The organism is Comamonas sp. MYb396 (assembly GCF_037479555.1).
GTDB lineage: Bacteria > Pseudomonadota > Gammaproteobacteria > Burkholderiales > Burkholderiaceae_C > Comamonas.
This window is the reverse complement of record NZ_JBBGYU010000007.1, coordinates 201,034-257,511: the sequence shown is the minus strand read 5'-3', so window position 1 is coordinate 257,511 and position 56,478 is coordinate 201,034. Positions and strand designations below refer to the sequence as shown.

The following is a 56,478-nucleotide window of genomic DNA, read 5'->3' as shown; positions in this document are numbered from 1 at the left end:
ACGACAAGTACAACCAGAAGGCCGAGTACATCCGGGTGGAAGACGCGGGCAGCCGCATCGACGAGGTGCGCATTGGCGGCCAGACCCAGAGCATCCATGTGCAGCCCAAGATGGGCAATATGCCCGGCTACGAGGTCAAGCCCACCGACGGCGCCCGCGCCCGCCCTGACGGCTTTGGCGACACCCAAAGCAAGAAGCGCGTCTGGAATATCGGCAATTTCTGAGCGCGATACCAGAGCGAATAGCCCAGCGCCGCGCAGGCTTGCGATAATCGCCCCTTTGCACCCGCCGCTTAGCGGGCCAGGCCAGCCACAGAGGCTGGCCTTGTTTTTGTAGTGACGATATACATCCATGGCTGTTTTCACCGAAGTATCCGACAAGGCTGCCAAGGCCTTGCTCAAGCGCGTCCCACTGGGCGATTTCGTCTCGTTGCGCGGTATTGAAGGCGGTATTGAAAACACCAACTACTTTCTGACCACCAGCCAGGGCGAGTATGTGCTGACCCTGTTCGAGCGCCTGCGTGCCGACCAGCTGCCGTTCTATCTGTACCTGATGAAGCATCTGGCCAAGGCCGGCGTGCCCGTGCCCGAGCCCCAGGCCGATGGCAAGACCGGCGACATCCTGCTGCAGGTCGAGGGCAAGCCAGCTGCCATCGTTGGCAAGCTGCCCGGCAAGAGCCAGCTGGCACCCCAGGCGGCGCATTGCCAATCGCTGGGCGAGGTGCTGGCCAGAATGCACCAGGCCGCCCTCGACTACCCGCGCCAGCAGCCCAATCTGCGTGGCCTGCCCTGGTGGAACGAGACCGTGCCCGTCGTACTGCCCTACCTGGACAGCGCCACCGCCGAGCTGCTGCGCAGCGAACTGGCCTACCAGAACCATGTGGCGCAAAGCTCGGCCTATACCGCGCTGCCGCGCGGCCCGGTGCATGCCGATCTGTTCCGCGACAATGCGATGTTCGAGGGCGAGACGCTGACGGGCATCTTTGACTTCTATTTCGCTGGTGTTGATACCTGGCTGTTCGACATTGCCGTGGTCATCAACGACTGGTGCATCGACCTGGCCACCGGCGCCATCGACCTGGCACGTGCCGATGCGCTGCTGGCCGCCTACCAGGCCGTGCGCCCGCTGCAGGCCTGCGAGCGCGAACTGCTCAACGCCATGCTGCGTGCTGGCGCGCTGCGCTTTTGGATCTCGCGCCTGTGGGACTTCTACCTGCCGCGCGAAGCCTCGCTGCTCAAGCCGCATGACCCGACCCATTTCGAGCGCGTGCTGCGCGAGCGCCTGGCCACGCCTTACCAGCTGAAATAAGCGACCTGTTCAAAGCCACCCAGGGCGCGCCCGCACGCACCATGCCCATATGGGTGCCTGCCCCTTGGGCGCATGGGTTACAGTGCGCCATCCCCTTTGATTTTTTATCGCTGCAGCCCACGCTGCAGCGCGCTGGTGCATGAAACTTCGTATCGCCACTGCCCGCCAGGGTGTGACCTGGGTGCAAGACGGCTTCAAAACCTTCAAGACACAGGCCCTGGCCCTCACTTCGCTGTTCTTTCTGTCGATGATGGTGATGTCCCTGATCGGCGCCATCCCGATTGCCGGCACCTTTATCGCGCTGGCGCTGCTGCCGGTCTCCACCCTGTGCATGATGATTGGCGCCGCGTTGACGGCCCAGGGCACGCGCCCGACCTTGCCGGTAGTGCTGGCTGCGCTGCGTGTCGACAAGGAGCGGCGCAATTCCTTTGTTGTGCTGGGCGTGTTCTATGCGCTGTCCTTCCTGCTGGTGCTGGGTTTTTCGGCGCTCTTCGATGGCGGCCAGTTCGCCCGGCTCAACCTGATGGGCGGCGAGATCACGCGTGAGATCGTCGAGCAACCGGCCTTCCAGCAGGCCATGTTTGCCACCATGCTGCTGTACATTCCGCTGTCGCTGCTGTTCTGGCATGCGCCTGGCCTCATTTACTGGCACCGCGTGCCCGCCATCAAGGCGGTGTTCTTCAGCCTGATCGCCTGCAGCCGCAATATCGGCGCCTTCACGATGTTTGGCCTGGCCTGGATGGCTGTCGGCATCGGCTTTGGCATCGCCATGGCCTTGCTGTCTGCGCTGCTGGGCACCTTGCTCGGCGCCTGGGCAGCTGCGGCGATTGCCATTGCCGGCTCGCTGATGCTGGCCACGATGTTCCTGACCTCGGTGGTATTCAGCTTTCGCGACTGTTTTGAAGCGCCGGACCAGACTGACAGCGTCGCGCTCTAAGCCCTACCCGCTCACCCCAGCCCGGCCTGCGTCCCACAGCCCGGGCTTTTTTCATCGCTGAGGACCGTCGCCGTGGTGCAGGCGGTGCAGCTGCGCCCGGTCTTCCAGGCTGGACAGCACCAGCGCAAACACAATGCCCAGTGCCGCGCCCAGCACGGTATCCAGCACCCGCTCCAGCGGCATCGCCAAAGGCGCCAGCGGCGATGAGGCCAGATGCGTCATCAGCAAGGCCATGGGCGTGACGGTGATCTGGCCCAGGGCGTAGTTGTAGCCAATGCTCACCTCGGTGATGAACTGCAGCGCGACGATGGCTGCGGCAATCCACCAAAACGATGGCTCCAGCGACAAAATCAGACCAGCGACCAGCGCGCCCAGCATCGTGCCCACCATGCGCTGCAGCGCCCGGTTCATCGTGATGTGCAGATGGCTGCCCTGCATCACCGCCGTGGCGCCAATCGCTGCCCAGGCCGGATGCTGCCAGCCAGCGGCCTGGGCCACCCAGGCGGCCAGGCCAGCACCGAGCACAATGCGGCCGGCGGCGGCCAGCTCGGCGGGCCAGGGGCGCTGCGGCTGCGCAGGCAGTTGCACGCGCTGCACGGCCTGGTGGCGCAGGCCATCGGTGGCCCAACAGACCAAGGCTGCCAACAGGCCCCCAGCCAAGGTGCCCAAAGTCCGCTCCAGCAGCTGCTGCCCGCTGTGCACCGGCGCCAGCGAGGCACCGGCGGCGAACACCACAATCACCGCGCCCGGCCCACCCAGGCGCCAGTGGCTGACCGCCAAGGTGGCCGCGCCGGCCACCAGCGCCAGCACCCCCACCATGGCCTGGGCGGGCAACCCGGCCCAGGAGGCAAGCGATGGCAAAAACACCGCCGCGCACAGCATGGCCGCGCAGATGCCGACGATGCGCATGCGCCGGCCCGGCGCTGCAAAACGGCCAAACAAGGCGGCCAACGCGCCTAGCCCCAAGGGCCCCACCAGCTGGGGCCAGGGCGACAGGCGCGCCAGCACCAGGGCCAGCAGCACCGCCAGCGCTGCCTGCATGGCCGCGACCAGCGCAATGTGCAGGGAGGGAAGCGGTTGCAGGCGGACGCTGTCACGCAGCTGGCGCGGTGACAGCAGGTGGCGCAGCGCCTGGTGGCGGCCAATGGCCGGGGTGGAGATATCGATCTTGCGGGCAGGTGTCATGGGCATCCTCGTCTACCCAGCAACTGGCCAACGCGCAGCCTGGCCGGCACAGCGGCCAGCCAGTGTGGCTGGGATAGGAAAGTGGAGACTCACCCGCTACAAAGCAGCACGGGCGCCAGCCTGTGCGCGTACAGGGATGGCTCGCGCAGGTCCTGGCAGGGATGCCGGACCGGAACGCGGCAGGGCTGCGCATGCCGATGAGCAGCCGATATAGTATCCTATGCAACCATTTATGGCAAGCCTGAGGTTGGTGCCCACTATCCAAGCAACCGCTGCCAGGCTGGCAATGGAGGGCTTACACCACCGTCAGCTTGGCCACCGACAGCGCCAGCCACTTGGTGCCATGGCGCGGAAAGTTCACCTGGGCGCGGGCATCGTCGCCCGTGCCTTCCACCGCCAGCACCTTGCCTTCGCCAAACTTGTTGTGGAACACATGGGCGCCCTTTTTGATGCCATGCGCGGGCTCGGCCTTTTGCACCGGAACGGGGGTCTTGCCCCACATGCTGGGCGCGGCATCGCCGTATCCACCGCCCGACGAACGGCCGCCGCCCCCCCCGCCGTAAGCCAGGCTGCCCATGCCACTGCCAAATCCCGAATGCTTGGGCGTGAGCCATTTGAGCGCGCCTTCGGGCAGTTCATCCAAGAAGCGGCTGCGCACGTTGTAGCGCGTGGTGCCGTGGAGCATGCGCGTCTGCGAGGTGCTCAGGTACAGGCGCTTGCGGGCCCGGGTGATCGCCACATACATCAGGCGGCGCTCTTCTTCGAGCCCGCCGGTGTCGGTCATCGCGTTCTCGTGCGGGAACAGACCTTCTTCCAGACCACCGATAAAGACCACATCAAACTCCAGGCCCTTGCTGGCATGCACGGTCATCATCTGCACGGCATCCTGGCCGGCCTGGGCCTGGTTGTCACCAGCCTCCAGCGCCGCATGGGTCAAAAAGGCCACCAGCGGCGACAAGGTCTCGCCGGTATCGGGGTTCACCATCGCCGGGTTGGCGGCATCGGGCAGGGGGGTATCGAGCAGCGGTGCATCCGGGTCCAGCCCTTGGCTCACGGGGCTTTGGCCACTGCCTGGCACGCCCATGGCCTGCTGCTCGTCGATCGGAATGGCCACGGCATCCTTGCCAAAGCCTTCCTGGGTGACAAAGCTCTCGGCGGCGGTCACCAACTCGCCCAGGTTGTCGATGCGGTCGGCGCCTTCCTTTTCGCTCTGGTAGTGCTCGATCAGGCCGCTCACCACCAGCATGCGCTCGATGGTCTCGCGCAGCGTCTTGCCCTGGGTTTCCTCGCGCAGCACATCGACCATCGCGACAAAGGACTGCAGCTTGGTGCCTGCCTTGCCGGCGACGGCGGTGACCGCGTCGTACAGCGAGCAACCGGCGGCCTGCGCCCCTTCCTGCAACTGCTCGGTGGTGCGCGCACCAATGCCGCGCGGCGGAAAGTTCACCACCCGCATGAAGCTGGTGTCGTCATGCGGGTTCTCGAGCAGGCGCAGATAGGCCAGCGCATGCTTGATTTCCGCGCGCTCGAAAAAGCGCAGGCCGCCATACACGCGGTAAGGCACGCCGGCATTGAACAGGCTGGTTTCCAGAATCCGGCTTTGGGCATTGCTGCGGTAGAGCACGGCGATCTCGCTGCGCGCAAAGCCATCGCTCTTGATCAGCGACTTGATCTCCTCGACCATCCACTGCGCCTCGGCCATGTCGGTGGCGCTCTCGGACACCCGCACCGGCTCGCCCGGGCCCTGGTCGGTGCGCAGGTTCTTGCCCAGGCGGTTGCTGTTGTGGCTGATCAGCGCATTGGCGCTGTCAAGGATATTGCTGTAGCTGCGGTAGTTCTGCTCGAGCTTGATCTGCTGGCGCACCTCGAACTCGCGCACAAAATCCTGCATATTGCCCACGCGCGCGCCGCGGAAGGCATAGATGCTCTGGTCGTCGTCGCCCACGGCAATCACGCTGCTGTGGGACTGGAACTTGCCGCCCACCATGTCGCCGGCCAGCTGCTTGAGCCAGAGGTACTGCAGGCGGTTGGTGTCCTGGAACTCATCGACCAGCATGTGGCGAAAACGGTGCTGGTAGTGCTGGCGGATCGGCAGGTTGTCGCGCAGCAGCTCGTAGGAGCGCAGCATCAGCTCGCCAAAATCGACCACGCCTTCGCGCAGGCATTGCTCTTCGTAGAGCTGGTAGAGCTCGACCTTCTTGCGCTCGGCCATGTCGCGGGCCTGCACATCCGACGGGCGCAGCCCCTCTTCCTTGCAGCCGCTGATGAAGTACTGCAGCTGCTTGGGCGGCAGCGCTTCCTCATCGACCTGGAACTGCTTGCACAGGCGCTTGATCGCCGAGAGCTGGTCCTGCGTGTCCAGGATCTGGAAGGTCTGGGGCAGGTTGGCCGACTTGTAATGCGCGCGCAGCATGCGGTTGCACAGCCCGTGGAAGGTGCCGATCCACATGCCGCGCACATTGATGGGCAGCATCGCCGACAAGCGGGTGAGCATCTCCTTGGCGGCCTTGTTCGTAAAGGTCACCGCCAGAATGCCGCCGGGCGTGGCGCGGCCCGTCTGCAGCAGCCAGGCGATGCGCGTGGTCAGCACCCGGGTCTTGCCCGAGCCGGCACCGGCCAGAATCAGCGCATGGCCGCCCTCCAAGGTGGCAGCGGCAAGCTGCTCGTCGTTGAGGCCATTGAGCAGTGGCAAATGGCCAGAACCACCGGCATCGGGCGGCAGCGCAAACAAATCATTCGAATCCATGCCAGCATTGTAGGGAGATCGGCAGGCCGGCGAGGCGCCCGCCCGGCAAGCGCCCGGTGGTCTTGCCCCCCGCCTGCGCATACTGCAGCGGCCGGCAAGGCTTTTGCAAAGCCGGTGCATGCTGCTAGAATCAGTCACCGGGCCCAAGTTTCTTGTGACCCGGTTTTTTTGTGTCTGCAACAGCGCAAAAGAGGGCTTTCCAACGCGAAGCGCCCTGCCCGACCGGTCTCCAAGCCAAGCGCCCCATCGCTGCGAAATAGTTCGCTGCGACCTTTTATGGAGCTTGGAATCAAATGGAAATCTTCGACTACGACAACATTCTTTTGCTGCCCCGCAAGTGCCGCGTGGAGAGCCGCTCGGAATGTGACGCCAGCGTTGTCCTGGGCAACCGCACCTTCCGCCTGCCGGTGGTGCCTGCCAACATGAAGACCGTGCTGGACGAGAAGATCTGCAAGTTTTTGGCACAACACGGCTACTTCTATGTGATGCACCGCTTTGACATCGACAATGTGGCCTTCACCAAGGCCATGCAGTCGCAAGGCCTGTTCGCCTCGATCTCGCTGGGCGTCAAGCAGGCCGACTACGACGTGGTCGACCGCTTTGTCGCCGACGACATCTGCCCCGAATACATCACCATCGACATCGCCCATGGCCATGCCGATAGCGTGAAGAACATGATCGGCTACCTGAAAGCAAAGCTGCCCGAGGCCTTTGTGATCGCCGGCAATGTGGCCACGCCTGAGGCCGTGATCGACCTGGAAAACTGGGGCGCCGATGCCACCAAGGTGGGCGTGGGCCCAGGCAAGGTCTGCATCACCAAGCTCAAGACCGGCTTTGGCACCGGCGGCTGGCAGCTGTCGGCGCTCAAATGGTGCGCGCGCGTGGCCACCAAGCCCATCATTGCCGACGGCGGCATCCGCAGCCATGGCGATATCGCCAAGAGCATCCGCTTTGGCGCCACGATGGTGATGATCGGCTCGCTGTTCGCTGGCCATGAGGAATCGCCCGGCAAGACCGTCGAGCTCGACGGCGAGCTGTTCAAGGAGTACTACGGCTCGGCCAGCGACTTCAACAAGGGCGAGTACAAGCATGTCGAAGGCAAGCGCATCCTCGAGCCCATCAAGGGCAAGCTGCAGGACACGCTGATCGAGATGGAGCAGGACGTGCAGTCCTCTATCAGCTATGCGGGCGGCAAGCACCTGATGGACATCCGCAAGGTGAACTATGTGATCCTGGGCGGCGACAACGCCGGCGAACATCTGCTGATGTAAAGCGCCTTCCTCACGCGAGCCAGGTCCTGCCTGGCTCGCACTGGCACGGCCCGGCAGCTTGCGGACCGTTTTTGCCTCTGCGGCAACCGACCTGCCGGAAAAAACCAGGGTTGATATCGGTATTTTTCCGAACAGGCGTAAAAATTAGTGCATAATACAAGGCTTGCTGCAGCGCACTGCTGACAGCAAACAAATGTGGGCTCTTAGCTCAGTTGGTAGAGCAGCGGACTCTTAATCCGTTGGTCGAGTGTTCGAATCACTCAGGGCCCACCACATTTTTAGGCTTGCGATTGACCGCGCAGGCCAACGAAACAAAGCATTTCCAAGGTGCGACAGTTTCGGGCTCTTAGCTCAGTTGGTAGAGCAGCGGACTCTTAATCCGTTGGTCGAGTGTTCGAATCACTCAGGGCCCACCAAGTTCAACGGCCTAGGCTTATCGCCTAGGCCGTTTTTTATTTCCCCTCCCGCTTGGCCTTTCCCGCCTGCCCCTCACGCCGCGCGGCAGCGCCTGCTGCCCATGATGACCCTGCGCTTGTAGAATGCAGGGACTCTTTCTCTCCATCCGACATTTCTCCCAGCCCCTACCATGCGCCCCCTGCTCCCCTCCTTGCTCGCCGCCTTTGCGTTTGCAACCGCCTCCAGCGCTTTTGCCCATGTCACGGTCAGCAATCCCTGGGCGCGCGCCACGGTCGCGCAGCAGCAGGCCTCGGGCGTTTTCATGGAGCTGCGCTCGGCGCATGACAATGCCCAGCTCGTGGGCGTGAAGACCGACGCAGCCAACAGCGCCGAAGTGCATGAGATGCGCATGGAAGACAATGTGATGAAGATGCGGGCCGTGCCCAGCGTCAGCCTGCCCAGCGGCCAGACCGTGAGCCTCAAGCCGGGCGGCTACCACATCATGCTGATGGGCCTGAAAAAGCCGCTGACCGCTGGCGAAAACGTCGACCTGACGCTCGAAGTGCTGCATGCCGACGGCGCCAAGGAGAGCATTGCCGTCAGCGCCCCGGTGCGCGCCCTGGCCCCGGCAGCCGGTGCACAGCCACCCGCCGCTGGCGGCCACCAGCACCAGCACTGAGGGGCAGGCGCAGCAGGCTCCCGGAATGCCTGTTGTTTATTTGAACACTATATAAGCCTTTGTATACAACTGAGCGGTATACCGCAGGCTTCGCCATATTGCTGCCAAGAAAGCTAGTTACACTTTTCAGGCATGCCCGCGCCTAATCCGGCACCGAGATCGCACAATAGTTGCGCTCCATCAATTGCGCATTATTAATATATCTGAGATATTGACATATTATTACAAGCTTTGAAAATGGAACACCGTCCACGCTTGGCCCATGCCATGCACGAACGGTGGTATCCGCAACGCTTGAAGGTGAATGTGCCAGGGAGAGTTGTTATGTCCGAGTTGATCCTGCATGCCGCCCATTTGAGTGAAGCCCATCAACTGCGCTTTAGCTATTTGTTTGAAGTCGCAGCCAAGCACTGGCGCGATAAACAGCCTTCTCAGACCGCCAAGCCAGCCACTGAGTTGTGGGTGATCGACGCCCACAGCGCGCCCGATGCCATCCAGAACCGCTCCAACAGCTCCTTTGTGCTGCTGATCGCCACCGATGACCAGGCCCAGGCCGCGCGCGCGCAGTGGCCCGACCAGATCGATGCCCAGCTGCCACCCGACTACAGCGTGGGGCGCCTGACCCAGCTGCTCGAACATATCAGCGTGCAAGCGCATGGCAAACGGCTGCGCGAGACCCTCAAGACCCGCCGCCAGCACAGCATGACCTTGTCGCACGACGTGCAGGTCAAGAATGCCGATGCCGCGTTTCTCAAGGCCACCGACCTGAGCCAGCCCACGCTGGTGGTGGCCGAACCTGCGCCCGAGCCCGTGCTGGAGGTGCCCGCCGCAACTACCGCAACTGCCACAGCCCCCGCTGCCGCGCTGGGCAACCTGCCCGCGCCGGGCACGCGTTTTCGCATCAAGCGCTGGACCCAGCTGACCGGCAGCATGGCCGGCCAGGCGCACCGGCAGCTGCTGGCCGCGATGATCTCCGGCGACCGGGGCCTGGACGAGCTGGCCGAACGCACCCATCTGGAGCGGGGCGAGATCCTGCGCGTATTGCAGGTCCTGCGCGGCAAAGGGGTGCTGGTCGAGACGGCGCCACCTGCAGCCGTTGAATCGGTGGCCCTGGCCACCCCTGTGCCCCCAGCCTCTCATGCCGCCGAGCCCAGCCCGGCGGCGGCGGCCAAGCTGGGCCTTTTCCGACAACTGAGCCGCTGGATCCACCAGAACCGGGCCAGCGACCCGCACTGAACACCTGACGGGAGGACTGCATGCACCACCCCATCAAACGCATCGTGCTGCTGGGCCCCATGGGCATCGGCAAGACCACGGCGATCCGCAGCCTCTGCGGCAGTTTGGCCATCGAGTGCGATGTTCCCAACCTGGACAAGCAGGCCCATGCCAAAGAGACCACCACGGTGGGCCTGGATTTTGGCGAAATCAAGCTCGACGATGAGGACACCTTGCAGGTCTATGGCTGCCCCGGCCAGGAGCGCTACGACTTTGTGCGCGAGTGGGCGCTGTCGCTGGCCTTTGGCGCCATCGTGATGGTCGATATCCACGACCCGCAGGCGATGGAGCAGACCATCGACCTGATACAGCAATGCCATGCGGCGCCCAATATCCAGGCCGTCGTGGTGCTGATTGCCCGGCCCGCATCGGCCGCGCAGCAGGAGATGTTCACGGTGCGCCTCTCGGCCCATGCCGAATGCGCGGTGCCCGTGCTCAGCGCCGATCCGCGCAACCCCTCGCAAATGCTCGATACCCTGGACATCATCGCCGCGATGCTGCCCGACGAAGTGCAGCCGCGCTGAGCGCAGCCCGCAGACCCATACCGCAGCGACTGCAGCGCGCTGGCGCTTGAGGTAAGCTCGGCGCCTGCTGCTTGCGCACCGGGCAGGCCCCGGGCTGCAGCAGCCCACGCCCTTCACCCCCTTATTTGACGACGCCCCCTGCCCACGGCCGGTGGCGCGCAGGCCATGAACCCACCACGCCCCGCAGACGCATCCGCCCAGCCCACGCCCCAATGGATTCTGGCGGTCATGCTGGCCCTGCTGGGCATGCTCGGGCCCTTCTCGATCGACACCTACCTGCCCGCCTTTGACGGCATTGCGGCATCGCTCAACGCCTCGCCGCTGCAGATGCAGCAGACGCTGTCGGCCTATCTGTTTGGCTTTGCGTTCATGAACCTGTTCCACGGCGCGCTGTCGGACAGCTTTGGCCGCCGCCCCGTCGTGCTGTGGGGGCTGGCCACCTTCGCGCTGACATCAGCGGGCTGCGCACTGGCCCAGACGCCTGAGCAACTGATCCTGTTCCGTGCACTGCAGGGCTGCACCACGGGCGCCGGCATTGTGGTCTCACGCGCGGTGGTGCGCGACCTGTTCCCGCCCGCCCAGGCCCAGCGGGTGATGAGCCAGATCACCATCTACTTTGGCATCGCGCCGGCGGTGGCGCCGATGATTGGCGGCGTCTTCATCGCCTACGCCAGCTGGCAATCGATCTTCTGGCTGCTCACGGCCATTGGCGCGCTGCTGTGGGCCTACAACTGGCGCCTGCTGCCCGAGAGCCTGCCGCCCGAGAAGCGCCAGGCCTTTGATGTGCGCAACCTGATGCGCGGCTACTGGCAGCTGTGCAGCAGCCCGCGCTTTTTGCTGCTGGCCGCCGCCAGCGGCGTGCCCTTCAACGGCATGTTCATCTATATCCTGTCGGCCCCCACGTTCCTGGGCACCCATATGCGCATGCAGCCGACCCAGTTTTTCTGGTTCTTCATCTGCACGATTGGCGGCATCATGCTGGGCGCCTGGGTCAGCGGCCGGCTGGCGGGCAAGATCCCGCCTAAGCGCCAGGTGCGCCATGGTTTTCTGATCATGTTCCTGACCTCCTGCATCTACCTGGCGCTGAACCTGGTGCTGCCGCCGCACCCGGCCTGGGCGCTGCTGCCACTGGGCATCTATTCGTTTGGCTGGGCCTTGATGACCCCGGTGGTCACCCTGCTGGTGCTGGACCTGCACCCTGAGCGCCGGGGCCTGGCCTCATCCCTGCAGGCCGTCGTCACCTCGGTGGCCAATGGCATCGTGGCGGGCGTGCTCGCCCCCTTGGTCATGCAGTCGACGGTGGCGCTGGCCATCGCATCGATGGGCTTGATGCTGACCGGCCTGTTCAGCTGGATCTATTTCCACCACCGCTGGCCCGATATCGGGCGCCATAACGCGGTCTGAAGTCTGACGGATGCGCCCAAGGAGGCGCCAAGCGCTCGTTATCAACCAGCCGCCTTGTGCAACAGGCACAAAAAAAGAGCTTCCCTCGGGAAGCTCTTTGTCATTGCGCTATGCGCTGCTTAGCGGCTGCGCTCGGTGCGCTTGCGGTCACCGCCAGCGGGGCTGTAGGGACGGCCACCGCGCTCACCACCAAAGCGGTTGTCACCGCCTGGGCGGCGCTGGGCGAAGTCACCACCACCGGCATGGCGGGGGGCTGGGCTGCGTGGGCCACGGCTGTCAGCGCCACGGCTGTCACCAGCACCACGGTTGTCGCCCGCAAAGCGGTCGGCACGGCGCTCAGGCGCGCGGTCAAAGCTGCGGCCTTCGGGGCGCGGTGCGCGGTCCTGGAAGCGGTCTGCACCACGGTCCTGGAAACGGTCCGGGCCACGCTCCTGGAAGCGGTCACCACCGCGCTCAGCACGCTGCTCAAAGCGGGGGGCGCGGTCATCGCGCTGCTCGAAACGCGGACGGCTGTCGCCACCACGTGGGCCACCACCAAAACCAGCGTTTTCGCCAAAGCCAGGCTTGCGGCCATAGCCTTCGCCATCACGGCGGCCACCAAAGCCACGGTCAGCGCCAAAGCCGCCACCACCACGGCGATCGCCACCACGGCCAGCACCTGGACGGCCACGGTCACCACCGCGACCTGCGCCACGTGGGCCGCCTTCGCTGCGGGCGGGGAAGCGTTGCTGCGGCTCCATGCCTGGAATCACTTCCGGCTTGAACTGCTGCTTGGTGTAGGCCTCGATATCGAAGACACGGCGGCGGTCACGGAACTCGGCAAAAGTGATCGCCAGGCCCGAGCGGCCAGCACGGCCGGTACGGCCAATGCGGTGGGTGTAGTCTTCGGCCTTCATCGGCAGGCCGTAGTTGAACACGTGGGTGATCGTGGGCACGTCGATGCCGCGCGCAGCCACATCGGTGGCCACCAGAATCTGTACCTGGCCATTGCGCAGCGCCATCAGGCGGCGGTTACGCAGGCCTTGGCTCAGCGCGCCGTGCAGTGCCACAGCCGAGAAGCCTTCTTGCTGCAGGTCGTTGGCCAGGCCGTCACATTCCACCTGGGTGGATGCAAACACGATGGCCTGGTTGATCGAGGCATCACGCAGCCAGTGGTCCAGCAGCTTGCGCTTGTGCTGGGAGTTGTCGGCCCAGAACAGCACCTGCTTGATGTTGGCATGCTTTTCCTGGGGCGAATCGATGGTGATCTTCTGCACGCTGGCGCCGTTGTCATGCATCACGCGCATGGCCAGCTGCTGGATGCGCGGCGCGAAGGTCGCGCTGAACATCATCGTTTGCTTGCGCTGCACCGTCAGCTGGTTGACTTCGGCCAGGTCGTCCGAGAAGCCCAGGTCGAGCATGCGGTCGGCTTCGTCAACGACCAGGAACTGCACCTTGTCGAGCTTGATCTGCATCGAGCGCTGCAGGTCGAGCAGACGGCCGGGCGTTGCCACAACCAGGTCGGCATTTTGCAGCTTGGCAATTTGCAACTGGTAGGGCATGCCGCCGACGATATTGGCCACACGCAGACCACGGCAGTGGCGCACCAGCTCGATCGCGTCATGGGCCACTTGCTGGGCCAGCTCACGGGTCGGGCACAGAATCAGCGCGCCGGGTTGGGCAGCCTTGAAATTGCGCGGGCTCAGCGGGTTCTTGCGCTTGGCGCGCTTGGGGGCTTGCTCGCCACGGGCCAGGGCTTCGGCCACCAGGCGTTCGTGTTCAGCGCGCTCAGCGGCTTCGGCCTGGCCTTGCTGCTGGATCAGGGTGTGCAGCACGGGCAGCAGGAAGGCAGCGGTCTTGCCCGAGCCGGTCTGGCTGGAGACCATCAGGTCCGCAAAGTGCTGCGACTCTTCACCGTCGTTGATCATCGCCAGCGGGATGGCGCGCGATTGCACAGCGGTCGGTTGGGTGTAGCCCAGGTCCTTGACGGCCTGCACCAGCTCGGGCGCCAGGCCCAGCTCTACAAAGCCATTGGGCTCTTCAGGCAGCACCTCGGCTTCGCCTTCAGCCTCAGCCACCAGCGCAGTGCCGTCTTCTTGCAAAGCGTCTTCGGCCAGAGCCGACAGGGGGGAGGTATTGACGATCTCTTGGGTAGCGTCAACAGTGTTTTGCGCAGGCGCGGCTTCGCCCTGCAGATGGAGGTCTTGCGTCATTTTGAACAATAGCAATAGGTCGGCTCCTGCGCGTTTCGCGACGCAGTTCCGTACCGTTCATGGTTTTAAATACATCAACCATCAAACGGTAACGGCCGTACAAATTGCCGCGGGCTTGTTCAAAGCGGCCATGCTGCGAATCGCATGACCTGGACGCCCAGAGAATGAAGGGAGATGTGCGTATCAACCGCCAGTTTTGGCGGGGAAGCGCAAATTATCGCACATTTCGGGTTTTCCCGCATCAACGCAAGGACTTCTGTACCAAAGCAGCTACGGGTGAAGGCTAAATTTCTTTAATTTGAAAAAATCAATTTTAATTGCAAATTTAATTGATAAAAACAATGAAAAAGATAGGATACCTCCACCACAACAAGGAGAGCGACATGACCAACTACTCACTAACTCTGATGGCCATTACCGGATTGCTCGGCGCAGGCCTGCTTACCGCTTGCGGCGGCGGAGGGAGCGACAGTCCAGAAGAAGCCAAGAATTCCAGCGACTGCTTCAATGCCGGTTTTTACCGCAAGGACACGCAAATCTATGTCAGCCAGAGCAAAAGTCTGAACGATGGGCCAGCTTCAACCAACCTTGTCTACCACTGGGTCACCAGCCAGAACGAGGAGAACGGCATCAACCACATCTATGTCAATCCCACGCCCAACAGCGGGCGCACCAGCCTGCACTACAGCATCGAGGGCGGAGCGCTGCTCTACCACGGCTACAACGCCTTCAATATCGGCGCGACCAGCCGCCAAAGCCTGGCCCCGCCCCGCCAGTCGCTGATCGCGATGGCGCCCGGTCAGACCACCTCCCAAACCATCGTACAAACGGATAGCGTCTCGAACGCTGACGGAGAAACAAAGACCGTCACCACGCTGGCCGAGACCCGAAGCTACGAAGGCAGAGAGACCATCACCACGGCCCTGGGCACCGTGGAGGCCTGCCGCTTCGTCAGCAGCGTTGCGGCAAGCCAGCAAGGCAAGCCCGAGGCAAGCCGGGAGACGCAGACAACGACCTGGGTGGCAGCGACGGGCCCCTACCGCGGGCTCAGACTCAAGGAGAGCGCCAGCACCCGCCAAGGGGGAAAAACCGATACCCTGGTGACGGAGACCAGCCAGGTCAGCCGCTTCGATATCAAGTAGCCGCTGATCCGGGCGCCAGCTGCAGAAAATGCTGGCGGTAGTACAGCATCTCGTCAATCGACTCATGCACATCGGCCAGCGCGGTGTGCTTTTGCGCCTTCTTGAAGCCGGTGACCAGCTCGGGGCGCCAGCGCCGTGCCAGCTCCTTGAGCGTGCTCACGTCCACATTGCGGTAGTGGAAGTAGGCCTCCAGATCGGGCATGTAGCGCGCCAGAAAACGGCGGTCCTGGCCAATGCTGTTGCCGCACATGGGCACCTTGGCCTTGGGCACATAGCGTTTCATGAAGCGCAGCACCTCGGCCTGCGCAGCGGCCTCGTCGATCTGCGAGGCCTTGACCCGCTCGGTCAGCCCGCTGCGGCCATGGGTGCCCCGGTTCCAGGCATCCATCTTGGCCAGCTCCTCATCGCTTTGGTGGATGGCAATCACCGGGCCTTCGACGCGCAGGCTCAGATCGGCACTGGTGACCACCAGCGCGATCTCGATCACACGGTGCTCCTGCGGGTTCAAACCGGTCATTTCACAGTCGAGCCAGACCAGGTTCAGATCGGACTTGGCCAGCTCGGGCACGGGTGCCAGCGGCGTATCCAGGGTGTTCTTGTTTTGCATGGGGGCGATTGTCGCCTATGCCCTACACTGTCCGGTATTCGCCAACCAACACCCCCACTTGTGACTCCATCGCTGCTGTTCACCCTGCTATTCGCAATTGCACTGGCCGCCAGTGTGCTCACCAAACTCTGGCTGGCCAGCCGCCAGATGCGCCATGTGGCCGCCCACCGCGATGCCGTCCCTGCCCTCTTTGCCGACCGTATCAGTCTGGCTGCACACCACAAGGCGGCCGACTACACGATTGCCAAGACCCGCTTTGGACTGCTGGGCCTGGCCATCGGCACTGCGGCGCTGCTGGGCTGGACCTTGCTGGGCGGGCTGGACCTGCTCAACGCCAGCCTGCTCGACGCGCTGGGCGGCGGCATGTGGCAGCAGCTGGCGCTGGTCGCCGCCTTTGCGCTGATCAGCGGCCTCATCGATCTGCCGGCCAGCTACTACCAGACCTTTGTGCTGGAGCAGCGCTTTGGCTTCAACAAGATGACGCCCGGCCTGTGGCTGGCCGACTTGCTCAAGGGCACGGCCATGGGCGCGCTGGTGGGCCTGCCCATTCTGGCCGTCATTCTGTGGCTGATGGGATCGGCCGGCCAATGGTGGTGGCTCTGGGCCTGGGCCTTCTGGGTGGGCTTCAACCTGCTGCTGATGGTCATCTACCCGGCTTTCATCGCGCCGCTGTTCAACAAGTTCCAGCCACTGGAAGACGAGAGCCTCAAAGCCCGCGTGCAGGCCCTGATGCAGCGCTGCGGCTTTGCCGCCAAGGGGCTGTTTGTGATGGATGGCAGCCGCCGCAGTGCGCATGCCAATGCCTACTTCACCGGCTTTGGCGCCAGCAAGCGCGTGGTGTTTTTCGACACCTTGCTGCACAAGCTCAATGGCGACGAAGTCGAAGCGGTGCTCGCCCATGAGCTGGGCCACTTCAAGCACAAGCACATTCTCAAGCGCATGCTGGGCCTGTTTGGCCTCACGCTGCTGGGCTTTGCGCTGCTGGGCTGGCTGTCGCAGCAGGGCTGGTTCTATACCGGCCTGGGCGTGACGCCCAACCTCAACATCCCGGGCGTGCCCGGCGCCAGCCCCAACGATGCACTGGCGCTGCTGCTGTTCATGCTGGCCGTGCCGGTGTTCAGCAGCTTTGTCTCGCCGCTGATGGCGCAGTCCTCGCGCAAGCACGAGTTCGAGGCCGATGCCTATGCCGTCCAGCAGACGCGCGCGGCCGATCTGCAGTCGGCCCTGCTCAAGCTCTACGAGGACAATGCCTCGACCCTGACGCCCGACCCGGTCTATGTGCGCTATTACTATTCGCACCCGCCCGCCGTAGAGCGTATCCGCCACATGCAACAATTGGCCCATGACTGAATCCCATCTGCCCCAACAAGACTGGTCCACCCAAAGCCGCCGCGCGCTGTCCGCCTCCGAGGTGGTGACCCAGCTGAGCCCACTGACCGGTTGGGTGCTGAGCGGTGATGGCGCCGAGGTGGCCATCGAGAAGACCTTCCGCTTTGCCAACTACTACGAGACCATGGCCTTTGTGAATGGCGTGGCCCTGGTGGCCCATACGCAGGACCACCACCCGGACCTGTCGGTGCACTACAACCGCTGCGTGGTGCGCTTCAACACCCATGATGTGCATGGGCTGTCGGTCACCGACTTCGAATGCGCACGCCGCATCGAAGCCATGCTGCAGCTGGCCTGAGAGACATGGCAAAACCTGCAAGACGCGCCAGCGCGCCCAGCCAGACGGGGACGCAGACGGGCCTGGTCGTCGCCAGCTATGGCCGCCACTGTGTGGTGGAGACGCCTGACGGCGTGCGCCGCATCTGCCACCCCCGGGGCAAGAAGAGCCAGGCCGTCGTTGGCGACCAGGTGCGCTGGCTGGCCCCGCCGCCGGGCCAGGGCGAAGAAGGCACGATCGAGAAGGTGCTGGAGCGGCGCAATGTCTTCTACCGCCAGGACGACATCCGCACCAAGACCTTTGCCGCCAACCTGGACCAGCTGCTGATTCTGATCGCGGCCGAGCCGGTCTTCAGCGAGGTGCAGCTGGCACGCGCGCTGATTGCAGCCGAAGCGGCGCACATCACGCCCATCATTGCGCTCAACAAGATGGACCTGGAAGAGCCCTTTTTGCGCGCCTGGGAGCGGCTGGAGCCCTACCGCACCATGCGCGACCAGGTCGAGGACCCGCCGCACTACATGGTGCTGCCCTTTGCGCTGGAAGGCGCCGACGACGAAGACCGTGATGCCATCTACGGCCTGCTCGAAGGCAAGACCACCTTGGTGCTTGGCCCCTCGGGCGTGGGCAAGAGCACGCTCATCAACCTGCTGATACCGGGCGCGAATGTCGCGACCAACGAGATCTCGCAGGCGCTGAACACCGGCAAGCACACGACCACCAGCACCACCCTGTACTGGGTGGACGAGGCGCGCAAGACCGCGCTGATCGACTCGCCCGGCTTCCAGGAGTTTGGCCTCTACCACATCGCGCCCACGCAGCTGGCCGCCTGCATGCCCGACATCGGCGCCCATGCCAAGGAGTGCAAGTTCTACAACTGCACCCATTTGCACGAGCCCGGCTGCGGCGTCATCCATGCGGTGCAAAACGGCCATGCCGAGCTGCCGATCAGCGACAACCGCTACCGCATCTACAGCGAGCTGTTTGACGAGCTCAACCTGAGCGCGTACTAAAGCGGTTGACCAGACCTTAGCCCCGGCACCACTCTTTGGGCAAGGTCTCGGCATGGCCCAGGTCGACATGGGTCTTCAGAAAATCAAGCACGGCCCGGGTGCGCGACGGCAGGCGCTCGGGCTTGCCCAGGTAGACCGCATGGATGGGCTCGAGCACGCCGGTGTTGAAGGCCTCCAGCACCACCTGCAGCCGGCCCGCCGCGATATCGTGCCAGGCATGGAACAGCGACAGCCGCGCCAGGCCCACGCCTTCAACGGCCAGATTGCGCATCACATCGCCATCGTTGACGCGCAGCAGCTCGCCAATGGCCACCTCCACATCCTGCCCCGCCAGCCGGAACGGCCAGTGCGGCACCGTGCGCTGGTAGTTCCAGCCAATGCGCACATGGCCGCCCAGCGCATCGGGGTGGGTGGGCACGCCATGCGCATCCAGATACGCCGGTGCTGCCACGATGACCTGGCGGGTATGGCCCAAGAGGCGCGCCACCATGTCCGAGGCCGGCAGCTTGCCCCAGCGGATCGCGATATCGGCCCGCGCCTCCATCAGGTCGACCACCTCGTCGGTAAAGCTCAGGTCCAGCACCAGGCCCGGGTACTGCTGCATCAGCCGGGCCACCAGCGGCACCAGAATGGCTTGCCCGGTCGATGAGCTGGAGTTGATGCGCACAACGCCCTTGGGCGTGCTGCGCAGCGAGGCGGCCGCTTCGGCCTCCTGCAGATCAGCCAGCACGCGCTGGCCGCGCTCATAGAGCTGGCGGCCCTCGGGCGTCAGCTGCACCCGGCGCGTGCTGCGCAGCAGCAGCTGCGCGCCCAGGCGTGCCTCCATGCGCGCCACGATCTTGCTGGTGGCCGACGGCGACACGCCCAGGTGGCGAGCAGCGGCCGAGAAGCTGCCGTGCTCGGCCACCTGCACAAACACCTCCAGCTCGCCGGAGCGGTTGGTCTCAAAGGTCGGACTGGCGGGAAAGGCGGGATTGCGCATGGTCAAAAGCGTCATAGCTGCAGATGGTGGTGGCAAATTCTGCTCCTATTTGTTCCATTTGGGAACAAATACCTTTCCGCTATTCCGGCTACACAAGAATCAGACCGCGCTTCACAATCCCATTCCTCGCTGATGGCCACCCGGCCTTCGCCCCTACACACAAGGAATCCTCCCATGCCTGTCTCATTGCTGGCGCTCGCCGCCGGTGCCTTTGGCATCGGCACCACCGAATTCATCATCATGGGCCTGCTCACCCAGGTCAGCCAGGACCTGGGCATCAGCATCCCCACGGCCGGCACCCTGATCTCCGGCTATGCCTTTGGCGTGGCCATCGGCGCGCCCGTGCTCACCCTGGCCACGCGCCACTGGCCGCGCAAATGGCTGCTGCTGGGCCTGATGCTGATCTTTATCGCAGGCAATATCGCTGCGGCCATGGCCCCCAGCTATGGCTGGCTGATGGGCGCGCGCATGCTCACCTCGCTCACCCATGGCACCTTCTTTGGCGTCGGCGCCGTCGTGGCCACCGGCCTGGTCGCCAAGGACAAGCAGGCCTCGGCCATTGCGCTGATGTTCTCGGGCCTGACGCTGGCCACCTTGCTGGGCGTGCCGGCCGGCACCTGGATCGGCCAGCATTTTGGCTGGCGCATGGCCTTTGCCACCGTGGCCGTGATCGGCATGGTCGCGCTGGGCATTCTGGCCGCCTTTGTGCCCAGCAAGCTCCAGCAGGCGGCGCCCGCTGCGTTGCGCGATGAGCTGTCCATCCTGGCGAGCACGCCCCTGTGGCTGGGCCTGGGCATGACCGTCTTCGGCTTTGGTGGTGTGTTTGCGCTCTACACCTATGTGGAACCGCTGCTGTCGCAGATCACCCAGATGGGCAACACTGGCGTGGCGCTGAGCCTGCTGCTGTTTGGCGCCGGCTCGGCCGTGGGCAATATTGCCGGCGGCAAGCTGGCCGACCGGGGCGTGGTGCGCGCGCTGTGGATCACCCTGGGCGCCCTGGTGCTGGTGCTGCTGGCAGGCCGCTGGGCCTTTGGCATCTCGGCGGCCGTGGCCATGGCCTATGTGACCGTGCTGGGTGTTGTCGCCTTTGCCACCGTAGCCCCCATGCAGATGCGGGTGATGCAAGGCGTGGGCAGCCAGGGTGCCACCCTGGCCTCCAGCCTGAACATTGCGGCCTTCAACCTGGGCAATGCGCTGGGTGCCTGGGTGGGCGGCAGCCTGATTGCCGGCGCAGGCCTGCTGTCGATCATCTGGGGCGCTGCCGCGCTGTCGGCCATCGGCCTGGTGCTGGTGGCGATGGGTCAGCGCCGCAGCCCAAGCGCTGCGCTGCAGACGGCCTGATCGTTCAGCCCAACAGGCGCGCCAAGGTCAGCAGCGCCAAGAGCAGCATCCAGACCACGACGGAGCGCCACACCAGGCCCACCACGCTGCGCAGGTGGGCGACTTCCGGGTCACGGCCCGGGGTGGTGGCGCCATCGCCCTGGATCTGCAGGGGCGCGGCGGCATCGATATCGACACTGCGGGCGCGCAAGGCCACCCCGCCCAGGCGGATGTCGATGGCACCGGCGGTCGCGGCCAGGATCACGCCATCGTTGTCATTGGGAAAATGCTGGGTCTGAAAGCGCCAACCGTCGATGGCCTCTTCAAAATTGCCCACCACGGCAAAGCTCAGCGCCGTGAGCCGGGAAGGCAGCCAGTCCACGATGGTCCAGGCCTTGGCCGCAACCGTCTCGAAAGCGCCTTGCACCATGGCCACGGGCTGCACCGATGGGCGCGCAAAGCGCGAGGCGTATTCAGCCATGCGGAAAAACACCGCGCCAGCGGGCCCCAGGCCCAGCGCCGAGCCGATGGAGTAGCAGGCCAGCACGCCAAACACATGGCGGTGCGCGGCCAGCACCGAGTACTCGATCACATGGCGCACGATCTCGCGGCGCGGCAGGTCATCGGCGTGGACCTGCTGCCAGTCGGCCAGGTACTGGCGGGCCTGGTCCTCATCGCCGGACTCCAGCGCATGGCGGATGCGGGTGAAATGGTGGCTGAACTGGCGAAAGCCCAAGGTCACATACAGCACCAGCACATGCCAGGCCATCGCCAGGGGCCAGCCCACCAGGGCCACCAGCAGCCAGTGCATGCCCATGGCCAGGGCCGTGGGCAGCAACACCGCCACGCTCCAGGCCAGCCAGCCGTGGCGCTGCTCGCCGGCATCCAGATTGCGGCTGAGCCATTGCACCCAGGCCCGCACACCGGCATAGACCGGGTTGTCGCGAGACAGGGATTTGGCCTGCTCCAGCAGCAGGGCCATCAGCGTGGCGAAAAAACTCATGGACAGTGATCATACCGGCTGTGATGTATCACACAAGCCGTTACAAACTACAACGCGGGTGGAAAGGCCAAAAACCGGTACAAATTGCGCAACATGCTGGCCGTAGCCCCCCAGATAAAGCGCTGCTGGCCCGATGCGGGATCGTCATAGGGCATGGACAGCCAGCGCCGGCTGATCTCGGGCGTGTCGAGCTGCTGCCAGCGGTGGTGCGCGGGGTTCATCAGGAAAGACAGCGGCACCTCGAACACCTCGTCCACCTCGCCCGGGTTGGCCTGCAGGTGGAATGGTGGCTGCACCAGCCCGACGATGGGCGTCACCTCAAAGCCCGAGCCGGTCGCGTACTCGGGCAGGCGGCCAATGATTTCGACCTGCTCGCGCGCCAGCCCCACCTCTTCCCAGGCCTCGCGCAGCGCGGTGTCGTTGATATCGCGGTCCTCCGGGTCCTGGCGGCCGCCGGGGAAGGCAATCTGTCCCGAATGGTTCGTCAGGCCAGCGCTGCGCTGGGTCAGCAGCACATGCATCTCCTGGCGCTGCACCAGCGCCACCAGCACGGCGGCCTTGGCCGGGGGCCGGTCCGTCCAGCTGCGTTCGCGGAAGATTTCCGGCTCACCGCCATGGGGGTGGGCGACAAAAGCCTGGCGCAGCGAATCGGCCAGCAACAGGCGCGGCGCGACCGCCGGCAGGGCCGAGTCGACCTGCACGACCGGCGCGCGGCGCGGATCCATGATGGACGACACCCGCACAGCGGCGGTAGGTGGTGATGAAGGCGAGACAGAAGAGGCGTTAGACATAAACAACAGGCGGCAGACGCAGCGGGCCATGTAAAAAAGCCGCCACAGCTTGCACTGTAGCGGCTTTCAGCACTGGGCTCTGTCGCAGCGTGATTACGCAGCTGCCACAGGTGCTGCCTTGCGTGCTGGCAGCTTTTCCTTGATACGAGCCGACTTGCCGCTGCGTTCACGCAGGTAGTACAGCTTGGCACGGCGCACATCGCCGCGGCGCTTGACTTCGATACCGGCGATCATAGGGCTGTAGGTTTGGAACGTACGTTCCACGCCTTCGCCGCTGGAGATCTTGCGCACGGTGAAGCCGCTGTTCAGACCGCGATTGCGCTTGGCAATCACCACGCCTTCGTAAGCCTGCACGCGCTTGCGCGTACCTTCAACAACGTTCACGCTCACGATCACGGTGTCGCCAGGGGCAAATTCAGGAATGGTCTTGTTCAGGCGAGCAATTTCTTCTTGCTCGAGAATCTGGATCAGGTTCATGGTTTCATCCAACGATCATACGCGCGCCATGAATTTGGCAGCCGCGCCCAGCACGGTGTACGGGGCATGTGCGGCGTGTTGCTTCTCTCACCATTGAAAAAAGCGGCCGTGTAGAGGATCGTAAAACCGGCAATTATAGCGGTTTTGCCAAATTTACCAAATCGGCACTGGCCAGCAAGTGTTCATCCTTGCGGCTGAGCTGCTTGCGGCTGCGCGCCTGGTCCAGCAGCTCAGGGCGGTGGATGGCCGTGTTGCGCAGGCTTTGCTCGCGGCGCCAGCGCTCGATATTGGCATGGTGGCCCGACAGCAGGGCTGCGGGCACCGGCTCGCCTTCCCAGACCTCGGGCCGGGTGTAGTGGGGGCAATCCAACAGACCGTCGAGCGCGGGGTTGAAGCTGTCGAACTGGTGGCTGCCCTCGTCATGCAGCACACCGGGTTGCAGGCGGGCCACCGCATCGAGCAAGGCCATCGCGGCAATCTCGCCGCCCGAGAGCACAAAATCGCCCAGGCTCAGCTGCACATCAACATGGCGGTCAATAAAGCGCTGGTCCACGCCTTCATAACGGCCGCACAGCAAGATGGCGCCCTGCGAATCGGACCAGCCCTGCACCTGGGCATGGTCGATGCGCTCGCCAATCGGCGAGAACAGCACCAGCGGCGCGGGCTGCGCCTCTGCACGCGCTTCGCGGATGGCGGCCAGGCAGTCGGCCAGCGGCTGGGCCATCATCACCATGCCGGGGCCACCGCCAAAGGGGCGGTCATCGACGCGGCGGTAGTTGCCTGGGGCGTAATCGCGCGGGTTCCAGCACTGCACCGCCACCTGGCCGCTGCTGTAGGCGCGGCGCGTCACCCCCACCTCGACAAAGGGGCCAAACAGCTCGGGGAACAAGGTGATGATGTCAAAGCGCATGGAAATTCTCCCCGCTGGCGGCCTGCGTGTCCGGCACGATCAGTAGTCCGGCTGCCAGTCGACCGTGATGCGCTTGTTGGGCAGCGAGACCTCGTCGACAAAGGCGCCGACAAACGGAATCAGGCGCTCCTGCGTCTTGCCGTCTTCTTCGTAGTTCAGCACCAGCACGGTCTGGGGGCCCGAGGCCATCAGGTCGCTCACAGTGCCCAGTGCCACGCCTTCGCGGTTGACCACGGCCAGACCCAGCAGGTCCACCCAGTAGTACTCGCCGTCGTCGGTCTTGGGGAAATCAGCGCGCGAGATGAACACCCGCGCACCTTTGAGCTTTTCGGCCTGGTCGCGGTCGTCCACGCCCTGGGCCCAGCCCACCATGCCATCGCCATGGAAACGCGCCTGGCGCATCTCCAGTTGGGCAACGCCCTGGAAGTGGCGTGCGCCTTTCTCGGGCGGCTGAATGAACCACAGCTTGGACTTGAGCAGCGCCTGCGGGTCGGGGCTGAGGGCAATCACCTTGAACCAGCCCTTGACGCCCCAGGCATCAGCGATGCGCGCCACTTCAATGGCGTCATCGGGCAAGGTGGCAGGGCTTAACAACAACTCGGTAGCGGGCATGGCAGTTCAACAGGGCAATAAAAAACGGGCCGCAGTGCTCATCGCAGCAGCGGCCCGCATGCACGAATGGTACCGGAGCACCAGCCGTGATGAGAGAGGCAAATTAAGCAGCCTTGGCAGCAGCTTGCTTGACCAGACGGTCCACGGTGGTGGAAGCCTGAGCACCAACGCTCTTCCAGTAAGCCACGCGGTCCAGAGCAACGCGCAGGCCTTCAACGCCTTCCTTGGCCAGTGGGTTGTAGAAACCCACGCGCTCGATGAACGAGCCGTCACGGCGCACGCGCTTGTCAGCAACGACGATGTTGTAGAACGGACGGGCCTTGGAGCCGCCGCGGGAGAGTCGAATAACGACCATAATAATCCTTCGGGTGGTTAGTTTTCTTACCACGTTTGAGACACGCAACTAGCCACCCGGCCAGCGACACGCAGTAAAGCCGCAAATTATACAAACTTCTTTCAACTATGCCAAGTGTTCGTGCCAGTACCCCTGATGACATCCCCGCGCTGACCCGCATTTATGCCCACCATGTGCTGCATGGCACGGGCAGTTTCGAGACCGAGGCCCCCAGCGAAGCAGAAATGACCCGGCGCCGCGACGAGGTATTGTCGCGCCAGCTGCCCTACCTGGTGGCGGAGGACGACGATGGCCAGATCCTGGGCTATGCCTATGCAAACTGGTTCAAGGCCCGGCCGGCCTACCGCTTCTCAGCCGAGGATTCGATCTATGTGGCAGATGGGCAACATGGCCGGGGCCTGGGGCGCCTGTTGATGAACGCCTTGATCGCGCACTGCGAAGCGGCTGGCGTGCGCAAGCTCATCGCCGTGATCGGGGACTCCAACAACCTCGGCTCGGTCGGCGTGCACCGCGCAGCCGGTTTTACCCAGGTGGGCGTAATGCGCTCGGTGGGCTGGAAATTTGGCCGCTGGTTGGATATCGTGATGATGGAAAAAACCCTGGGCGATGGCGACAACAGCGCCCCCACCACCTAAACCACCCCACCCACCCTATGAGCCACCCCATCACCCACGCGATGCCGCGCAGCAAGAGCAAGACCCTGGCCACCTGGCTGGCTTTTCTGGGGGGGCCTTTGGGCCTGCACCGCTTCTACCTGCATGGCCTGGGTGACATGATTGGCTGGATGCTGCCCATCCCCACGGCGCTGGGCCTGTATGGCATGGAGCGCATTGCCAGCCATGGCATTGACGACCAGATCAGCTGGGTTCTGGTGCCGTTGCTGGGCTTTACCATTGCCGCCTGCGCATTGACGGCCATCGTCTACGGACTGATGGCGCCCGAGAAGTGGAATGCCCGCCACAACCCCGGCCTGCCCGAGGACGCGCTGCCCGGCCGCACCCGCTGGCTGACGATCTTCGGCATTGTGGCCTCGCTCCTGATCGGCACCACGATCCTGATGGCCAGCCTGGCCTACAGCTTTGAGCATTACTTCCAGTACCAGATCGAGGAAGCGCGCAAGATTTCGCAGTAAAAGGTTGGTGAAGGTCAGTGCGACTGCAGATGCACGCTGAGAAAGCCAAACACCTGCGCCTCATAGGCCTGCGGCGCAAACTGGTACAGGTCCACATGGGCCGCGCCCGGCACCAGCCATAGCGGCTGCAGCGCCTGCGGCCCCGGATGGGCCTGGCCTGCCGCCTCCGCCATCTGCCGGGTTTCAGCGGGTGGGGTGTAGCGGTCTTCGGTGCCGCCCAGCACCATCACCGGCCGGTTCCAACCGGCCAGGCGGTCCAAAGGCCGCAGCTGGTACGGATCCAGGCCCAGCCGCAGCGGCATCTGCCAGAGCAACAACGGCGTGGCAATCGGCGCCAAAGGGGCCAAGGGGCCCAGCACCGCACGCACCCGGTTGTCCACAGCAGCCTCCATGCTCGGGAACACGGCTTCGAGCACCACGGCATCGGGCAGCTGCAACAGATCGGCCATCAGCAGCCCGGCGCCGCCGAGCGACGCGGCGATCACCGCCACCTTCTCTGCAGGCTGCTGCGCCTGCAACCAGGCCAGCGCAGCGGCAATGCCCAGGCCCTCGCGCGGCCCGAAGGACAGCATCTCGCCATCGCTTTGGCCATGGGCCGGCAGATCGATCAGCAGAACCGCGTGGCCGCGCGCATGCAGCGCCAGCGCCCGGGGCAGCATCGCGCGCCGGTCTGCACGCACGCCATGCAGCAGCAGCACGGCGCCCTGCCCGGGCGTGCCCGCTGCATACCAGCCCCGCACCATGCCTTGCGAAGTGGCGATCTCCACGGCGGTGGCACCCAGTTCTTGCGGTGCTGCGCCAATCTCTGGGCGGTACGGTTGGCTCAACCAGCCTGCCAGCCACCAGGCCAGCGCCAGCACCGCCAGCAGCAAGGCGGCCAACACAGCGGCCACCCAGGCCAGCGGATGCAGCGAAAAGATCGAAGGGGTCAGTGCGGGGTCGGTCATGCCTTGGCCAAAAAACAAAACGGCTGGCAGATCATATCCGCCAGCCGCCTTTTAGCTATCGCACCGCCACTGTCAATAGAGCTGCAGGCTCACCCAGTAAGCAAAGGCCGCCACAAAGGCGCTCGCCGGAATGGTCAGCACCCAGGCCCAGACGATATTGCCGGCCACACCCCAGCGCACCGCGCTCATGCGCTGGGTGGAGCCCACGCCAACGATGGCGCCGGTGATGGTGTGCGTGGTCGACACGGGGATGCCCAGCGCGGTGGCGATGAACAAGGTCATTGCGCCACCGGTTTCGGCGCAAAAGCCGCCGACGGGCTTGAGCTTGGTGATCTTCTGGCCCATGGTCTTGACGATGCGCCAGCCACCAAACATCGTGCCCAGGCCAATGGCCGCGTAGCAGGAGATGATGGCCCAGGCAGGAGGATCGGCATCATTGGGCGATGCATAGCCGGTGGACAGCAGCAGCAGCCAGATGATGCCGATGGTCTTTTGCGCATCATTGCCGCCGTGGCCCAGGCTGTAGGCACCGGCAGAGACCAGCTGCAGGCGGCGGAACCACTTGTCCACCTTGCCCGGCGTGGTGCGGCGGAACAGCCAGGCCACGATCACCATCATGATCGACCCCAGCAAAAAGCCCAGCACCGGAGAGACAAAGATGAAGGCCACGGTCTTCCAGATGCCGCTGGCGACCAGCGCACCGGAGCCCGCCTTCGCAATCACCGCGCCCACGATGCCGCCGATCAGCGCATGCGAGGAGCTCGACGGGATGCCGTAGTACCAGGTGATCAGGTTCCAGGCGATCGCGCCCACCAGGGCGCCAAAGATCACATGGGTGTCGACAATGCCCGGGTGAACAATGCCTTTGCCGATGGTCGCCGCCACGCTCAGGTGAAAGACAAAGATCGCCACAAAGTTGAAAAATGCCGCAAACACCACCGCTTGGGTGGGCTTGAGCACGCCGGTAGAGACAACGGTCGCAATCGAGTTGGCCGCGTCATGAAACCCGTTCATGAAGTCGAACAAGATGGCCAGCGCCACCAGCACGACAATCACCCACAGGGCTGTTTGCATCGGTTCCATGGAAGTTCAGTCTCCTGCTTGCTGCAAAGGATCAGGAGTTTTCCAGGATGATGCCTTCGATGTGGTTGGCCACATCCTCGCACTTGTCGGTGATGGTCTCGAGCAGCTCGTAGATGGCCTTGAGCTTGATCACCTCGCGCACATCGGGCTCCTCACGGAACAGCTTGCTCATTGCAGAGCGCATCACGCGGTCGGCATCGCTCTCGAGGCGGTCGATCTCCTCGCAGGTCTTGATGGCCGCCTCGGTGGTCGAGGGATCGGCAATGCGGTCGAGCATCTTGACGGCATCACGCACGCGCTCGCAGCACTTGACGCTCAGGTCCGTCAGGCGGGTGATTTCTTCGGTCATGTGGCGCACGTCGTAGAGCGCCATGGTCTCGGCCGAGTCCTGGATCAGGTCAGCCACATCGTCCATGGTGTTGATCAGCGAGTGGATCTGTTCACGGTCGATGGGGGTGATGAAGGTCTTGTGCAGGGTGCGGTTGACCTCGTGGGTCACGCGGTCGGCTGCGCGCTCGGCATTGTCCACGTCCTGGTTGTATTTTTCGCGCAGATGGGGGTCGTTGTAGTTGGCCACCAGTTGGGAGAACGCGTGGGCCGCTTCAACGATGCGGTCGGCGTGCTGGTTGAACAGTTCGAAGAAATTGCCTTCGCGCGGCAAGAGTTTGCCAAAGAGCATGGGTGCACCTATTCGGTTTCAATGCAAAAAAGGGAAAAACCTGCGCACACCCGGCCGGAATCTGGCTTGTCAGCCCCGGCTCCCTGGCCCCGCCGCCACCCTGCAACTCCTTGAATTGCCAGCGGTGTCAGCGGTTTGCAGTGCGCAAAATCTGTCATTCACGGCGCATTGCTGCACTGCAAAATTCACCAATTTTAAATGCAATTGTCATTTCTTTGTCGCATTTGAGGCCGCGACGCCTAAAACAGCGCAGCCTGCGCCCTGCCCGCCGTGCCCGTTACAGAGGGAGAACGGCAGCGCTGGCGCTGTCTCCCAAAGCGCGCTACCTTGCGCTTGCCGCCATCAGCTCCAACCGTACTTTTGCAGGGCGACGGCCAAATGCCTGCGCCAACCGGCAGCAATAAAAAAAGCACTGCCGAGGCAGTGCTTGGGGAGCTGGATGCGCGCTGCCGCTATTCGCCCAGATAGGCAGCACGCACCTTGGGGTCGGCCAGCAGCTGCTGGCCAGGGCCGGTCATCGTGATGATGCCCGACTCCATCACATAGCCCCGGTCGGCAATGGCCAGCGCGCGGCTGGCGTTCTGTTCCACCAGCACGATGGTCACGCCCATCGCATAGACATCGCGCACCACCTCGAAGATCTTGTCCACCATGATGGGAGACAGGCCCATCGATGGCTCGTCGAGCAGCAGCAGCTTGGGCTGGGCCATCAGCGCACGCGCCATCGCCAGCATCTGCTGCTCGCCGCCGGACATGGTGCCCGCCAGCTGGTCCTTGCGCTCGCGCAGACGCGGGAAGATGTTGAACATCTTCTCGATATCGGCCTGGATGCCGGCCTTGTCCTTGCGCAGGTAGGCGCCCAGCATCAGGTTGTCGGTGATGGTCTGGCGCGTGAACACGCCGCGCCCTTCGGGCACCATCACCAGGCCCTTGGCCACCAGGTCCCAGGCGCCCCGGCCCTTGAGGTTCTCGCCCAGGAACTCGATCTGCCCGTCATTGATGGCCTGGGTGGCCGTCACCGCCTTCATCGTCGTGGTCTTGCCCGCGCCGTTGGAGCCAATCAGCGATACCAGCTCGCCCTCATGCACCTCGAAATCGACGCCCTTGACGGCCTGAATGCCCCCATAGGCCACTTTCAGCCCACGCACCTTCAGCAGTACGGGGTTGGATGTCTTGTCAACCATGCTCAGTGTCCTCCGGTGCCCAGATAGGCCTCAATCACTTTTTCGTCTTTCTGCACCTCGGCCGGGGACCCTTCGGCCAGCCGCTTGCCATAGTCGAGCACCGTCACCCGGTCGCACAGGCCCATCACCAGCTTCACATCATGCTCGATCAGCAAGATGGTGCGGTTGTCCTTGCGGATGCGGTCGATCAGCTCGCGCAGCTGCACCTTCTCGGTCGCATTCATGCCGGCGGCGGGTTCATCGAGCGCAATCAGCTGCGGGTCGGTGGCCAGCGCACGGGCAATCTCCAGGCGGCGCTGGTCGCCATAGGACAAGGTGCGCGCCTTGTAATCGGCATAGCGCTCGATGCCCACATAGGCCAGCAGCTCGCGGGCGCGCTCGGCAATGGCCCGCTCCTCGGCCTTGAAGCCCGGCGTGCGAAAGATCGCGCCCAGGAGGCCCGAATGGCTGCGCACATGGCGGCCCACCATCACGTTCTCCAGCGCCGTCATGTCGGAGAACAGACGGATGTTCTGGAAGGTGCGCGCAATGCCGGCCTTGGCCACCAGGTGCACGGCCTTGGGCTCATAGGGCTTGCCAGCGAGCTCAAAGCTGCCGCTGTCGGGCGTGTACAGCCCGGTGATCACATTGAAGAACGTGGTCTTGCCGGCACCGTTGGGGCCGATCAGGCCATAGACCTGGCCGCGCTCGATGGTCAGACCCACATCCGAGAGGGCCTGCAAGCCGCCAAAGCGCTTGGAAATGCCTGCCACCTTGAGTGCAGGAGCTTGTGTATTCGTCATGCTCGTCTCTCCTGCTCAGTCTTTCTGGATCGCGCTCTTGCCATGCTCGGGTGCGGGCCACAGGCCACGTGGGCGCAGCAGCATCACCACGATCATCGCCACCGCAATCAAGAGCTGGCGCAGGATGGAGGCATCCAGACGGCCATCGGTCATCTGCTGCAGCGGGCCGGCCACATAGCGCAGCACCTCGGGCAGCGCCGACAGCAGCACGGCGCCCAGAATGACGCCGGGGATATGGCCCAGGCCGCCGAGCACCACCATGGCGACGATCATGATCGACTCCATCAGGCTGAAGGACTCGGGCGAGACAAAGCCCTGGAAGCCGGCAAACATCGCGCCGGACACGCCACCGAACGTGGCCCCCATGCCAAATGCCATCAGCTTGAGGTTGCGGGTGTTGATGCCCATGGCCTTGGCGGCAATCTCGTCCTCGCGGATGGCCATCCAGGCGCGGCCGATGCGCGAATCCTGCAAGCGGTAGCAGATCACCACACTGGCCACGACCAGCAGCAGGAACAGGTAGTAGTACAAGGTGACCGACGAGACTGTGTAGCTGCCGATCTCCAGCGGCTTGGCAAAGTCAAAGCCAAAGATCTTGATCGAGTCGATCTGGCCCAGGCCCTTGGGCCCATTGGTGATGTTGACGGGCTGGTCCAGGTTCAGCATGAAGATCCGGATGATCTCGCCAAAACCCAGGGTCACGATGGCCAGGTAGTCCCCGCGCAGCTTGAGCACCGGAAAGCCCAAGATCATCCCCGCTATCGCCGCCAGCAACGCGGCCAGCGGTATCACCAGCCAGATGGAGGTGTGCAGGCCATTGGGGAACATGGCCTTGAAGCCTTCAAAGGTCTCGGCCAGGTGGGGCGAGGCCATCAGGCCCAGCATATAGGCGCCCACGGCGTAAAACGCCACATAGCCCAGGTCCAGCAGGCCGGCAAAGCCCACGACGATGTTCAGGCCCAGGGCCAGAAGGACATAGAGCAGTGCCAGGTCGGCAATGCGCACCCAGGCGTTGCCAAAGGACTGCAGGATCAGCGGCAATACCAGCAGCGCAATCGCGCCCACAATGAACTGTGCTTTGTTGTTCTTCATGCGGTTCCCCTTAAGCCCGATCGGCCACCCGCTCACCCAGCAAGCCCGAGGGGCGCAAGGTCAGCACGATGATCAGCACGATGAACGAGAAGATATCGACATACTGGCTGCCCAGCACGCCACCGGTGAGCTGGCCGATGTAGCCCGCGCCAATCGCTTCGACCAGGCCCAGAATCATCGCACCCACCACGGCGCCGGCCAGGTTGCCGATACCGCCAAACACGGCCGCAATAAAGGCCTTGAGGCCGGGCAAAAAGCCCATGGTGTGCTGCGCCGTTCCGTAGTTCGAGGCCCAGAGCACGCCGGCAATCGCCGCCAGCACCGCACCGATCACAAAGGTGGCCGAGATCACCATGTCGGGCTTGATGCCCATCAGCGCCGCCACGCGGGGGTTCTCTGCCGTGGCCCGCATCGCGCGGCCCAGGCGGGTGTAGTTCACCAGGTACATCAATACCGCCAGCACCACCGCCGTCACGCCCAGCACCAGGATCTGGGTCGGCGTGATCACCGCGCCGGCCAGGTCAAAGGGCTCCATCGGCAGCAAGGTCGGATAGGGCTTGTAGTTGGGCTTCCAGATGATCATCGCCAAGGTCTGCAGCAGGATCGACATGCCGATTGCGGTGATCAGCGGCGCCAGGCGCGGGCTGTTGCGCAGCGGCCGGTAGGCCAGCTTCTCGATCGTGAAATTGAGCACCGCCGCCACTACACAGGCAATGAGCGTCGCTATCAGCAAGATGACCCAGCCCGGCGTTCCCGGCATGGCCTCCTGCATCACGCCGATGATGCTCCAGCTGGTCAGCACCCCTATCATCAGCACTTCGCCGTGCGCGAAGTTAATCAATTGAATAATGCCGTACACCATGGTGTAGCCCAAGGCTATCAAAGCGTACATGCTGCCCAATACCAGACCATTAATGATCTGCTGCAGCAAAATATCCATACAACCAACCCTTCAGCTTGGAACCACAACAGCGAAAACTGCATGAAACGGGGGTCTCCCGCGATGCAGCCGCCTCTAACCGCGATAACAGTTTTATGCGGATCGAAACAATTCTATAGACGCGACCTCGGTTTTTTGGCGACTAGGCCGCTAGCGCTTTCCCTAGTGACCCATGCGCAAACCGCATGAATACAGGCGAGACTGCTGTGGACACCTAGGGAATTTACTAGGTATCGATTCAACAAATCGCGACGCGCTTTTTACAATTGATGCAGCAAACACAATAATCAAACCGGTGGCTGCGTCTCGCGGCTGGAACACTGGTGTAAATACCTATATCGGCTTTCAGTTGCATAAACAACCAAATAAACGCTGTGCCGACGAGGCATAAAAAAACGCGGCCTGGGCCGCGTTCTACGTAGAGCTGGATCAGCGTTTAGAGCTTGCTGGCCATCTCAGGCACGGCCTCAAACAGGTCGGCCACCAGGCCGTAGTCGGCCACGCTGAAGATCGGCGCTTCTTCGTCCTTGTTGATCGCCACGATCACCTTGGAGTCCTTCATGCCGGCCAAGTGCTGGATGGCGCCCGAGATGCCCGCTGCCACATACAGCTGGGGCGCGACGATCTTGCCGGTCTGGCCCACTTGCAGGTCGTTGGGTGCGTAGCCCGCGTCCACCGCTGCGCGGCTTGCGCCAATGGCCGCGCCCAGCTTGTCGGCCAGCGGGGTCATCACTTCGTTGAACTTCTCGGCGCTGCCCAGCGCGCGGCCACCGGAGACGATGATCTTGGCGGCCGTGAGTTCCGGGCGGTCGTTCTTGGTCACTTCACGGCCCACAAAGCTGCTCTTGCCGCTGTCGGCTACGGCTGCTGCGTTCTCGACCGCAGCCGAGCCACCGGTGGCAGCGGCGGCATCAAAGCCGGTGCCGCGCACGGTGATGACCTTGGTGGCATCGATGGATTGCACGGTGGCAATGGCATTGCCCGCGTAGATGGGGCGCTCGAAGGTGTCGGCGCTCACCACCTTGGTGATGTCGCTGATCTGGGCGACGTCGAGCTTGGCTGCCACGCGTGGGGCGACGTTCTTGCCCGAGGCGGTGGCTGGCGCCAGGATGTGGCTGTAGTTGCCGGCAATGGCCAGCACCTGCGCGGCCAGGTTTTCAGCCAGGCCATCTTTGAGTGCCGGGCCATCGGCCAGGATGACTTTGGCAACGCCTGCGATCTGGGCTGCGGCCTGGGCTGCAGCTGCAGCGCCAACGCCTGCTACCAGCACATGCACATCGCCGCCGCAAGCCAGGGCTGCGGTGACGGTGTTGAGCGTGGCGGTCTTGATCGTTTGGTTGTCGTGTTCTGCAATAACGAGTGCGGTCATTTTGGTATTCCTTTGAGCGGCAGGCTTAGATTACTTTGGCTTCGTTCTTGAGCTTGTCGATCAGGGTCGCCACATCGGGCACCTTCACGCCAGCGCCGCGCTTGGCGGGTTCCTGCACCTTCAAGGTCTTCAGGCGCGGGCTCACGTCCACACCCAGGTCTTCTGGCTTCAACGTGTCGAGCTGCTTTTTCTTGGCCTTCATGATGTTGGGCAAGGTGACGTAGCGCGGCTCGTTGAGGCGCAGGTCGGTGGTGATGACGGCGGGCATGGACAGAGACAGGGTCTCCAGACCACCGTCCACTTCGCGGGTCACATTGACCTTGTCGCCAGCGACTTCGACCTTGGAGGCGAAGGTGGCCTGGGGCAGGTCAGCGAGCGCTGCCAGCATCTGGCCGGTCTGGTTGGCGTCGTCGTCAATCGCTTGTTTGCCGCAGATCACCAAACCTGGCTGCTCTTTGTCGACCAGGGCCTTCAGGAGCTTGGCGACGGCCAGCGGCTGCAGCTCTTCTGCGGTTTCGACCAGGATGGCGCGGTCCGCACCAATGGCCATCGCCGTGCGCAGCGTCTCCTGGCACTGGGTCACACCGCAGCTCACGGCGATGATCTCGGTCACCACGCCCTTTTCCTTCAAACGCACGGCCTCTTCCACCGCGATTTCATCAAAGGGATTCATCGACATCTTCACGTTCGCAATGTCCACTCCCGAGCCATCGCTCTTGACGCGCACCTTGACGTTGTAGTCCACCACGCGTTTGACGGGTACCAGTACTTTCATAGTCTCAGCTTTCTAACAATAAACTCTGGGCCCGCTGCGGCGTCGCTTGCCGCCTGCGGGCCACGGTATCAATCGGGCAAGGTCAGCACGCCTTGCGCCTGGAGTGCTTGCAATTGCGAATCACTCAAACGCAGCAGATTTTGCAGCACTTCGCGTGTACCTTCACCGAGTGTGGGTGGTGCGCGGCGAATCGGCAGGCGTTCGCCATCCATGCGGATGGGCGGCGCCAGCACGGCGGTGTGGCCGGCCACCGGGTGGGGCATGTTCTGCACCAGGCCGGCTTGCTGCACGCGCTCGGAGGTCAGCGCCTCATGCAGGCCCAGCACCTCGCCGCAAGGTACGCCGCAGGCATTGAGCCGTTCGATCAGCAGCGCACGCGGGAAGCTGCGGATGGTCTCGATCATCAGCGGCAGCAAGAGCTTGCGGTCCTTGGCGCGCTCCACGTTGGTGGCGTATTTGGGGTTGTCGGCCAGGTCGGGGCGCTCGATCACATCGCGGCAGAAGCGCTCGAACTGCGAATTGTTGCCCACCGCAATGATCAGCGGGCCATCGGCCGCCTCAAACATGCCATAGGGCACGATCGACGGATGGGCATTGCCAAAACGCTCCGGGTCCTTGCCCATGAACAGCGCATCGAGCCCGTAGTAGCCGGTGATGCTGACGCCGTTGTCAAACAGCGCCATGTCGATCTTGCGGCCCTGGCCCGTGCGCTCGCGGGCAAACAGCGCGGCCAGCACGGCCTGGGCGGCGCTCATGCCGGTCATCAGGTCCACCACGGCCACGCCAAACTTCAGTGGCGGCTGCGAGGCCTCGCCGTTCATCGCCATCAAGCCAGCCTCGCCCTGCACCAAAATGTCGTAGCCCGGGCGGGCCGCTTCCTCGGTGTCGGTGGCATAGCCGGTCACGCTGCAATAGATGATGTCCTGCTTCAAGGCCTTCAGTGCCTCGTAGCCCAGGCCCAGCTTGTCTGCGCCGCCATGCTTGAAGTTGTGGATCACCACATCGAACTGCGGCAGCAGCTCCAGGATCAGCGCCAGCCCCTCGGGCTTTTGCAGATCGACGGTGATGGACCGCTTGTTACGGTTCATGCTGTTGTAGTAGGTGGTCTCGGTCTTGCCAATGCGCAGGCCCCAGTCGCGGGTGTCATCACCCCGCTTGGGGTGCTCGACCTTGATCACCTCGGCCCCCAGATCGCCCAGCACCTGGCCGCACAATGGGCCGGCAAAAACACGGGACAGGTCCAGGACCTTGACACCCGCCAGCGGCAGGGCCGCGGCGTTCTCTTGCTCACGCATACTTGTCTCCTCGGATCACCAGGGCGGCCGCAAAATGGGCCCACCCGGCGTCACTTTTTTCGATCCATCTCAGCGGCGCAGCGCCAGGTAGTTGGCGGTGCGCTTTTCCAGAAAGGCCGCAATGCCCTCTGCCGACTCGGGCGTGCCCTGTGCCTGCACCATCAACTCGGCCTCCATGTCCAGCTGCGCTTCCAGGCTGTTGTCATAGGCAGCGCGGCACAGCGACTTGATGCTGGCCATCGCCTGCAAGGGGCCATCGGCCAGCTGCGCGGCCAGTGCGATGGCCTGCGCCAGCGCATCGCCCGGCTCGGCCAGGCGGTTGACCAGGCCCAGCTGCTGCATGCGCTCGCCGCTCACCCGGTCGCCGGTCAGGCACAGCTCGGTCAGCAGCTGGCGCGACAGGTGCTCGGCCAAAAAGGCCGTGGCGCCGCCGTCAGGCGACAGCCCCACCTTCACATAGGCGACCGAGAACGCGGCATTGCGCGCTGCCACCAGCATGTCGCAGGCCAGCGCCAGCGACAGGCCCGCGCCTGCGGCAGCACCCTCGACTGCGGCCACCACCGGCTTGGGGCAGTTGCGCAGCGCACGCACCAGGTCATGCAGGCCTTCGAGCAGCTCGCGGCGCTTTTCTGCGGGCTGGTCGCGGCGCGTCGCAATACGGCGCAGATCGCCACCGGAGCAGAAATGCCCACCGGCACCGGTGAGCACAATCGCGCCCACGGCCGGGTCGGTCGCTGCGTCCTGGAGCGCTGCGGTCAGGCCCAGGTAGAAGTCGGGCGACAGCGCATTGCGCGCCGCCTCGTTGTTGTTGGTCAGCACCAGCACGCCGCCTTCGCGGCGCGCCAGCAGCGCGGGGTTTGCGTTGCTGGCGGTCGTCATCAGGCGGCCTTGGCTGCAGCGCGTTCCTGGGCCTGCAGCGCCATGTAGCGCGCCAGGTGGTGGTCCATGTCGCCCAGCTGGTGGTCGATCATGATGATGCGCTTGGCGTAGTGCGCCAGCGGCAGCTCCCAGGTCACACCAATGCCGCCATGCATCTGGATCGCCTCTTCGGCCATCAGGGTGCCAATCTGGCCCACGCTGTACTTGGCGGCCGACAGCGCTTTTTCACGCTCGATGTAGTCGGGGTTGTCGATGGCCGCTGCCGCGTTGATGACGGCCGAGCGCGCCTGCTCGGCTTCGAGCAGCAGATCGGCCATGCGGTGCTGCAGCGCCTGAAAGCTGCCGATCGGCACGCCAAACTGCTTGCGCGTGCGCAGGTATTCCAGCGTGTGGTTCTTGGCCACATCCATCGCGCCCAGCGATTCGGCCGCCAGCGCCAGCAAGCCAAAGCCGCAGATGCGTTCGAGCAGCGCATGGCCTTCGCCCAGCTTGCCCAGCAAGGCATCGGCACCGACCTTGACATTGGCCAGCACCAGCTCGGCGGCATGGCCACCATCGATGCGGCCATAGCCCCGGCTGCTGATGCCAGTGGCATCGCCCGGCACCAGGAACAGCGAGATGCCGGCCTCATCGCCCACGGCGCCTGCCGTGCGGGCGGAGACCAGCAGCAGCTGCGCCTGGTCGCCAAACAGCACCACGGCCTTGCTGCCGTTCAGCACCCAGCCATCGCCCTCGGTTTGGGCGGTGGTGGCCACGCGGTTCAACTCATAGTGGTTCGCGGGCTCGTCATGCGCCAGCGCGGCAATCGTCTCGCCGCCGATGATGCCTTCGAGCTGCGCCTTTTGCGCCTCGCTGCCGGCCTCGGTCAGCGCGCGGCCCACCAGCAAGGCGCCCAGCAGCGGCTCTGCGACCAGGTGCGTGCCCAGTGCCTCGAACACCACGCTGATATCGACGCCATCGCCGCCAAAGCCGCCATCGGCCTCCTTGAACAGCGCGCCAATCGCGCCCAGCTCTGCCAGCTTGGCATAGGTATCTGCGCTAAATCCCTGGGCGCCATAGGCGGCCTTGTTGCGGTACTCGGTGCTGTACTGCTCGCTCAGGTAGCGGCCCAGCGCATCGGCCAGCATGCGGCGGTCTTCATCCAGTTGAAAGTTCATAAAAAATCTCCTTATCTAACCATGGCGCTTGCTGAGATCGCAGCGCCTGGAACCTGCAGGGCACAGCTGCGAGACGCCAGCAAGGGCCGCCCCGCAGCATAGGCGTCGTCCCCCTTCCAGGGGGAAGGCGCGCAGCGCCTCAGGGGGTGGCTTATTTCATAGGCCGAGGATCATCTTGGAGATGATGTTGCGCTGGATTTCGTTCGAGCCGCCGAAGATCGACAGCTTGCGGTAGTTGAAATAGGCCGCAGCGGCGGTGGCCGCCTCCTTGGGGCCCACGGGCTCGTCGGCGTATTCGGCAAACTGCGCCTCTTCGATAAAGGGCAGCGCGTACGGCCCCATCGCACGGCGGATCATCGACAGCAGCTCCTGGCGCACAACAGTGCCCTTGATCTTGAGCATCGAGCTCTCGGCGCCGGGCACACCGCCACCCGCGACCGAGGCGATCACGCGCAGGTTGGTAGTGGCCATGTTCAAAAGCTCGATCTCGACCTTGGCCATGCGGGTGGCAAACTGCGGGTCTTCGATCAGCGGCTTGCCATTGCGCTGCACGCGCTGGGCAATCACCTTGAGCTTTTCCAGCCCGGCCATCGAGAAGCCCACGCCGGCAATGCCGGTGCGCTCATAGGTCAGCAGGTACTTGGCATAGGTCCAGCCCTTGTTCTCCTCGCCCACCAGGTTGTCCAGCGGCACCTTCACATCGGTCAGAAAGACTTCGTTGACTTCCTTGTCGCCATCCAGGGTGCGGATGGGGCGCACTTCGACGCCGGGCTGGTTCATGTCGATCAGCACAAAGCTGATGCCCTGCTGCGACTTCACCTCTTTGTTGGTGCGCACCAGGCAGAACATCATGTTGGCGTGCTGGCCCTGGGTGGTCCAGGTCTTCTGGCCGTTGACGATGTAGTGGTCGCCATGGCGCACGGCCGTGGTCTTGAGCGAGGCCAGGTCGGAGCCGGCCCCCGGCTCGGAGTAACCCTGGCACCACCAGTCATCGCCATTGAGGATGCGCGGCAGCCAGTGGCTCTTCTGCGCCTCGTTGCCGTACTTGATCAGCACCGGGCCGAGCATGGACAAGCCAAAGGGCACCAGGCGCGGGCCACCGGCCAGTGCGCATTCGTCGTCAAAAATGAACTTCTGCACCGGCGACCAGCCCGTGCCGCCAAATTCCTGCGGCCAGTGGTAGGCCAGCCAGCCCTTCTTGTTCAGGATGGCATGCCAGTTTTCCTGGTCAAAGCGCGTCAGGCGCTGGCCGGCCTTGACCTTGGCGGCCAGGTCCTGGGGCAGGTTGTCTTTCAGAAACGCACGTACTTCGGCGCGGAAGGCTTCTTCTTCGGGACTGAATTGCAAGTCCATGGCTATCTCCTCATTAACGTGGGCAGGCAAGGCCTGCACATCTCAAACTCTGCGCTGCGCAATCTGGGTGATGCCCAGCAAGGGCCGCCCCGCAGCGGTGGCGTCGTCCCCTGGGGGATAGCGCGCAACGCCTCAGGGGGGGTCAGAAAATCTCAAAGAGGCCAGCGGCACCCATGCCACCGCCCACACACATGGTCACCACGCCCCACTTCAGTTTCTCGCCCCGGGCCTTGCGGCGCTGGCCCTCGAGCAGGATGTGGCCGGTCAAGCGCGCGCCGGTCATGCCAAAGGGGTGGCCGATGGAGATCGCGCCGCCGTTGACGTTGAGGCGTTCCATCGGGATGCCCAGCTTGCGCTGGCAGTAGAGCGCCTGCGAGGCAAAGGCTTCGTTCAGTTCCCAGAGGTCGATATCCTGCACCGTCAGGCCGTGGCGCGCCAGCAGCTTGGGCACGGCAAACACCGGGCCAATGCCCATCTCGTCGGGCTCGCAACCGGCAATGGCCAGGCCACGGAAGGCGCCCAGCGGCGCCAGGCCCAGCTTGGCCGCTTCCTTGGCTTCCATCAGCACGCAGGCGGCCGAGCCATCGGACAGCTGCGAGGCATTGCCGGCGGTGACAAAGTTGCCCGCGCCCTTGACGGGTTCGAGCTTGGCCAGACCCTCGAGCGTGGTCGTGGGGCGGTTGCAGTTGTCCATGGTCGCGGTGACGTCCTTGTAGCTGACCTCACCGGTTTCCTTGTTCTTCTCGGCCATGCGCGTGGCGCAGGGCACGATCTCGTTGTCGAAAGTGCCATTGGCCTGCGCCGCTGCGGTGCGCTGCTGGCTTTGCAGCGAGAACGCATCCTGGTCGTCGCGGCTGATGCCGTAGCGCTTGGCCACCACATCGGCGGTGTCGATCATGGCCATGAACAGGTCGGGCTTGTGCTCGACCAGCCAGGGATCGGCATCCGAGGGGTTGGTGTTGCTCGAACGGATCAGCGAGATGCTCTCGACACCACCGGCCACCATCGCCGGTGCACCATCGACAATGATGCGGCCGGCCGCAAAGGCAATCGCCTGCAGGCCCGAGGCGCAGAAGCGGTTGACCACGGTGCCGCCCACGCTGATGGGCAGGCCGGCGCGCACCGCCGCCTGGCGGCCGATATTGCGGCCGGTCGTCCCTTCGGGGTAGCCGCAGCCCAGCACCACGTCTTCGATCAGGGCCGGGTCGATGCCGGCGCGCTGCACCGCTGCGCTGATGGAAAAGGCCGCCAGCTGCGCACCGGGCGTGACATTGAACTCCCCACGGTGGGATTTGGCCAGCGGCGTACGCGCTGTCGAAACGATGACGGCTTCACGCATGCATGTCTCCTTGGGTCTGAGCGACCGTTGATTGTGATTTTTGTGGCCGCCAGCGCTTGTCACCCAAGCGCTAACAGCTATTTTTTATGTAGCAACCCGGGGTTTTGCTGTGCGAAAGCCCCGGGCTGCACTGCCGGCCTCGATGGACCGGATGGCGCGATGCGCTCAGGCCGCCTTGTTCAGGCTCTCGAAGTTCTCGCCCTTGTCCACCAGCTCCACCAAGAGGGGCGATGGCGTCCAGAACAGCGCGTCTTCCTTGGCGAACTCGCGGATGTCGGCCAGGATCTTGTCCAGGCCCACCATGTCGGCCCACTTCATCGGGCCACCCCGGAAGCGCGGGAAGCCATAGCCGTAGAGGAAGGTCACATCCACATCCAGCGGACGCAGCGCAATGCCTTCGCGCACCACATTGGCGCCTTCGTTGACCATCGCGGCCATGTAGCGGCGCATGATCTCGGCATTGCTGAAGCTGCGCGGCGTCACGCCAGCGCGCTGGCGCTCGGCATCCACAATGGCCAGCACTTCGGGGTCTTGCTCGCCCACGCGCGCGCCTTGCGGGTACAAGTAGTAGCCGCGCTGGGTCTTCTGGCCAAACCAGCCCTTCTCGGCAATGCGGTCGGCAATCTGCACATAGCGGGCCTGGGGGTTGCGCGTGGCGGCCTTGCGCTTGCGCGTGGCCCAGCCAATGTCGCCACCGGCCAGGTCGGCGACCTGGAAGGGGCCCATGGGGTAGCCGAACTCGCGCACCGCCTCGTCGATCTGGTAGGGCGAGGCACCGTCTTCAAGCAGGTAGTTGGCCGCCTCGCGGTACACGGCCAGAATGCGGTTGCCGATAAAGCCATCGCAGACGCCGGCGCGCACGGGCACCTTCTTCATGCGGCGGGCCAGCTCGAAAGCAGTGGCCACCACATCGGCGCTCACCTTGGCGGGCACGACGATCTCCAGCAGCTTCATGATGTTGGCGGGGCTGAAGAAGTGCAGACCGATGACATCCTGCGGGCGCGAGATGCTCGCGGCAATCGCATCGATATCCAGGTAGGAGGTGTTGGTGGCAATCACCGCGCCGCTCTTGCAGACCTTGTCCAGTTCGGCAAACACGGCCTTCTTGACGCCCATCTCTTCAAACACCGCCTCGATCACCAGGTCCACCTGGGCGAGCGCGGCGTAGTCGGTGCTGCCGCTGTAGCGCGCCATGATGGCGGCCTTTTTCTCGGCCGTCATGCGGCCCTTGGCGATCAGGCCGTCGTAGACCTTTTCGACATTGGCGCGGCCCCGGGCGATGGATTCCTCATCGCGCTCGACCATCACCACCGGCAGGCCGGCATCGAGAGCCGCCACGGTGATGCCGGCGCCCATGGTGCCGCCACCCACCACACCGATGCTGTTCAGGGCGCGCGGTGCCGCGGCCTTGGCCTCGGGGATCTTGGCGGTTTCACGCTCGGCAAAGAAGGCGTGGATCAGTCCCGCGCGCTGCGGGCTCTCCAGGCACTGCACAAACAGCTTGCGCTCGTTTTGCATGCCTTGCTCAAACGGCAGGTCCAGCGCGCCTTGCACGCATTCAATGATCTTGCCGGGCGAGAACAGGCCCCGGCTTTTCTTGGCCGACTCGGCCTTGGCAGCATCGAGTTCGGCCTGGGATGCCGCCTTGTCGGCCAGCGCGCTGGCTTCGCGGGTGCGGCGCACGGGGGCGTTCTGGGCCAGCAGTGCGTTGGCATAGGCCAGGCCGGCCGTGCGGGCATCGCTGCCTGCGGGCTCGACCTGGTCGACCAGGCCCATGGCCAGCGCTTCTTCGGCGCTGGCGTGGCGGCCCGAGAGCATCAGATCGAGCGCAGCCTTGACGCCGATCAGGCGCGGGGTGCGCTGCGTGCCACCGGCGCCGGGCAGCAGGCCCAGCTGCACCTCGGGCAGGCCCAGCTTGGCGCCGGATACCGCCAGCCGGTAGTGGCAGGACAGCGCCACTTCCAGGCCACCGCCCAGCGCCGGGCCGTGGATGGCAGCCACGACCAGCTTGTCGCTGTTCTCCAGCTGCACCAGCACATCGGGCAGGCTGGGCGGCATCGCAGGCTTGCCAAATTCACGGATATCGGCACCGGCAATAAAGGCCTTGCCACTGCCTACCAGCAAGATGGCCTGGACCTGCGCATCGCTGCGCGCCTGGGCCACGGCATCGGCCAGGCCCTGGCGCACGGCCTGGCTCAAGGCGTTGACGGGGGGGTTCTGGATGGTGACGACCAATACCTGCCCTTCGCGGGCAAGGCTCACCACCGCAGCGTTCTCTGCGCTCATGCATGTCTCCTGGTTGTTCAATCGAAAACGGGTTGCGAACCATTGTCAGTGCAACTAGGCTAATTTGACAATCACATAGAGGATTGACAGACTGTCAAAAGAATTTGGACAATCGCATCCCATGGACCACAACGCCCTCACCTTGCTGGTGGAAATCATCGACTCCGGCAACCTCAGCCGCGCTGCTGCCAAGCTCAAGATGAGCCGCGCCAATGTCAGCTACCACCTGGGCCAGCTGGAGAAATCGGTGGGCGTGCAGCTGGTGCGCCGCACCACGCGCCGGGTCGAGCCCACCGAGGTGGGCCTGCGCCTGTATGAGCATGGCCGCAGCATCCGCAATGAGTTGGCCGCCGCCAGCGAAACCATCCGCAGCCTGGGCAAGGGCCTGCAAGGCCGGGTCGGGCTGGCGGTTCCCAGCGGCTATGGCCAGCTGGTGATGAGCGACTGGCTGATCGCCTTCAAGCGCCTCTACCCCGACATCGTGCTCGATGTGATCTTTGAGAACCGGGTCGACAACCTGGTGCGCGACGAAGTGGACATTGCGGTGCGCGTGCTGCCCACACCGCCGGACAACCTGGTGGCCCGCCACATGGGCGAGATGAACTATGTGGCCTGCGCCAGCATCGACTATGCCGGCCAGAACATGCTGCCCCAGCAGCCCGAGGACCTGCGCCATGTGCCACTGATCACCAGCGGCGTGGTGGGCAAGCAGCTGCTGGTGCGCGCCTACCAGGGCGAGCTGCGCAAGGAGATCCGGCTCGAGCCCAGCCTCATCTCCGAGCATTTTCCGTTTCTGCGCCAGGGCATCATGGCCGGCCTGGGCGTGGGCATCGTACCCGACTATGTGATCCGCGCCGAGGTCGAGCGCGGCGAGGTCGTCACCACCTTGCGCGACTGGCGGCTGAGCATTTTTGGCAACCACATGTACCTGCTGTGGATGCCCAACCGCCACCAGACCAAGGCCGTGCGCACGATGATCAGCTTTTTGCTCGAGCAGTCGCAGCAGGCCGGCAGCCTGCCTGCGCTGGGCTGAGCGGCGCAGCACCCCCTTCATTCGCATACCAACGCCGAGTCGCCCGCAGCACGCCTGCGTGCGCGACTTGCGCCCTGCAATCAGGTTCCCGTCAGGTAAGCGCCCTTAAGGTGGCGGCGCCTGCGTGCGTGCCCATCCTGGCCAAGAAGCGCGCCGGCATGGAACCACACAGGATTGAACCGAATGAAAATGACAAGAGACATCCATGACATCGTCGGCGGCCTGCTGATGTCAGCAGCAGGCCTGTTCTTTGCGCTCTACGGGCGCGAATACAACTTTGGCAGTGCCGATCGCATGGGGCCGGGCTACTTCCCGGTCGTGCTGGGCTGGCTGCTGTTTGGCCTGGGCCTGCTGCTGGCGATACCCGCCTGGTGGCGCCAGGGCAGCCCCATCGTGCTGCAGTGGGGCAACCTGTTCTGGTCGGTGGCCAGCCTGCTGGCCTTTGCGCTGCTGCTCTACCCGCTGGGCGTGGCGCTGGCCGCGCTGGTGGCCAGCCTGGTCGCGCTGCTTGCGACCAAGATGCGCATCCGCACCCGCCTGCTGGTGAGTCTGGCCGTCGCAGCCCTGACCACCGTGATTTTTCCCATTGGCCTGCGCATGACGCTGCCTATCTGGCCCTGAGCCCGGCACTGACAAAGGATCTCTATGGATTTGCTTGGAAACCTCTGGATGGGCCTCAATGTGGTGGCCGATCCCTCGACGCTCTGGTACTGCTTCCTGGGCGTCTTTTTGGGCACCGTCGTCGGCGTGCTGCCCGGCATTGGTGCGCTGGCAGCCATCTCGCTGCTGTTGCCCTTTACCTACCATATGTCGCCCACGGCGGCCATCATCATGCTGGCCGGGGTCTACTACGGCGCGCAGTATGGCGGCTCCACCGCCTCCATCTTGCTGAACCTGCCCGGTTCACCGTCCTCGGCGGTGACCTGTCTGGACGGCTACCCGATGGCGCGCAAGGGCAAGGCCGGGGTGGCGCTCTTTGTCACGACGATTGCTTCGCTGGTCGGCGCCATGTCCGGCCTGATCCTGCTGGTGCTGTTCTCGCCGGCGATCTCCAAGATCGGCCTGCAGTTTGGCCCCACCGAGTTCTTCTCGATGATGCTGCTGGGCCTGGTGGCCGCCTCGTCGATGAGCGCCGGCTCGGCCACCAAGGGCCTGTGCATGGTGGTGTTCGGCCTGCTGCTGGGCATGATCGGCACCGATGTGAACTCGGGCGTGGCACGCTACTCCTTTGACATCCCCGAGCTGATGGACGGTGTCAACCTGGTGGCGCTGGCGATGGGCCTGTTTGGTGTGGCCGAGGTGATCCGCTGCATCAACCTGGCCGATGCCAACCAGAAGCCCGACAAGGTCACGCTTCGCTCGATGGTGCCTGAGCGCGAAGAGTTCCGCGCCACCATCAAGCCGATGCTGCGCGGCTCGGCGCTGGGCTCGTTCCTCGGTGCGCTGCCGGGCGTGGGCCCGTCGATTGCGTCCTTCATGTCCTACGCGATTGAAAAGCGCGTCGCCAAAGACCCGAGCCGCTTTGGCCATGGCGCCATCGAAGGCATCACCGCGCCCGAGTCGGCCAACAATGCCGCTGCACAAACCGCCTTTGTGCCCTCGCTGTCCATCGGTATTCCGGGCGACGCGGTGATGGCCGTGATGCTGGGCGCGCTGATCATCCACGGTATCCAGCCCGGCCCGATGCTGATGACCGAGCAGCCTGAGCTGTTCTGGGGGCTGATCGTCAGCTTTGCAATCGGCAATATCTTCCTGGTGATCCTGAACCTGCCCACCATCGGGCTGTGGGTCGCGCTGCTGCGCATTCCCTTTGCCTGGATGTACCCGGCGATCCTGGTGTTTGTCGCGCTGGGCGTCTACAGCGTCAACAACAACCTGTTCGACATCTACATGGTGGCCGTGCTGGGCATCATCGGCTATGTGCTGATGGTGCTGCGCTTTGAGGCCGCACCGCTGCTGCTGGGCTATATCCTGGGGCCGATGCTCGAAGAAAACCTGCGCCGCGCGATGCTGCTCTCGCGTGGCGATGCCTCGGTGTTCTTCAACCGCCCGATCAGCGCCTCCTTGCTGGCATTGACGGCGGCGATCCTGCTGTGGGCCATCTGGTCGGGCGTGCGCAAATCGCGCAAGGAAGCCCGGGCCTTTGCCCAGGCGCAAGACAGTGCTGTACCCGCTGCGGCATCGTCCTGACCGTTTGCACTCCAGTGTGCGCCTGTTCCAGCCTTCCGGCCGGAACAGGCTTTTTTCTGGCTGCGCCACTTTGCTTTTGCTAGTCTTGGGCCATGCGAATTCTTGTGATTGAAGACGACGCGGTGCTGCGCGATGTGGTGGTCAGCAGCCTGCGCGATGCGGGCCACCATGTGGACCAGGCGGCCGACCTGGGCGCGGCCGAGCACTGGTGGCGGGTGCAGCGCTTTGATGCCATCTTGCTCGACCTGAACCTGCCTTGCAGCGCCGTGCGCGGCAGTGCGATGGGCAGCGGCCTGGCCCTGCTGCAGCAGGCGCGGCGCCGTGGCGACAACACGCCTGTGCTGGTGCTCACCGCCCGCAACCAGACCCCGGACCGCATCGCCGGCCTGGACAGTGGCGCCGACGACTACCTGGGCAAGCCCTTTGAACTGGCCGAGGTCGAGGCCCGGCTGCGCGCGCTGGTGCGCCGCGCGATTGGCACGCAGGACATATCGACCGTGGGCCAGCTCAGCCTGGAGCGCAACAACCGGCGCTTTCGCGTGGGTGCGCAGCCGCTGGACCTGCCGGCGCGCGAGTTCGAAGTGCTCTGGGAGCTGATGAGCCCGCCCGGCCGCGCAGTGAGCAAGCGCAGCCTGTCGGACAAGCTTTCGGACTTTGATGAAGCACTGGGCGACAACGCGCTCGAAGCCTTTATCTCGCGGCTGCGCAAAAAGCTGCAGCACAGCGGCGCAGCCATCCGCACGCTGCGCGGCATTGGCTACCTGATCGAGGCCGACAGCGGCGATGCCGCATGAGCACCACCGCCACCACCACATCCACCACGGCCCGCTCCAGCCCGCTGCCATCGCTGCGCATGCGCGTGCTGCGCCATGTGCGCTGGCCGCTGGTCTGGACCTGGCTGCTGGGCACCGTGTTCATGATGGCGCTGGCCAACCATTTCACCCAAAGTGCCTTTGACCGCGCGCTGCTCGATGACGCCTATGCAATAGCCTCGCACCTGCGCGCCGATGACGAGGGTGAGGTGGCCCTGCAGCTGACCGACAGCGAGCTCAAGGCCGCCCTCTTCGACCAGGCCGAGTATGTGTACTACGCCGTCTACCGCTCCGACGGCAGCCAGCTGGCCGGCGAGCCGCTGCCGCTCTTGCCCTGGGACGAGAGCGAGCCAGTGAGCTACCGCGAGACCCTCTACAACGGCCAGCTGGTGCGGGCCGTGGCGCTGCGCAGCGCCGTGGGCGAGCAGCAGCTGAGCATCGTGATGATGCACACCACGCGGGTGCGCGACAGCCTGATCCAGCATTTGTTCCTCTATGCCGCGATACCGCAGCTCACCCTGCTGGTGCTGCTGCTGTGGTGGCTGCACCACCGCATTGGCCAGGACATGGCGCCGCTCGCTGCGCTGGAACGGTCGCTGTCGCGGCGCGATGCCCAGGACCTGGCGCCCATCCCCCCCAGCGCGCCGGCGACCACGCGCGAGATCGAGCAGCTGCGCCAGACCACCAATGCGCTGCTCGCCCGTATTGCCGACAACGTCGAGACCCAGCGCGAGTTTGCCGGCAATGTGGCGCATGAGGTGCGCACGCCGCTGGCCGGCATCAAGGCGCTGGCCGACTATGGGCTGGGCCATGCCGACCCTGCCGTGCAGCAGCAGCAACTGCAGCGCATCTCGGACAGCGTGGCGCGTGCCAGCCACCTGGTGGACCAGCTGCTGCTATTGGCGCTGAGCGATGAGGCCAGCGCCGTGCAACTGGCGCCAGTCGCCGCTGCCGAGCAGGTGCAGCAGGCGGTGCTGCGCCACTGGGATGCCGCCAGCCGCGCGCAGATCGACCTGGGTGCCGAGGGCCTGGACACGGCCTGGGCTGAGCAGCTGCGCATCGCCGCCGATGCCAACCTGCTCGCGGCCATGCTGGACAACCTGATCCTCAATGCGCTGCGCTATGGCGGCCAGTCGGTCACCGTGGCCTTGCAGGCCGCCGGCGATGGCTGCAGCGCCGAGCTGGCCGTCATCGACGATGGCCCGGGCATGAGCGAGGAACAATGCCAGGCCGCCATGCAGCGCTGGCAGCAAGGGCCCAGCGGCCAGTCGCTCGGCCAGGGTGCAGGCCTGGGCCTGGCGATTGTGGCCAAGCTGGCCCATCTGCAGCAGGCGCGGTTCCGGCTGTCGCCGCGCTCAGAGGGCGCAGGACTGCGTGCCAGCCTGGTCTTCAGTGCAGTACAAAATCGCGCACCTGGGGAGCCTTAGCCAGCGGCGCCTCGCCCAGCATCTCCAGCACCGAGGACTCAATGCCATAGACCATCGCATCCAGCGCCAGGTCATTGGCCTCCATGCCAAAGGGGTGCTCCAGCTCGGCGCCCAGTGCCTCCAGCGCAAAGAAGGTGTAGGCGACAAAGCAGACGATCACCGGCGTCATCGTGCCGATGGAGTCCAGCAGGCCAAAGGGCAGCAAAAAGCAGTAGATGTAGATGCTGCGGTGCAGGATCACCGAATAGGTGAACGGAATCGGCGTGCTGGCAATACGCTCGCAGCCGCCCAGCGCACTGCCCAGGCGCGCCAGCGCCTGCTCGAACACGGGCACCACGGCCGGCGCAATGCGGCCCTGCAGGCATTGCTCACCCACCCAGCGCTGCACCAGCAGCATGGCCATGGCGGCAGGAAAGCGCGCCTCGCTGATCTGCTGCACCTCGCCTGGCGGCAGGAAGAGCGCCAGATCGGCACGCGCATCGCTGCCGCGCAGCTGGTGCTTGAGCGCATAGGCAAAGGCGCACAGGCGCAGCACCAGCACGCGCGTCTGTGCGCGGTCCTGGGTCAGGCTCAGCGCCTGGGCGGCCAGGTGCCGGCTCTCGACCAGCAACACGCCCCAGAGCGTGCGCGCCTCCCAAAAGCGCGCATACGAGGTGCTGTTTCTGAAACCCAGAAAGATCGCCAGGGTCAGGCCGATCAGCGAGAACGGCACAAAGTTCAGCGGCACCTTCCAGCTCAGGATGGAGCCGTGCAGCAGCGTGGCCACCACCGCGAGGATGGTGATGAGGATCAGCTGCGGCGTGATCGCCGGCAGGATGGAGCCGCGCCACACAAACAGCATGCGCAGCCAATGCAAGGGAGGACGGACGATCATGGCCGGTATTGTCCTGCTCGGGGCTTATCCGAGGGGAAAGGCTGGCCTCAGCGCCGGGCAGCGGCTGAGGCCGTGGTGCTTAGATTTCCTTGAGCAACTGGTGCGCAATACGCACGCTCAAGGCGGCCCCGGTCAAGGTCGGGTTCATGCACGATGCCGAGGGCATCACGCTGGTACCGGCGATGAACAGGTTGGGATGGTCATGGGTGCGGCAGTCGCGGTCCACCACGGAGTTGCTTGGATCGTCGCCCATGATGGTGGTGCCCATGATGTGCTGGCGGTCCTGGTGGTTGGTGTCCATCTTCAGCACATCGGCATTGAGCAGGCCGGCCATGCGCTGCAGGTCCTTCACCGCGAAGTCGCGGCCAGCATTCCAGTAGTCGTTGACGCTGTAGTAAATCTCGGGCACGGGGATGCCGATCGCGTCCGTCTTGGTCTTGCTGGGGACCACGCGATTTTGCGGCAAGGCCTCGGTCTCGAAGTCCACCGCCACGTTGAGCGAGCGGGCCGACTGGCGGCGGATTTCCTCGTCCAGCTTGCTGCCCAGCACGCCCTTGGCGATCAGACTGGAGGCAATCTGTGAGGTCGTCACCGTGTTGCGGAACTTGGTCTTGTAGCTGGGGATGTCCTTGCGGAAGGCGCCATCGCGGTAGTTCAGGTAGACCAGCAGCTCGGTCGGGCCCTGGCCCGGCCAGACATCCTCGTTCATCATGATGTTCATGCTGATACCGGTGTGGCCCATCAGGTTGCGGCCCACCTGGTCGGAGGAGTTGGCAATGCCGTTCGGGTATTTCTCCGAGGTCGACATCAGGAGCAGCTTGGGGCTCTCGATGCCATAGGCGGCCAGCACAAAGTGGCGCGCGGTCAGGCGCTGCGATGTGCCATCGGGCTTTTTGTAGTGCACGGCGGTGATCTTGCCGTCGTCACCGGCCTCGATCTTGTAGACCACGGCATTGTCGAGCAGCTTGGCGCCTGCGCGCTCGGCCACATCGATGTGCATGGAGCCGTCGTACTTGGCGCCAATGGGGCAGACCGGGTTGCAGTTGTTGTTGCCGGCGCAGACCGGGCGGTTGCCGTAGGGGCGGCTGGCGCGGCCATGGGGCTCGAGCACCGGGTTATAGCCACCGGGCTTGAGCATCTCGTCCATGCGCTGCATGAAGTAAGGCACATTGAAGCCCTTCATCGGGAAGGGCTTGGAGCGCGGCGGATGCGCTTCGCCGCCGTGGCCACTCTCGTCCTGGCCGTCGTAGCCGGTCACGCCCAGCTCGGCCTCGGCCTCGCAGTAGTAGGGTTCGAGCTCGTCGTAGCCAATCGGCCAGTCGCGGCCGCGTCCATACAGGGTCTGCAGCTTGAAGTCATTGGGGATCATGCGCCACAGCGCCGAGCCAAAGTGCCAGGTGGTGCCGCCCACCACACGCAGGTACTTGGTGGGGTATTTCACCGGGCCGGTCTGCTGCAGGTAGTCGCCATAGGTCGAGGGGATATGCGGCGGATTGGGAAACGGCGAACCCGCGCCCTGCAGCTTCATATTGGCCAGCGAGAGCTTGATCGGCGCATTGCGGAAGGTCTCGACGATGTCGGCACGGCGCACGCGCGGGCCGGCTTCCAGGATGATGACGGACTTGCCAGCCTGCGCCAGCTTGGCACCGATGATGCCGCCCATGACCCCGGAGCCGATGACGATCAGGTCGGCGTCGTATTGCGTTTGCTTGCTGCTCATGCTTGTGGGCTCTTCTGGTTGGGGCTGGCAGGCACCACGGGCTTGCTGCCCCAGGAATCGGGGCCACTGCCGTAGGTAGGAATATCGAGGATGCCGGCCGTGGGGCGGTACATCAGCGCATTGGCGTAGCTGATCAGCACGGCGTCAGCGTCTTCGCCGACAACGCCCAGGTACCAGGCCGAGACGATCTGGGTCGCGGTGGCGCGCAGCGCCGGGTCCAGATCGGGCGCAGCGAGCAGGTCATCGACATGGCTGATCTTCTGGCTGGCCACATGCTGGTGCAGCGCTTGTGCAGCGGCGGCAAAGCGGGCATCGCTCTTGCTCAGTGCCGCCAGGTAGCGCGTGGCCAGGCCGGCCGACAGCGGGCTGCCGCCGGTGACAAACTCCGACAGGCGCAGGAAATCATCGGCCGCCACGCTGGCGGCAAAGGCATTGCTGGAGCCCAGCACGGCAAAGCCGCCAGCGGCAAGCGCCACACCGCTGGCAGCCGCAGCGCCCAGCAGGCTGCGGCGCGAGATGCCCGCAGGCATCGCAGGCACCAGGGGCTTGGCGCAGAGCACGGCGGATTTTGGGAAAGAAGACGAGGTCATGCGGGTCAGACTCCAGACGAGGCAGCGGCCTTGCGGCGTTGACGGATCACGATGAAGGCCAGCACCAAGACCAGCAACACCACGGCAGCCGGCACGATGAGGCGGGGCAACTGCGCAATCAGCGGCGGCTTGCCACCGGCGCGCACGGCAGCCACATCAGCAGGCTGTACCTTGACGGCCGGGTTGCCGTACTGGGTGAGCACATAGTTGCTGACATCGGCGATCTCCTGGTCGCTCAACCGGTCGGTGAAGGACGCGGCATCGCCAAACGCAGGCATGAAATGGGCGCGCCCCTGCACCGTGCGGTCCACGCCGTGCAGGATGGTGGCGATGAGGTTGTCGGCGCGGTCCGCTCCCGTCACGCTGTTGTGGAACAGCGAGGGGTATTCACCATTGGCGGTGCCGCTGGCATTGGCCTGGTGGCAGTGGGCGCAGCTGCCGCTGAACACCTTCCAGCCGGCATCGGCGCCGTCGACCAGACCGCGCTGCGTGTCTTCGGACTGCAGGCTGGCCTGGCCATAGCGGTAGCGCGGCTGGGTCTCGCCGCCTGCCACCGCCTTGGTTTGCTTGAGGTAGGACGCCATGGCCTGGATATCGCTGTCGGGCAGGTGCTGCAGGCTGTGCTCGATGGCTTCGGCCATCGGGCCGGCGGCCTGGGCCTTGCCGGGCACGCGGCCGGTCTTGAGGTACTGCACCAGCTCCGCCTCGGTCCAGCCACCAATGCCATTGATGGCATCCGAGCTGATGTTGGGCGCATACCAGGCGCCCAGCGAGCCGCCACCCAGGTAGCGGCTGCTGTCTTCGGCCATCAGCGCATTGCGCGGGGTGTGGCAGGTGCTGCAGTGGGCCAGCGCATCGACCAGGTAGGCGCCATGGTTCCACTCCGGCGGCTTGCTGGCATCGGGTTTGAAGCGCTGGTCCTTCAGGTAGAGCGCATTCCACACGGCCATCGACAGGCGGATGTTGAAGGGGAAAGGCAGGGCCGTTTGCGGCGCGGCCTGGTCCACCGGTTGGACGCCATGCATGAAGTAGGCGTAGAGCGCCTCGGTGTCTTCATCGCTGATCTGGGCATAGGCCGTGTAAGGCATGGCCGGGTACAGATGGGCCCCGTCCTTGCGCAGCCCTTGGCGCAGCGCGCGGCTGAAGTCTTCGAGGCTGTAGCTGCCAATGCCGGCCGTCTTGGACGGGGTGATATTGGTGGCATAGATGCTGCCCAGCGGTGAAGCGATGGGGTAGCCACCGGCAAAGCTGGCGCCGCCCTTGGGTGCCGTGTGGCAGGCGGCGCAGTCAGCGGCTACCGCCAGCTTGCGGCCTTTTTCTACCAAAAGCGCATCGCTAGAAGCCGTGGCCGCTGCAGGCGCCGTAGCGGCCGACGCGGCTGCCGGCTGCGCGGGCGCTGCCGTCTGGGCCTGGGCCGCGTGCATCCCTGCCCACACAGAAAACACCAAGCCGAAGGCAGTCCTGGACCAGGAGCCGCCCGACTTTGACTTGCAAAACCGCATCGTGAGAGACCTTTGTTGTCGTACGACTCCCGCGCATGCCCGCCATGCTCGCTAGAGTCTTTTGTCGTATCTGCGACAAATTTTCGACAACTTGTACGACCTCTGCCGGGGCGCTCAGTTGTATCCCGGTGTTTTACTCACACTTCATCCAGCGCAATATGTGTTTCGCCAAGATGTGGTAACGGTTTCATACGCAACTAATAGAGCGCATGGAGGACGGCATGCGAGGGGGTGCAGCGGCACCCTCTGCCGCAGCGTGGATCTCGCAGGAAACCTTTGAATAGGCAGGAAAAAGCAGGTGCTCAGTCCTGCCCGGCCTCGTCATCCCAGCGCTTGAGCTGCGCCAGCTTCTCGCCAATCTTCAGCTCCAGTCCCCGGGGCACGGGCTGGTACCAGCCGGGAGGATCTATGCCATCTGGCAGATAGGTTTCCCCGGCCGCATAGGCATTGGGCTCGTCATGCGCGTAGCGGTATTCATGCCCATAGCCCAGCTCCTTCATCAGCTTGGTCGGGGCGTTGCGCAAATGCACGGGCACTTCGCGGCTCTTGTCCTGCTTTACAAAGGCCTTGGCCTGGTTGTAGGCGTTGTAGCCGGCATTGCTCTTGGCGGCCATGGCCAGGTAGATGACGGCCTGGCCCAGGGCCAGCTCGCCCTCGGGGCTGCCCAGGCGCTCATAGGTCAGCGCGGCATCGTTGGCGATCTGCATCGCGCGCGGGTCAGCCAGGCCAATGTCCTCCCAGGCCATGCGCACAATACGCCGGGACAGGTAGCGCGCATCGGCGCCGCCGTCGAGCATGCGCGTGAGCCAGTAGAGCGCGGCATCGGGGTGCGAGCCGCGCACCGACTTGTGCAAGGCCGAGATCTGGTCGTAGAAGTTGTCGCCGCCCTTGTCAAAACGGCGGCTGTTCAAGGTCAGCGCGTTCTGCAGGAACCCGGCCGTGACCTCCACAACGCCTGATGCCTTGGCTGCCGTGCTCGTTTGTTCCAGCAGGTTCAAAAACCTTCTGGCGTCACCATCCGCATACCCCACGAGGGTATCGACGGCCAGGTCGTCAAACGCCAGATCGTCAAGCGCATGCTCTTCCTGGGCCCGCTGGAGCAAGCGCTTGAGCTCCGCCTCTGTCAGCGACTTGAGCACATAGACCTGGGCCCGCGACAGCAGCGCCGAGTTGACCTCAAAGGAGGGATTCTCGGTGGTGGCGCCGATGAAGGTGAACAGCCCTGATTCCACGTGCGGCAGCAGGGCATCTTGCTGCGACTTGTTGAACCGATGGATTTCGTCCACGAACAAGATGGTGTTCTTGCCCTGCGCCAGATATTGCCTGGCCTGCTCCATGGCCTCGCGGATGTCCTTCACACCCGACAAGACCGCAGACAGGGCGATGAACTCGCACTGGAACGCCGTCGCTGTCAGCCGCGCCAACGTGGTCTTGCCCACGCCGGGCGGGCCCCAGAAGATCATCGAATGCGGTTTGCCGGACTGGAAGGCCAGGCGCAGCGGCTTGCCTTCTCCCAGCAGATGGGACTGGCCCACGACCTCGTCCAAGGTCTTGGGGCGCAGCGCTTCGGCCAGCGGCGCGGCCGGTTCCTGGCTAAACAGATCAGCCATGCAGGCCTCCTGCCAAACGACCCACCACAGAGAAGGCGCCCGCTGGCCGCGCCTCTGGGCGGGGCTGGTGCTTACTACTTTTATGCAACATGCCCCAGGTTATCCCCGGGATGAATATGCCTTTGATGATCTGAGTCACAACTTTTCGCAGAAAATAAGGGTTTATACGGATTCACGTCGCATCAGATACCAAAGGGCCCTTATTGGCCCAGCCTATAACAACAGCCCCGACAAGGACGCCACGCGCTCAAGGCCTATTTGCCGTAGGAGCTGCAGCCAACGCTCCACAGCACATGTCCGCATGGGGCCATTTTTCTGATGCCCGTCTCCGTGACTCCATTCGCCAGGTGCAGCCCCCTTAAGTGGGCGCCAACCAGCAAGAACCAAGAGCCTTTATGAAATCACTGAAAACCAGGGACATTATCGCCCTCGGCTTCATGACCTTTGCCCTGTTCCTGGGCGCGGGAAACATCATTTTCCCGCCACTGGTCGGCCTGGCCGCTGGCGAGAACCTGCTGGGCGCCACAACCGGCTTTTTGCTGACAGGCGTGGGCCTGCCGCTGCTGGGCGTGGTGGCGCTGGCCCGCGTGGGCGGTGGTCTGGACCAGCTGACGCATCCGATTGGCCGCATCGCCGGCCTGCTGCTGGCCACCACGATCTACCTGACGATCGGCCCCTTCTTTGCCACGCCGCGCACCGCCACCGTCTCGTTCGAGATGGGCATTGCCCCCTTTGTCGGCAACACCTCGATTGCGCTGCTGGTGTTCAGCATTGTCTATTTCTCGCTGGTGCTGCTGCTGTCGCTGTTCCCCGGCAAGCTGATGGACCTGCTGGGCAAGCTCATCACCCCGCTGCTGATTGCCGCGCTGCTGGCGCTGGGCGGCATGGCAGTGCTGGCCCCCGTGGGCGGCTACAGCACGGCCAACCCCGACTATGGCACGCAGCTGGCCGCCTTTGCCCAGGGCTTTGTGCAGGGCTACCAGACCATGGACGCCCTCGCCTCGCTGGTGTTCGGCATTGTCATCGTCAACGCCATCAAGGATGCGGGCGTGACCGATGCGCGCCTGCACACCCGCTACGCCATCTATGCCGGGCTGATTGCCGCAGTGTGCCTGAGCCTGGTCTACATCTCGCTGTGCTACCTGGGCGCCACCAGTGGCGAGCTGGCGCAGAACACCGTGACCGGCGTGCAGATCCTCAGCGCCTTTGTGCAGCACCGCTTTGGCAGCGCCGGCATCTGGCTGATCGCCGCCGTGATCCTGCTGGCCTGCCTGACCACCGGCGTGGGCTTGGTGAGCGCCTGCAGCAGCTTTTTCAGCCAGCTGACGGGCTTCTCCTACCGCAGTGTCGCGCTGTCCTTGTGCATCTTCAGCGCCGCCGTGGCCAACCAGGGCCTGGCGCAGCTGATCGAGATCGCAGGCCCGGTGCTGGTCGCCCTCTACCCCCCCGCGATTGCACTGGTCTCACTCAGCCTGCTGCAGCGCTGGCAGCAGCCCGCTCGGGTCTACATCCCGGTGATGCTGGTGGCCCTGGTGTTTGGCCTGGTCGATGGCGCCAAGGCGCTGCAATGGACCAGCGCTTTGCCCACCTGGCTGGACCACCTGCCCGGCGCCGCACTGGGCCTGGGCTGGGTCAC

General features: G+C 64.3%; 52 protein-coding genes and 2 tRNA genes (2 of these 54 cut by a window edge). 23 read left to right on the top strand and 31 right to left on the bottom strand.

Features of this window, described 5'->3' with window-relative positions; all coding sequences use genetic code 11:
• The 3 genes from WH265_RS17475 to WH265_RS17465 form a co-directional block, all read left to right on the top strand.
• Window positions 1-224 carry the 3' portion of a hypothetical protein gene (locus WH265_RS17475; RefSeq protein WP_021027568.1) on the top strand. The gene continues 151 nt to the left of window position 1, outside the view, so 224 of the gene's 375 nt are visible here — the last part of the coding sequence; the start codon falls outside the window, past its left edge; it ends in the stop codon at window positions 222-224.
• A gap of 127 nt (window positions 225-351) precedes the next feature.
• The gene (locus tag WH265_RS17470; RefSeq protein ID WP_339559099.1) at window positions 352-1,308 is read left to right on the top strand and encodes a homoserine kinase; all 957 of its coding nucleotides are present in this window, start codon (window positions 352-354) and stop codon (window positions 1,306-1,308) included.
• 139 nt (window positions 1,309-1,447) lie between these two features.
• On the top strand, window positions 1,448-2,245 hold the full coding sequence (locus WH265_RS17465; protein ID WP_339518299.1) for a BPSS1780 family membrane protein: 798 nt from the start codon (window positions 1,448-1,450) through the stop codon (window positions 2,243-2,245).
• A gap of 51 nt (window positions 2,246-2,296) precedes the next feature.
• Here the strand turns inward: WH265_RS17465 and WH265_RS17460 are convergent, their stop codons facing one another.
• Both WH265_RS17460 and WH265_RS17455 read right to left on the bottom strand, forming a co-directional pair.
• A complete protein-coding gene (locus tag WH265_RS17460) occupies window positions 2,297-3,430 on the bottom strand; it encodes an FUSC family protein (protein ID WP_339559098.1) in 1,134 nt (377 codons plus the stop codon).
• Window positions 3,431-3,725: 295 nt separating this feature from the next.
• The gene (locus WH265_RS17455) at window positions 3,726-6,176 is read right to left on the bottom strand and encodes a UvrD-helicase domain-containing protein (protein WP_339559097.1); all 2,451 of its coding nucleotides are present in this window, start codon (window positions 6,174-6,176) and stop codon (window positions 3,726-3,728) included.
• 293 nt (window positions 6,177-6,469) lie between these two features.
• Between WH265_RS17455 and WH265_RS17450 the strand changes: the two genes are divergently transcribed.
• From WH265_RS17450 to WH265_RS17420, 7 genes are all read left to right on the top strand, one after another.
• Entirely contained in the window at window positions 6,470-7,447 is a 978-nt protein-coding gene (locus WH265_RS17450; protein ID WP_021027940.1) for a GMP reductase, read from the top strand.
• A 197-nt stretch (window positions 7,448-7,644) separates the two neighbouring features.
• Window positions 7,645-7,720: transfer RNA gene (locus WH265_RS17445), tRNA-Lys, on the top strand.
• 67 nt (window positions 7,721-7,787) lie between these two features.
• A tRNA-Lys gene (locus WH265_RS17440) sits at window positions 7,788-7,863 on the top strand.
• Window positions 7,864-8,033: 170 nt separating this feature from the next.
• Complete coding sequence (locus WH265_RS17435) at window positions 8,034-8,522, top strand: copper chaperone PCu(A)C (RefSeq protein WP_339559096.1); 489 nt, start codon at window positions 8,034-8,036, stop codon at window positions 8,520-8,522.
• Window positions 8,523-8,846: 324 nt separating this feature from the next.
• Entirely contained in the window at window positions 8,847-9,758 is a 912-nt protein-coding gene (locus WH265_RS17430) for a hypothetical protein (RefSeq protein WP_339559095.1), read from the top strand.
• Between the two features lie 20 nt (window positions 9,759-9,778).
• Window positions 9,779-10,321, top strand: a complete 543-nt coding sequence (locus WH265_RS17425) for a GTP-binding protein (RefSeq protein ID WP_021027937.1) — start codon at window positions 9,779-9,781, stop codon at window positions 10,319-10,321.
• Window positions 10,322-10,486: 165 nt separating this feature from the next.
• Window positions 10,487-11,725: a multidrug effflux MFS transporter gene (locus WH265_RS17420; RefSeq protein ID WP_312987135.1), complete on the top strand. Its 1,239-nt coding sequence runs from the start codon at window positions 10,487-10,489 to the stop codon at window positions 11,723-11,725.
• A gap of 119 nt (window positions 11,726-11,844) precedes the next feature.
• Here the strand turns inward: WH265_RS17420 and WH265_RS17415 are convergent, their stop codons facing one another.
• Window positions 11,845-13,917 (bottom strand): DEAD/DEAH box helicase, encoded by a 2,073-nt coding sequence (locus tag WH265_RS17415; RefSeq protein ID WP_339559094.1) that lies wholly within the window; start codon window positions 13,915-13,917, stop codon window positions 11,845-11,847.
• A gap of 383 nt (window positions 13,918-14,300) precedes the next feature.
• On the opposite strand from WH265_RS17415, the gene WH265_RS17410 reads away from it, so the two are divergent.
• Window positions 14,301-15,059 carry a hypothetical protein gene (locus tag WH265_RS17410; RefSeq protein ID WP_339559093.1) on the top strand — a complete coding sequence of 253 codons (759 nt, stop codon included), beginning with the start codon at window positions 14,301-14,303 and terminating at the stop codon, window positions 15,057-15,059.
• On the opposite strand, the gene orn is transcribed toward WH265_RS17410, so the two are convergent.
• Window positions 15,052-15,666, bottom strand: a complete 615-nt coding sequence (gene orn, locus WH265_RS17405; protein WP_021027933.1) for an oligoribonuclease — start codon at window positions 15,664-15,666, stop codon at window positions 15,052-15,054. The genes WH265_RS17410 and orn overlap by 8 nt on opposite strands.
• A 60-nt stretch (window positions 15,667-15,726) precedes the next feature.
• Between orn and WH265_RS17400 the strand changes: the two genes are divergently transcribed.
• From WH265_RS17400 to rsgA, 3 genes are read left to right on the top strand one after another with little or no spacing between them, the layout of a single operon-like run.
• Complete coding sequence (locus WH265_RS17400; protein WP_445228547.1) at window positions 15,727-17,016, top strand: M48 family metallopeptidase; 1,290 nt, start codon at window positions 15,727-15,729, stop codon at window positions 17,014-17,016.
• Window positions 17,009-17,353 (top strand): 4a-hydroxytetrahydrobiopterin dehydratase, encoded by a 345-nt coding sequence (locus WH265_RS17395; RefSeq protein ID WP_021027931.1) that lies wholly within the window; start codon window positions 17,009-17,011, stop codon window positions 17,351-17,353. Before WH265_RS17400 ends, WH265_RS17395 begins: the two co-directional genes overlap by 8 nt.
• A 5-nt stretch (window positions 17,354-17,358) precedes the next feature.
• Complete coding sequence (gene rsgA / locus WH265_RS17390) at window positions 17,359-18,342, top strand: ribosome small subunit-dependent GTPase A (protein ID WP_339559092.1); 984 nt, start codon at window positions 17,359-17,361, stop codon at window positions 18,340-18,342.
• 16 nt (window positions 18,343-18,358) lie between these two features.
• Here the strand turns inward: rsgA and WH265_RS17385 are convergent, their stop codons facing one another.
• Complete coding sequence (locus WH265_RS17385) at window positions 18,359-19,339, bottom strand: LysR family transcriptional regulator (protein WP_339518308.1); 981 nt, start codon at window positions 19,337-19,339, stop codon at window positions 18,359-18,361.
• Between the two features lie 159 nt (window positions 19,340-19,498).
• Between WH265_RS17385 and WH265_RS17380 the strand changes: the two genes are divergently transcribed.
• On the top strand, window positions 19,499-20,665 hold the full coding sequence (locus WH265_RS17380) for an MFS transporter (protein WP_339559091.1): 1,167 nt from the start codon (window positions 19,499-19,501) through the stop codon (window positions 20,663-20,665).
• A 4-nt stretch (window positions 20,666-20,669) separates the two neighbouring features.
• Here the strand turns inward: WH265_RS17380 and WH265_RS17375 are convergent, their stop codons facing one another.
• The 6 genes from WH265_RS17375 to rpsP form a co-directional block, all read right to left on the bottom strand.
• Complete coding sequence (locus tag WH265_RS17375) at window positions 20,670-21,647, bottom strand: CobD/CbiB family protein (protein ID WP_021027927.1); 978 nt, start codon at window positions 21,645-21,647, stop codon at window positions 20,670-20,672.
• Window positions 21,648-21,694: 47 nt separating this feature from the next.
• Window positions 21,695-22,438, bottom strand: coding sequence for a CoA pyrophosphatase (locus WH265_RS17370; protein ID WP_339559090.1), 744 nt, complete (start codon window positions 22,436-22,438; stop codon window positions 21,695-21,697).
• Between the two features lie 93 nt (window positions 22,439-22,531).
• Window positions 22,532-22,915, bottom strand: a complete 384-nt coding sequence (gene rplS, locus WH265_RS17365) for a 50S ribosomal protein L19 (protein WP_027011119.1) — start codon at window positions 22,913-22,915, stop codon at window positions 22,532-22,534.
• Window positions 22,916-23,048: 133 nt separating this feature from the next.
• Window positions 23,049-23,825, bottom strand: a complete 777-nt coding sequence (gene trmD, locus WH265_RS17360; RefSeq protein WP_339559089.1) for a tRNA (guanosine(37)-N1)-methyltransferase TrmD — start codon at window positions 23,823-23,825, stop codon at window positions 23,049-23,051.
• Between the two features lie 39 nt (window positions 23,826-23,864).
• A complete protein-coding gene (gene rimM, locus WH265_RS17355) occupies window positions 23,865-24,437 on the bottom strand; it encodes a ribosome maturation factor RimM (protein WP_021027922.1) in 573 nt (190 codons plus the stop codon).
• Between the two features lie 103 nt (window positions 24,438-24,540).
• On the bottom strand, window positions 24,541-24,792 hold the full coding sequence (gene rpsP, locus WH265_RS17350; protein ID WP_116927508.1) for a 30S ribosomal protein S16: 252 nt from the start codon (window positions 24,790-24,792) through the stop codon (window positions 24,541-24,543).
• Window positions 24,793-24,899: 107 nt separating this feature from the next.
• On the opposite strand from rpsP, the gene WH265_RS17345 reads away from it, so the two are divergent.
• Together WH265_RS17345 and WH265_RS17340 are read left to right on the top strand one after the other, a co-directional pair.
• On the top strand, window positions 24,900-25,427 hold the full coding sequence (locus WH265_RS17345) for a GNAT family N-acetyltransferase (RefSeq protein WP_339559088.1): 528 nt from the start codon (window positions 24,900-24,902) through the stop codon (window positions 25,425-25,427).
• A 17-nt stretch (window positions 25,428-25,444) separates the two neighbouring features.
• Complete coding sequence (locus tag WH265_RS17340) at window positions 25,445-25,924, top strand: hypothetical protein (RefSeq protein ID WP_339559087.1); 480 nt, start codon at window positions 25,445-25,447, stop codon at window positions 25,922-25,924.
• Window positions 25,925-25,938: 14 nt separating this feature from the next.
• Here the strand turns inward: WH265_RS17340 and WH265_RS17335 are convergent, their stop codons facing one another.
• The 15 genes from WH265_RS17335 to WH265_RS17265 form a co-directional block, all read right to left on the bottom strand.
• Complete coding sequence (locus WH265_RS17335) at window positions 25,939-26,871, bottom strand: alpha/beta hydrolase (RefSeq protein ID WP_339559086.1); 933 nt, start codon at window positions 26,869-26,871, stop codon at window positions 25,939-25,941.
• A gap of 72 nt (window positions 26,872-26,943) precedes the next feature.
• Window positions 26,944-27,954, bottom strand: coding sequence for an inorganic phosphate transporter (locus WH265_RS17330; RefSeq protein ID WP_021027918.1), 1,011 nt, complete (start codon window positions 27,952-27,954; stop codon window positions 26,944-26,946).
• A 31-nt stretch (window positions 27,955-27,985) separates the two neighbouring features.
• Entirely contained in the window at window positions 27,986-28,633 is a 648-nt protein-coding gene (locus tag WH265_RS17325) for a DUF47 domain-containing protein (protein WP_021027917.1), read from the bottom strand.
• A 452-nt stretch (window positions 28,634-29,085) separates the two neighbouring features.
• Window positions 29,086-29,817, bottom strand: a complete 732-nt coding sequence (locus tag WH265_RS17320; RefSeq protein WP_021027916.1) for an ABC transporter ATP-binding protein — start codon at window positions 29,815-29,817, stop codon at window positions 29,086-29,088.
• Between the two features lie 2 nt (window positions 29,818-29,819).
• The gene (locus WH265_RS17315) at window positions 29,820-30,599 is read right to left on the bottom strand and encodes an ABC transporter ATP-binding protein (protein WP_021027915.1); all 780 of its coding nucleotides are present in this window, start codon (window positions 30,597-30,599) and stop codon (window positions 29,820-29,822) included.
• A 15-nt stretch (window positions 30,600-30,614) separates the two neighbouring features.
• Complete coding sequence (locus tag WH265_RS17310; RefSeq protein ID WP_021027914.1) at window positions 30,615-31,691, bottom strand: branched-chain amino acid ABC transporter permease; 1,077 nt, start codon at window positions 31,689-31,691, stop codon at window positions 30,615-30,617.
• Window positions 31,692-31,701: 10 nt separating this feature from the next.
• The gene (locus WH265_RS17305) at window positions 31,702-32,631 is read right to left on the bottom strand and encodes a branched-chain amino acid ABC transporter permease (protein ID WP_021027913.1); all 930 of its coding nucleotides are present in this window, start codon (window positions 32,629-32,631) and stop codon (window positions 31,702-31,704) included.
• Window positions 32,632-33,067: 436 nt separating this feature from the next.
• Window positions 33,068-34,000 (bottom strand): electron transfer flavoprotein subunit alpha/FixB family protein, encoded by a 933-nt coding sequence (locus tag WH265_RS17300; protein ID WP_339521177.1) that lies wholly within the window; start codon window positions 33,998-34,000, stop codon window positions 33,068-33,070.
• A gap of 25 nt (window positions 34,001-34,025) precedes the next feature.
• Window positions 34,026-34,775 (bottom strand): electron transfer flavoprotein subunit beta/FixA family protein, encoded by a 750-nt coding sequence (locus WH265_RS17295; protein ID WP_182325050.1) that lies wholly within the window; start codon window positions 34,773-34,775, stop codon window positions 34,026-34,028.
• Window positions 34,776-34,843: 68 nt separating this feature from the next.
• Window positions 34,844-36,070: a CaiB/BaiF CoA transferase family protein gene (locus WH265_RS17290; RefSeq protein ID WP_339559085.1), complete on the bottom strand. Its 1,227-nt coding sequence runs from the start codon at window positions 36,068-36,070 to the stop codon at window positions 34,844-34,846.
• A 69-nt stretch (window positions 36,071-36,139) separates the two neighbouring features.
• Window positions 36,140-36,949, bottom strand: a complete 810-nt coding sequence (locus WH265_RS17285) for an oxepin-CoA hydrolase, alternative type (protein ID WP_339559084.1) — start codon at window positions 36,947-36,949, stop codon at window positions 36,140-36,142.
• A complete protein-coding gene (locus WH265_RS17280) occupies window positions 36,949-38,106 on the bottom strand; it encodes an acyl-CoA dehydrogenase family protein (RefSeq protein ID WP_339559083.1) in 1,158 nt (385 codons plus the stop codon). The genes WH265_RS17285 and WH265_RS17280 overlap by 1 nt, the downstream gene beginning before the upstream one ends.
• Before the next feature lie 156 nt (window positions 38,107-38,262).
• Window positions 38,263-39,459, bottom strand: coding sequence for an acyl-CoA dehydrogenase family protein (locus WH265_RS17275; RefSeq protein ID WP_339559082.1), 1,197 nt, complete (start codon window positions 39,457-39,459; stop codon window positions 38,263-38,265).
• A 142-nt stretch (window positions 39,460-39,601) separates the two neighbouring features.
• Window positions 39,602-40,798, bottom strand: coding sequence for an acetyl-CoA C-acyltransferase (locus WH265_RS17270; RefSeq protein WP_339559081.1), 1,197 nt, complete (start codon window positions 40,796-40,798; stop codon window positions 39,602-39,604).
• A 165-nt stretch (window positions 40,799-40,963) separates the two neighbouring features.
• Window positions 40,964-43,084, bottom strand: coding sequence for a 3-hydroxyacyl-CoA dehydrogenase NAD-binding domain-containing protein (locus WH265_RS17265; RefSeq protein WP_339559080.1), 2,121 nt, complete (start codon window positions 43,082-43,084; stop codon window positions 40,964-40,966).
• A gap of 121 nt (window positions 43,085-43,205) precedes the next feature.
• Between WH265_RS17265 and WH265_RS17260 the strand changes: the two genes are divergently transcribed.
• The 5 genes from WH265_RS17260 (at window position 43,206) to WH265_RS17240 (ending at window position 48,546) form a co-directional block, all read left to right on the top strand.
• Window positions 43,206-44,117, top strand: coding sequence for a LysR family transcriptional regulator (locus WH265_RS17260; RefSeq protein WP_312987105.1), 912 nt, complete (start codon window positions 43,206-43,208; stop codon window positions 44,115-44,117).
• Window positions 44,118-44,300: 183 nt separating this feature from the next.
• Entirely contained in the window at window positions 44,301-44,738 is a 438-nt protein-coding gene (locus WH265_RS17255) for a tripartite tricarboxylate transporter TctB family protein (protein WP_312987104.1), read from the top strand.
• A 24-nt stretch (window positions 44,739-44,762) separates the two neighbouring features.
• Entirely contained in the window at window positions 44,763-46,307 is a 1,545-nt protein-coding gene (locus tag WH265_RS17250) for a tripartite tricarboxylate transporter permease (RefSeq protein ID WP_027010902.1), read from the top strand.
• Between the two features lie 92 nt (window positions 46,308-46,399).
• Complete coding sequence (locus WH265_RS17245; protein ID WP_339559079.1) at window positions 46,400-47,101, top strand: response regulator transcription factor; 702 nt, start codon at window positions 46,400-46,402, stop codon at window positions 47,099-47,101.
• Window positions 47,098-48,546: a sensor histidine kinase gene (locus WH265_RS17240; RefSeq protein ID WP_339559078.1), complete on the top strand. Its 1,449-nt coding sequence runs from the start codon at window positions 47,098-47,100 to the stop codon at window positions 48,544-48,546. The genes WH265_RS17245 and WH265_RS17240 overlap by 4 nt, the downstream gene beginning before the upstream one ends.
• Here WH265_RS17240 and WH265_RS17235 read toward each other — a convergent pair.
• The 5 genes from WH265_RS17235 to WH265_RS17215 form a co-directional block, all read right to left on the bottom strand.
• Window positions 48,509-49,420, bottom strand: coding sequence for a bestrophin family protein (locus WH265_RS17235; protein ID WP_339518327.1), 912 nt, complete (start codon window positions 49,418-49,420; stop codon window positions 48,509-48,511). The two genes, WH265_RS17240 and WH265_RS17235, sit on opposite strands and share 38 nt — an antisense overlap.
• Window positions 49,421-49,499: 79 nt before the next feature.
• The gene (locus WH265_RS17230; protein ID WP_021026876.1) at window positions 49,500-51,140 is read right to left on the bottom strand and encodes a GMC family oxidoreductase; all 1,641 of its coding nucleotides are present in this window, start codon (window positions 51,138-51,140) and stop codon (window positions 49,500-49,502) included.
• Window positions 51,137-51,730, bottom strand: a complete 594-nt coding sequence (locus tag WH265_RS17225; protein WP_339559077.1) for a sugar dehydrogenase complex small subunit — start codon at window positions 51,728-51,730, stop codon at window positions 51,137-51,139. Before WH265_RS17225 ends, WH265_RS17230 begins: the two co-directional genes overlap by 4 nt.
• A 5-nt stretch (window positions 51,731-51,735) precedes the next feature.
• Window positions 51,736-53,154: a cytochrome c gene (locus WH265_RS17220; protein WP_339559076.1), complete on the bottom strand. Its 1,419-nt coding sequence runs from the start codon at window positions 53,152-53,154 to the stop codon at window positions 51,736-51,738.
• Between the two features lie 380 nt (window positions 53,155-53,534).
• On the bottom strand, window positions 53,535-54,842 hold the full coding sequence (locus tag WH265_RS17215; RefSeq protein ID WP_339559075.1) for a replication-associated recombination protein A: 1,308 nt from the start codon (window positions 54,840-54,842) through the stop codon (window positions 53,535-53,537).
• A 395-nt stretch (window positions 54,843-55,237) separates the two neighbouring features.
• On the opposite strand from WH265_RS17215, the gene brnQ reads away from it, so the two are divergent.
• Window positions 55,238-56,478, top strand: the 5' portion of a protein-coding gene (gene brnQ, locus WH265_RS17210; protein WP_339559074.1) for a branched-chain amino acid transport system II carrier protein. It continues 79 nt past the right edge of the window; only the first 1,241 of its 1,320 coding nucleotides appear in the window; it begins with the start codon at window positions 55,238-55,240; its stop codon lies beyond the right edge, outside the window.

Coding starts and splice junctions, on each gene's coding strand:
- WH265_RS17265 (WP_339559080.1), bottom strand. CDS start 43,084: ATGAGCGCAGAGAACGCTGCGGTGGTGAGCCTTGCCCGCGAAGGGCAG.
- WH265_RS17285 (WP_339559084.1), bottom strand. CDS start 36,949: ATGACGACCGCCAGCAACGCAAACCCCGCGCTGCTGGCGCGCCGCGAA.
- WH265_RS17215 (WP_339559075.1), bottom strand. CDS start 54,842: ATGGCTGATCTGTTTAGCCAGGAACCGGCCGCGCCGCTGGCCGAAGCG.
- WH265_RS17335 (WP_339559086.1), bottom strand. CDS start 26,871: ATGACCGACCCCGCACTGACCCCTTCGATCTTTTCGCTGCATCCGCTG.
- WH265_RS17235 (WP_339518327.1), bottom strand. CDS start 49,420: ATGATCGTCCGTCCTCCCTTGCATTGGCTGCGCATGCTGTTTGTGTGG.
- WH265_RS17330 (WP_021027918.1), bottom strand. CDS start 27,954: ATGGAACCGATGCAAACAGCCCTGTGGGTGATTGTCGTGCTGGTGGCG.
- rplS (WP_027011119.1), bottom strand. CDS start 22,915: ATGAACCTGATCCAGATTCTCGAGCAAGAAGAAATTGCTCGCCTGAAC.
- WH265_RS17375 (WP_021027927.1), bottom strand. CDS start 21,647: ATGAGTTTTTTCGCCACGCTGATGGCCCTGCTGCTGGAGCAGGCCAAA.
- rpsP (WP_116927508.1), bottom strand. CDS start 24,792: ATGGTCGTTATTCGACTCTCCCGCGGCGGCTCCAAGGCCCGTCCGTTC.
- WH265_RS17270 (WP_339559081.1), bottom strand. CDS start 40,798: ATGCGTGAAGCCGTCATCGTTTCGACAGCGCGTACGCCGCTGGCCAAA.
- WH265_RS17410 (WP_339559093.1), top strand. CDS start 14,301: ATGACCAACTACTCACTAACTCTGATGGCCATTACCGGATTGCTCGGC.
- WH265_RS17455 (WP_339559097.1), bottom strand. CDS start 6,176: ATGGATTCGAATGATTTGTTTGCGCTGCCGCCCGATGCCGGTGGTTCT.
- WH265_RS17305 (WP_021027913.1), bottom strand. CDS start 32,631: ATGGATATTTTGCTGCAGCAGATCATTAATGGTCTGGTATTGGGCAGC.
- WH265_RS17460 (WP_339559098.1), bottom strand. CDS start 3,430: ATGACACCTGCCCGCAAGATCGATATCTCCACCCCGGCCATTGGCCGC.
- WH265_RS17295 (WP_182325050.1), bottom strand. CDS start 34,775: ATGAAAGTACTGGTACCCGTCAAACGCGTGGTGGACTACAACGTCAAG.
- WH265_RS17275 (WP_339559082.1), bottom strand. CDS start 39,459: ATGGACTTGCAATTCAGTCCCGAAGAAGAAGCCTTCCGCGCCGAAGTA.
- WH265_RS17315 (WP_021027915.1), bottom strand. CDS start 30,599: ATGACGAATACACAAGCTCCTGCACTCAAGGTGGCAGGCATTTCCAAG.
- WH265_RS17420 (WP_312987135.1), top strand. CDS start 10,487: ATGAACCCACCACGCCCCGCAGACGCATCCGCCCAGCCCACGCCCCAA.
- WH265_RS17370 (WP_339559090.1), bottom strand. CDS start 22,438: ATGTCTAACGCCTCTTCTGTCTCGCCTTCATCACCACCTACCGCCGCT.
- WH265_RS17250 (WP_027010902.1), top strand. CDS start 44,763: ATGGATTTGCTTGGAAACCTCTGGATGGGCCTCAATGTGGTGGCCGAT.
- WH265_RS17470 (WP_339559099.1), top strand. CDS start 352: ATGGCTGTTTTCACCGAAGTATCCGACAAGGCTGCCAAGGCCTTGCTC.
- WH265_RS17450 (WP_021027940.1), top strand. CDS start 6,470: ATGGAAATCTTCGACTACGACAACATTCTTTTGCTGCCCCGCAAGTGC.
- rsgA (WP_339559092.1), top strand. CDS start 17,359: ATGGCAAAACCTGCAAGACGCGCCAGCGCGCCCAGCCAGACGGGGACG.
- WH265_RS17435 (WP_339559096.1), top strand. CDS start 8,034: ATGCGCCCCCTGCTCCCCTCCTTGCTCGCCGCCTTTGCGTTTGCAACC.
- WH265_RS17465 (WP_339518299.1), top strand. CDS start 1,448: ATGAAACTTCGTATCGCCACTGCCCGCCAGGGTGTGACCTGGGTGCAA.
- rimM (WP_021027922.1), bottom strand. CDS start 24,437: ATGCCCGCTACCGAGTTGTTGTTAAGCCCTGCCACCTTGCCCGATGAC.
- WH265_RS17245 (WP_339559079.1), top strand. CDS start 46,400: ATGCGAATTCTTGTGATTGAAGACGACGCGGTGCTGCGCGATGTGGTG.
- WH265_RS17300 (WP_339521177.1), bottom strand. CDS start 34,000: ATGACCGCACTCGTTATTGCAGAACACGACAACCAAACGATCAAGACC.
- WH265_RS17425 (WP_021027937.1), top strand. CDS start 9,779: ATGCACCACCCCATCAAACGCATCGTGCTGCTGGGCCCCATGGGCATC.
- WH265_RS17260 (WP_312987105.1), top strand. CDS start 43,206: ATGGACCACAACGCCCTCACCTTGCTGGTGGAAATCATCGACTCCGGC.
- WH265_RS17395 (WP_021027931.1), top strand. CDS start 17,009: ATGACTGAATCCCATCTGCCCCAACAAGACTGGTCCACCCAAAGCCGC.
- WH265_RS17345 (WP_339559088.1), top strand. CDS start 24,900: ATGCCAAGTGTTCGTGCCAGTACCCCTGATGACATCCCCGCGCTGACC.
- WH265_RS17290 (WP_339559085.1), bottom strand. CDS start 36,070: ATGCGTGAGCAAGAGAACGCCGCGGCCCTGCCGCTGGCGGGTGTCAAG.
- orn (WP_021027933.1), bottom strand. CDS start 15,666: ATGCAAAACAAGAACACCCTGGATACGCCGCTGGCACCCGTGCCCGAG.
- WH265_RS17385 (WP_339518308.1), bottom strand. CDS start 19,339: ATGACGCTTTTGACCATGCGCAATCCCGCCTTTCCCGCCAGTCCGACC.
- WH265_RS17230 (WP_021026876.1), bottom strand. CDS start 51,140: ATGAGCAGCAAGCAAACGCAATACGACGCCGACCTGATCGTCATCGGC.
- trmD (WP_339559089.1), bottom strand. CDS start 23,825: ATGCGCTTTGACATCATCACCTTGTTCCCCGAGCTGTTTGGCCCCTTT.
- WH265_RS17310 (WP_021027914.1), bottom strand. CDS start 31,691: ATGAAGAACAACAAAGCACAGTTCATTGTGGGCGCGATTGCGCTGCTG.
- WH265_RS17220 (WP_339559076.1), bottom strand. CDS start 53,154: ATGCACGCGGCCCAGGCCCAGACGGCAGCGCCCGCGCAGCCGGCAGCC.
- WH265_RS17380 (WP_339559091.1), top strand. CDS start 19,499: ATGCCTGTCTCATTGCTGGCGCTCGCCGCCGGTGCCTTTGGCATCGGC.
- WH265_RS17320 (WP_021027916.1), bottom strand. CDS start 29,817: ATGGTTGACAAGACATCCAACCCCGTACTGCTGAAGGTGCGTGGGCTG.
- WH265_RS17415 (WP_339559094.1), bottom strand. CDS start 13,917: ATGACGCAAGACCTCCATCTGCAGGGCGAAGCCGCGCCTGCGCAAAAC.
- WH265_RS17430 (WP_339559095.1), top strand. CDS start 8,847: ATGTCCGAGTTGATCCTGCATGCCGCCCATTTGAGTGAAGCCCATCAA.
- WH265_RS17225 (WP_339559077.1), bottom strand. CDS start 51,730: ATGACCTCGTCTTCTTTCCCAAAATCCGCCGTGCTCTGCGCCAAGCCC.
- WH265_RS17240 (WP_339559078.1), top strand. CDS start 47,098: ATGAGCACCACCGCCACCACCACATCCACCACGGCCCGCTCCAGCCCG.
- WH265_RS17340 (WP_339559087.1), top strand. CDS start 25,445: ATGAGCCACCCCATCACCCACGCGATGCCGCGCAGCAAGAGCAAGACC.
- WH265_RS17280 (WP_339559083.1), bottom strand. CDS start 38,106: ATGAACTTTCAACTGGATGAAGACCGCCGCATGCTGGCCGATGCGCTG.
- WH265_RS17255 (WP_312987104.1), top strand. CDS start 44,301: ATGAAAATGACAAGAGACATCCATGACATCGTCGGCGGCCTGCTGATG.
- WH265_RS17325 (WP_021027917.1), bottom strand. CDS start 28,633: ATGCTCTTTGGCAAACTCTTGCCGCGCGAAGGCAATTTCTTCGAACTG.